The sequence below is a fragment of the Hyphomonas sp. ske169 genome (assembly GCF_056850855.1).
Genome location: NZ_CP096146.1, coordinates 56,071 through 112,800, shown reverse-complemented (window position 1 = coordinate 112,800; position 56,730 = coordinate 56,071). Strand labels below are relative to the sequence as shown.

The 56,730-nt window shown below is 54.5% G+C and carries 58 protein-coding genes, 2 tRNA genes and 1 pseudogene (2 of these 61 cut by a window edge); 20 read left to right on the top strand and 41 right to left on the bottom strand.

Annotated elements, in window-relative coordinates; all coding sequences use genetic code 11:
- Nucleotides 1-397: the 3' portion of a hypothetical protein gene (locus MY069_RS00590; protein WP_482795136.1), read on the top strand. Its footprint begins 101 nt before the window's first position; 397 of the gene's 498 nt are visible here — the last part of the coding sequence; its start codon lies beyond the left edge, outside the window; the stop codon is at nucleotides 395-397.
- Here the strand turns inward: MY069_RS00590 and tgt are convergent.
- The 14 genes from tgt to MY069_RS00520 form a co-directional block, all read right to left on the bottom strand.
- Nucleotides 394-1,539 (bottom strand): tRNA guanosine(34) transglycosylase Tgt, encoded by a 1,146-nt coding sequence (tgt, locus tag MY069_RS00585; protein WP_482795135.1) that lies wholly within the window; start codon nucleotides 1,537-1,539, stop codon nucleotides 394-396. The two genes, MY069_RS00590 and tgt, sit on opposite strands and share 4 nt — an antisense overlap.
- Nucleotides 1,540-1,542: 3 nt before the next feature.
- Nucleotides 1,543-2,871 (bottom strand): N-succinylarginine dihydrolase, encoded by a 1,329-nt coding sequence (gene astB / locus MY069_RS00580; protein WP_482795134.1) that lies wholly within the window; start codon nucleotides 2,869-2,871, stop codon nucleotides 1,543-1,545.
- 112 nt (nucleotides 2,872-2,983) lie between these two features.
- Nucleotides 2,984-4,438, bottom strand: coding sequence for a succinylglutamate-semialdehyde dehydrogenase (astD, locus tag MY069_RS00575; RefSeq protein WP_482795133.1), 1,455 nt, complete (start codon nucleotides 4,436-4,438; stop codon nucleotides 2,984-2,986).
- Between the two features lies 1 nt (nucleotide 4,439).
- Nucleotides 4,440-5,444, bottom strand: a complete 1,005-nt coding sequence (locus MY069_RS00570; protein ID WP_482796733.1) for an arginine N-succinyltransferase — start codon at nucleotides 5,442-5,444, stop codon at nucleotides 4,440-4,442.
- A gap of 14 nt (nucleotides 5,445-5,458) precedes the next feature.
- A complete protein-coding gene (locus tag MY069_RS00565; RefSeq protein ID WP_482795132.1) occupies nucleotides 5,459-6,715 on the bottom strand; it encodes a hydrolase in 1,257 nt (418 codons plus the stop codon).
- Nucleotides 6,716-6,797: 82 nt separating this feature from the next.
- Complete coding sequence (locus MY069_RS00560) at nucleotides 6,798-8,177, bottom strand: tetratricopeptide repeat protein (protein WP_482795131.1); 1,380 nt, start codon at nucleotides 8,175-8,177, stop codon at nucleotides 6,798-6,800.
- Between the two features lie 122 nt (nucleotides 8,178-8,299).
- Entirely contained in the window at nucleotides 8,300-8,947 is a 648-nt protein-coding gene (locus MY069_RS00555; RefSeq protein WP_482795130.1) for an energy transducer TonB, read from the bottom strand.
- Between the two features lie 112 nt (nucleotides 8,948-9,059).
- Nucleotides 9,060-9,686, bottom strand: coding sequence for an energy transducer TonB (locus MY069_RS00550; RefSeq protein ID WP_482795129.1), 627 nt, complete (start codon nucleotides 9,684-9,686; stop codon nucleotides 9,060-9,062).
- A gap of 13 nt (nucleotides 9,687-9,699) precedes the next feature.
- Nucleotides 9,700-10,110 (bottom strand): ExbD/TolR family protein, encoded by a 411-nt coding sequence (locus tag MY069_RS00545; RefSeq protein ID WP_482795128.1) that lies wholly within the window; start codon nucleotides 10,108-10,110, stop codon nucleotides 9,700-9,702.
- A 12-nt stretch (nucleotides 10,111-10,122) separates the two neighbouring features.
- Nucleotides 10,123-10,527 carry an ExbD/TolR family protein gene (locus MY069_RS00540; RefSeq protein WP_482795127.1) on the bottom strand — a complete coding sequence of 135 codons (405 nt, stop codon included), beginning with the start codon at nucleotides 10,525-10,527 and terminating at the stop codon, nucleotides 10,123-10,125.
- Complete coding sequence (locus MY069_RS00535) at nucleotides 10,527-11,039, bottom strand: MotA/TolQ/ExbB proton channel family protein (protein WP_482795126.1); 513 nt, start codon at nucleotides 11,037-11,039, stop codon at nucleotides 10,527-10,529. The genes MY069_RS00540 and MY069_RS00535 overlap by 1 nt, the downstream gene beginning before the upstream one ends.
- A gap of 27 nt (nucleotides 11,040-11,066) precedes the next feature.
- Complete coding sequence (locus tag MY069_RS00530; RefSeq protein WP_482795125.1) at nucleotides 11,067-12,458, bottom strand: MotA/TolQ/ExbB proton channel family protein; 1,392 nt, start codon at nucleotides 12,456-12,458, stop codon at nucleotides 11,067-11,069.
- A gap of 27 nt (nucleotides 12,459-12,485) precedes the next feature.
- A complete protein-coding gene (locus tag MY069_RS00525) occupies nucleotides 12,486-13,259 on the bottom strand; it encodes a DUF3450 domain-containing protein (RefSeq protein ID WP_482795124.1) in 774 nt (257 codons plus the stop codon).
- A gap of 394 nt (nucleotides 13,260-13,653) precedes the next feature.
- Nucleotides 13,654-13,728 (bottom strand) — tRNA-Gln (locus MY069_RS00520).
- 210 nt (nucleotides 13,729-13,938) lie between these two features.
- On the opposite strand from MY069_RS00520, the gene sppA reads away from it, so the two are divergent.
- Entirely contained in the window at nucleotides 13,939-15,732 is a 1,794-nt protein-coding gene (sppA, locus tag MY069_RS00515) for a signal peptide peptidase SppA (protein WP_482795123.1), read from the top strand.
- 138 nt (nucleotides 15,733-15,870) lie between these two features.
- Nucleotides 15,871-16,221, top strand: coding sequence for a chorismate mutase (locus tag MY069_RS00510; RefSeq protein ID WP_482795122.1), 351 nt, complete (start codon nucleotides 15,871-15,873; stop codon nucleotides 16,219-16,221).
- Here MY069_RS00510 and MY069_RS00505 read toward each other — a convergent pair.
- Nucleotides 16,170-16,547, bottom strand: coding sequence for an Hpt domain-containing protein (locus tag MY069_RS00505; RefSeq protein WP_482795121.1), 378 nt, complete (start codon nucleotides 16,545-16,547; stop codon nucleotides 16,170-16,172). The two genes, MY069_RS00510 and MY069_RS00505, sit on opposite strands and share 52 nt — an antisense overlap.
- Nucleotides 16,548-16,671: 124 nt before the next feature.
- On the opposite strand from MY069_RS00505, the gene MY069_RS00500 reads away from it, so the two are divergent.
- The 7 genes from MY069_RS00500 (at nucleotide 16,672) to MY069_RS00470 (ending at nucleotide 22,880) form a co-directional block, all read left to right on the top strand.
- Nucleotides 16,672-16,821, top strand: coding sequence for a hypothetical protein (locus MY069_RS00500; protein ID WP_482795120.1), 150 nt, complete (start codon nucleotides 16,672-16,674; stop codon nucleotides 16,819-16,821).
- A gap of 44 nt (nucleotides 16,822-16,865) precedes the next feature.
- Complete coding sequence (locus tag MY069_RS00495; RefSeq protein WP_482795119.1) at nucleotides 16,866-18,146, top strand: 3-deoxy-D-manno-octulosonic acid transferase; 1,281 nt, start codon at nucleotides 16,866-16,868, stop codon at nucleotides 18,144-18,146.
- Entirely contained in the window at nucleotides 18,143-19,144 is a 1,002-nt protein-coding gene (gene lpxK, locus MY069_RS00490; protein ID WP_482795118.1) for a tetraacyldisaccharide 4'-kinase, read from the top strand. The genes MY069_RS00495 and lpxK overlap by 4 nt, the downstream gene beginning before the upstream one ends.
- Nucleotides 19,137-20,096: a lysophospholipid acyltransferase family protein gene (locus MY069_RS00485; RefSeq protein ID WP_482795117.1), complete on the top strand. Its 960-nt coding sequence runs from the start codon at nucleotides 19,137-19,139 to the stop codon at nucleotides 20,094-20,096. Before lpxK ends, MY069_RS00485 begins: the two co-directional genes overlap by 8 nt.
- 59 nt (nucleotides 20,097-20,155) lie before the next feature.
- Entirely contained in the window at nucleotides 20,156-20,572 is a 417-nt protein-coding gene (locus MY069_RS00480; protein ID WP_482795116.1) for a DUF4345 family protein, read from the top strand.
- Between the two features lie 12 nt (nucleotides 20,573-20,584).
- Entirely contained in the window at nucleotides 20,585-21,481 is an 897-nt protein-coding gene (locus tag MY069_RS00475; protein ID WP_482795115.1) for a pseudouridine synthase, read from the top strand.
- Nucleotides 21,482-21,548: 67 nt separating this feature from the next.
- The gene (locus MY069_RS00470) at nucleotides 21,549-22,880 is read left to right on the top strand and encodes a cytochrome P450 (protein WP_482795114.1); all 1,332 of its coding nucleotides are present in this window, start codon (nucleotides 21,549-21,551) and stop codon (nucleotides 22,878-22,880) included.
- On the opposite strand, the gene MY069_RS00465 is transcribed toward MY069_RS00470, so the two are convergent.
- From MY069_RS00465 to coxB, 9 genes are all read right to left on the bottom strand, one after another.
- The gene (locus MY069_RS00465; RefSeq protein ID WP_482795113.1) at nucleotides 22,877-23,878 is read right to left on the bottom strand and encodes an EAL domain-containing protein; all 1,002 of its coding nucleotides are present in this window, start codon (nucleotides 23,876-23,878) and stop codon (nucleotides 22,877-22,879) included. The two genes, MY069_RS00470 and MY069_RS00465, sit on opposite strands and share 4 nt — an antisense overlap.
- 4 nt (nucleotides 23,879-23,882) lie before the next feature.
- The gene (gene thrC, locus MY069_RS00460; protein WP_482795112.1) at nucleotides 23,883-25,271 is read right to left on the bottom strand and encodes a threonine synthase; all 1,389 of its coding nucleotides are present in this window, start codon (nucleotides 25,269-25,271) and stop codon (nucleotides 23,883-23,885) included.
- Nucleotides 25,272-25,284: 13 nt separating this feature from the next.
- Nucleotides 25,285-25,977 carry an SURF1 family cytochrome oxidase biogenesis protein gene (locus MY069_RS00455; RefSeq protein ID WP_482795111.1) on the bottom strand — a complete coding sequence of 231 codons (693 nt, stop codon included), beginning with the start codon at nucleotides 25,975-25,977 and terminating at the stop codon, nucleotides 25,285-25,287.
- A 66-nt stretch (nucleotides 25,978-26,043) separates the two neighbouring features.
- Nucleotides 26,044-26,910: a cytochrome c oxidase subunit 3 gene (locus MY069_RS00450; RefSeq protein ID WP_482795110.1), complete on the bottom strand. Its 867-nt coding sequence runs from the start codon at nucleotides 26,908-26,910 to the stop codon at nucleotides 26,044-26,046.
- A 77-nt stretch (nucleotides 26,911-26,987) separates the two neighbouring features.
- On the bottom strand, nucleotides 26,988-27,536 hold the full coding sequence (locus MY069_RS00445; RefSeq protein WP_482795109.1) for a cytochrome c oxidase assembly protein: 549 nt from the start codon (nucleotides 27,534-27,536) through the stop codon (nucleotides 26,988-26,990).
- Nucleotides 27,529-27,822, bottom strand: a complete 294-nt coding sequence (locus MY069_RS00440; RefSeq protein WP_482795108.1) for a hypothetical protein — start codon at nucleotides 27,820-27,822, stop codon at nucleotides 27,529-27,531. Before MY069_RS00440 ends, MY069_RS00445 begins: the two co-directional genes overlap by 8 nt.
- Nucleotides 27,822-28,781, bottom strand: coding sequence for a heme o synthase (locus MY069_RS00435; RefSeq protein WP_482795107.1), 960 nt, complete (start codon nucleotides 28,779-28,781; stop codon nucleotides 27,822-27,824). Before MY069_RS00435 ends, MY069_RS00440 begins: the two co-directional genes overlap by 1 nt.
- A gap of 86 nt (nucleotides 28,782-28,867) precedes the next feature.
- The gene (gene ctaD, locus MY069_RS00430; protein WP_482796732.1) at nucleotides 28,868-30,541 is read right to left on the bottom strand and encodes a cytochrome c oxidase subunit I; all 1,674 of its coding nucleotides are present in this window, start codon (nucleotides 30,539-30,541) and stop codon (nucleotides 28,868-28,870) included.
- A gap of 22 nt (nucleotides 30,542-30,563) precedes the next feature.
- Complete coding sequence (gene coxB, locus MY069_RS00425; RefSeq protein ID WP_482795106.1) at nucleotides 30,564-31,514, bottom strand: cytochrome c oxidase subunit II; 951 nt, start codon at nucleotides 31,512-31,514, stop codon at nucleotides 30,564-30,566.
- A gap of 148 nt (nucleotides 31,515-31,662) precedes the next feature.
- On the opposite strand from coxB, the gene MY069_RS00420 reads away from it, so the two are divergent.
- Both MY069_RS00420 and tldD read left to right on the top strand, forming a co-directional pair.
- Entirely contained in the window at nucleotides 31,663-32,220 is a 558-nt protein-coding gene (locus tag MY069_RS00420) for a tetratricopeptide repeat protein (protein ID WP_482795105.1), read from the top strand.
- A gap of 58 nt (nucleotides 32,221-32,278) precedes the next feature.
- The gene (tldD, locus tag MY069_RS00415) at nucleotides 32,279-33,682 is read left to right on the top strand and encodes a metalloprotease TldD (RefSeq protein WP_482795104.1); all 1,404 of its coding nucleotides are present in this window, start codon (nucleotides 32,279-32,281) and stop codon (nucleotides 33,680-33,682) included.
- On the opposite strand, the gene MY069_RS00410 is transcribed toward tldD, so the two are convergent.
- The 3 genes from MY069_RS00410 to tuf form a co-directional block, all read right to left on the bottom strand.
- Complete coding sequence (locus MY069_RS00410) at nucleotides 33,679-34,047, bottom strand: energy transducer TonB (protein WP_482796731.1); 369 nt, start codon at nucleotides 34,045-34,047, stop codon at nucleotides 33,679-33,681. The two genes, tldD and MY069_RS00410, sit on opposite strands and share 4 nt — an antisense overlap.
- Nucleotides 34,048-34,105: 58 nt before the next feature.
- Complete coding sequence (locus MY069_RS00405; RefSeq protein WP_482795103.1) at nucleotides 34,106-35,905, bottom strand: peptide MFS transporter; 1,800 nt, start codon at nucleotides 35,903-35,905, stop codon at nucleotides 34,106-34,108.
- Between the two features lie 184 nt (nucleotides 35,906-36,089).
- Nucleotides 36,090-37,280 carry an elongation factor Tu gene (gene tuf, locus MY069_RS00400; RefSeq protein ID WP_482795102.1) on the bottom strand — a complete coding sequence of 397 codons (1,191 nt, stop codon included), beginning with the start codon at nucleotides 37,278-37,280 and terminating at the stop codon, nucleotides 36,090-36,092.
- Nucleotides 37,281-37,483: 203 nt separating this feature from the next.
- On the opposite strand from tuf, the gene pgl reads away from it, so the two are divergent.
- From pgl to MY069_RS00380, 4 genes and pseudogenes are all read left to right on the top strand, one after another.
- Complete coding sequence (pgl, locus tag MY069_RS00395) at nucleotides 37,484-38,185, top strand: 6-phosphogluconolactonase (RefSeq protein ID WP_482795101.1); 702 nt, start codon at nucleotides 37,484-37,486, stop codon at nucleotides 38,183-38,185.
- A 12-nt stretch (nucleotides 38,186-38,197) separates the two neighbouring features.
- Complete coding sequence (gene pgi / locus MY069_RS00390; protein ID WP_482795100.1) at nucleotides 38,198-39,793, top strand: glucose-6-phosphate isomerase; 1,596 nt, start codon at nucleotides 38,198-38,200, stop codon at nucleotides 39,791-39,793.
- 152 nt (nucleotides 39,794-39,945) lie between these two features.
- A pseudogene (locus tag MY069_RS00385) lies at nucleotides 39,946-40,099 on the top strand (helix-turn-helix domain-containing protein); the annotation flags it as partial.
- 363 nt (nucleotides 40,100-40,462) lie between these two features.
- Nucleotides 40,463-40,954, top strand: a complete 492-nt coding sequence (locus MY069_RS00380) for a hypothetical protein (RefSeq protein ID WP_482795099.1) — start codon at nucleotides 40,463-40,465, stop codon at nucleotides 40,952-40,954.
- 205 nt (nucleotides 40,955-41,159) lie between these two features.
- Here MY069_RS00380 and MY069_RS00375 read toward each other — a convergent pair whose 3' ends face one another.
- From MY069_RS00375 to MY069_RS00360, 4 genes are all read right to left on the bottom strand, one after another.
- Nucleotides 41,160-41,963 carry a GNAT family N-acetyltransferase gene (locus tag MY069_RS00375; RefSeq protein ID WP_482795098.1) on the bottom strand — a complete coding sequence of 268 codons (804 nt, stop codon included), beginning with the start codon at nucleotides 41,961-41,963 and terminating at the stop codon, nucleotides 41,160-41,162.
- A 111-nt stretch (nucleotides 41,964-42,074) separates the two neighbouring features.
- Nucleotides 42,075-42,620, bottom strand: a complete 546-nt coding sequence (gene nusG, locus MY069_RS00370) for a transcription termination/antitermination protein NusG (protein ID WP_482795097.1) — start codon at nucleotides 42,618-42,620, stop codon at nucleotides 42,075-42,077.
- A gap of 30 nt (nucleotides 42,621-42,650) precedes the next feature.
- Nucleotides 42,651-42,866, bottom strand: a complete 216-nt coding sequence (secE, locus tag MY069_RS00365; RefSeq protein WP_482795096.1) for a preprotein translocase subunit SecE — start codon at nucleotides 42,864-42,866, stop codon at nucleotides 42,651-42,653.
- A 96-nt stretch (nucleotides 42,867-42,962) separates the two neighbouring features.
- Nucleotides 42,963-43,844 (bottom strand): SMP-30/gluconolactonase/LRE family protein, encoded by an 882-nt coding sequence (locus tag MY069_RS00360; protein ID WP_482795095.1) that lies wholly within the window; start codon nucleotides 43,842-43,844, stop codon nucleotides 42,963-42,965.
- Nucleotides 43,845-44,087: 243 nt separating this feature from the next.
- On the opposite strand from MY069_RS00360, the gene mazG reads away from it, so the two are divergent.
- Both mazG and MY069_RS00350 read left to right on the top strand, forming a co-directional pair.
- Nucleotides 44,088-44,900, top strand: a complete 813-nt coding sequence (gene mazG, locus MY069_RS00355) for a nucleoside triphosphate pyrophosphohydrolase (RefSeq protein ID WP_482795094.1) — start codon at nucleotides 44,088-44,090, stop codon at nucleotides 44,898-44,900.
- 115 nt (nucleotides 44,901-45,015) lie between these two features.
- On the top strand, nucleotides 45,016-46,227 hold the full coding sequence (locus MY069_RS00350; RefSeq protein WP_482795093.1) for a class I SAM-dependent methyltransferase: 1,212 nt from the start codon (nucleotides 45,016-45,018) through the stop codon (nucleotides 46,225-46,227).
- Between the two features lie 117 nt (nucleotides 46,228-46,344).
- On the opposite strand, the gene glnA is transcribed toward MY069_RS00350, so the two are convergent.
- Together glnA and MY069_RS00340 are read right to left on the bottom strand one after the other, a co-directional pair.
- On the bottom strand, nucleotides 46,345-47,748 hold the full coding sequence (glnA, locus tag MY069_RS00345) for a type I glutamate--ammonia ligase (protein ID WP_482795092.1): 1,404 nt from the start codon (nucleotides 47,746-47,748) through the stop codon (nucleotides 46,345-46,347).
- Nucleotides 47,749-47,787: 39 nt separating this feature from the next.
- The gene (locus MY069_RS00340) at nucleotides 47,788-48,126 is read right to left on the bottom strand and encodes a P-II family nitrogen regulator (protein WP_482795091.1); all 339 of its coding nucleotides are present in this window, start codon (nucleotides 48,124-48,126) and stop codon (nucleotides 47,788-47,790) included.
- A gap of 228 nt (nucleotides 48,127-48,354) precedes the next feature.
- Between MY069_RS00340 and MY069_RS00335 the strand changes: the two genes are divergently transcribed.
- Nucleotides 48,355-49,125 (top strand): Coq4 family protein, encoded by a 771-nt coding sequence (locus tag MY069_RS00335; protein WP_482795090.1) that lies wholly within the window; start codon nucleotides 48,355-48,357, stop codon nucleotides 49,123-49,125.
- On the top strand, nucleotides 49,122-49,661 hold the full coding sequence (locus MY069_RS00330; RefSeq protein WP_482795089.1) for a histidine phosphatase family protein: 540 nt from the start codon (nucleotides 49,122-49,124) through the stop codon (nucleotides 49,659-49,661). The genes MY069_RS00335 and MY069_RS00330 overlap by 4 nt, the downstream gene beginning before the upstream one ends.
- A 6-nt stretch (nucleotides 49,662-49,667) precedes the next feature.
- Here the strand turns inward: MY069_RS00330 and MY069_RS00325 are convergent.
- The 8 genes from MY069_RS00325 to MY069_RS00290 all read right to left on the bottom strand — a co-directional run.
- Nucleotides 49,668-49,743 (bottom strand) — tRNA-Val (locus tag MY069_RS00325).
- Nucleotides 49,744-49,836: 93 nt separating this feature from the next.
- Entirely contained in the window at nucleotides 49,837-52,245 is a 2,409-nt protein-coding gene (gene lon / locus MY069_RS00320) for an endopeptidase La (RefSeq protein WP_482795088.1), read from the bottom strand.
- A 161-nt stretch (nucleotides 52,246-52,406) separates the two neighbouring features.
- Nucleotides 52,407-53,675, bottom strand: coding sequence for an ATP-dependent Clp protease ATP-binding subunit ClpX (clpX, locus tag MY069_RS00315; RefSeq protein ID WP_482795087.1), 1,269 nt, complete (start codon nucleotides 53,673-53,675; stop codon nucleotides 52,407-52,409).
- Nucleotides 53,676-53,812: 137 nt separating this feature from the next.
- A complete protein-coding gene (locus MY069_RS00310; RefSeq protein WP_482795086.1) occupies nucleotides 53,813-54,436 on the bottom strand; it encodes an ATP-dependent Clp protease proteolytic subunit in 624 nt (207 codons plus the stop codon).
- A gap of 108 nt (nucleotides 54,437-54,544) precedes the next feature.
- Nucleotides 54,545-54,892, bottom strand: coding sequence for a DUF3088 family protein (locus MY069_RS00305; RefSeq protein WP_482795085.1), 348 nt, complete (start codon nucleotides 54,890-54,892; stop codon nucleotides 54,545-54,547).
- A 4-nt stretch (nucleotides 54,893-54,896) separates the two neighbouring features.
- A complete protein-coding gene (gene hflX / locus MY069_RS00300; RefSeq protein ID WP_482795084.1) occupies nucleotides 54,897-56,234 on the bottom strand; it encodes a GTPase HflX in 1,338 nt (445 codons plus the stop codon).
- 5 nt (nucleotides 56,235-56,239) lie between these two features.
- Complete coding sequence (gene hfq, locus MY069_RS00295) at nucleotides 56,240-56,482, bottom strand: RNA chaperone Hfq (RefSeq protein WP_070959436.1); 243 nt, start codon at nucleotides 56,480-56,482, stop codon at nucleotides 56,240-56,242.
- A gap of 70 nt (nucleotides 56,483-56,552) precedes the next feature.
- On the bottom strand, nucleotides 56,553-56,730 hold the 3' portion of the coding sequence (locus MY069_RS00290) for a potassium transporter TrkG (RefSeq protein WP_482795083.1). 1,232 nt of this gene lie beyond the right edge of the window; the window shows 178 of its 1,410 coding nt (coding positions 1,233-1,410); its start codon lies beyond the right edge, outside the window; its stop codon occupies nucleotides 56,553-56,555.

Here is a 56,730-nt window from a genome sequence, read left to right as displayed (position 1 = left end):
TGAAGAGTTTAAGAAGATCCATAACCCATATGCCGTCGACTTAGAGATGACCTGTGATGAGATTGCGACCGAGGTCACGCGGCTCAACGAGCTCCTAGGCCGTGACTGGGACATTCCGCCGCCTGACAAGAAAGGCATGAGCGAACAGGCCGCAGACGGCGCCTCAACCGCCTTTCTTGATACAGTAGCTTCAACCGCTTCGGGTTTCATTCCATATCGCGGCATTGTCCGCACGGTTAGTGGTGCCAACAGCCACGCGAGCAAAGTCCGTAAAGCCTATGAGCGCGGTTCTCACCGGCGGACATTTTTAAAAGGCATCGGATTGATGAAAGAATGCCCATACCCTGCGGCGCCGCTGCCGATCCCTGAGGTCGAACCGAAAGTAGTGTTTCGCTAGGCTTTCGTTTCGGCTTTAGGCTTGGATTTGGTCGATGCCCAACGGGTTGAGAGCTCTGCGCGTAAGGTTTGGAACTCTCCGGCCGTTATCGCCTCGCGCATTCGTTGCATCAAAGCTTGGAAGAAGGCCGTATTGTGCCAGCTGAGCACCATAGAGCCGAGATATTCACCGGACCGTATCAGATGATGCAAATAGGCTTTGCTATAGTCCTGGCTCGCTGGACATGGCACCGCCTCATCGAGCGGCGACTGATCTTCGGCAAAGCGCGCATTTTTGAGATTGATCGGCCCATCCCAGGTCCAGGCCTGGCCATGGCGCCCCGCGCGCGTCGGCAGCACGCAGTCAAACATATCCACACCGCGTGCGACCGCCTCGACCAAATCAATCGGTTTGCCGACGCCCATCACATAGCGCGGATAGTCAGCTGGCAGGTGCGGCATGGTCATATCGATCGTGCGGCACATTTGGTCATGCCCTTCACCGACCGCCAGCCCGCCAAGCGCGATGCCGCCAAAGCCTTGCGTTGAAACGGCCTTGGCCGAGGCCTCCCTCAGGTCAGGAAAATTGGAACCCTGAACAATGCCGAACAAGGTCTGCCGGTCGCGTGTTCCGAATGCTTCTAATGACCGTTCACCCCAATCGAGTGAAAGCTTCATAGAGCGCTCTGCTTCCTCATGCGTGCACGGATAGTCGGTACACTCATCGAGCTGCATCGATATGTCCGCGCCGAGCAAATCGGCTTGGATCTCGATGCTGCGAGCCGGCGTCAACCGATGCTCAGAGCCATCAATATGGCTGCGAAACGTGACGCCGTCCGCGTCCATTTTGCGGAGCTGTGACAGCGACCAGACCTGGAAGCCGCCACTATCGGTCAACATGGGTCCCGACCATTTGCTAAACTCATGCAGCCCGCCAAGCTTTTTCACCCGCTCGGCACCAGGCCGCAGCATTAAGTGATAAGTGTTACCGAGGATAATGTCGGCACCGGCTTGTTTGACTTGATCGGTGTAGAGCGCTTTCACCGTGCCGGCCGTGCCCACCGGCATAAACGCTGGCGCTCGAATGTCACCGCGCGAGGTCGATAGTGTACCGGTTCGCGCGGCGCCATCTGTGGCGGCTATTTTGAATGGAAAGCGTGTCATCGCTTACGCCAAGCCGCCCAGGTCGAGCACTCCGAACAGTCTTTCACGTGCGGTGAGACACTCTTCGGCAAAGGCGGGATCAGTGAGATCCTTCGCCGAGAGTTGATCGCGATACGTCGCGCGGACAACTTCCTGCAGCGCATCGATTTTTCCTTCGTCCAGCAGCACGCCTTGATGGCAGGCAGCACGCTCTTCCGCCGTCATCACCACGCGGAGACGCAAACAAGCTGGGCCGCCACCATTGCGCATGGATTGGCGTACATCAGCGAATTGGACCCGCCCGATCGGGCCATTCCCGGCGACCAGCGATTCGCAATAGGCGCGGGTCTTTGCATTGTCTTCTGTTTCGGTCGGCGCGAGCAGCACCAAGCGGTCTTCGCCGGGCCATTGCAGCAGTTGCGAATTGAACAAGTAAGACTTGATCGCGTCCTCGAGCGGAACTTGATCGCGCGGCACCATGACCGGCTTAAGCTCAAACAAGCCATCGGCAGCGCGGCGAATATCTTCCAATGTGGCGTCATTGTCCTCAAACGCGTCTTCGTGGAAGAATAAAGTGTCCAGCGTTCCGACGCAGACGACATCATTATGAAACGCGCCTGCATTGATCGCCGTTGCCGATTGGCGCGCCATGACAGTGCGAGCGCCGTTTAGGCCATGAGCACGCGCAACGCTTTCGCAGGCGAGTTTGGTTTGCCGCGCTGGGAACCCGTCTACGGATTCACCCGCTTCGCGGCCATAGACGAAGAGCTCGACGCCGCGCTCGCCATGGGCGCTGCATAGCCGGACATGGTTTGCGGCGCCTTCATCAGCGAAATCGGCATGCATTGGCAAAGCCGCGTGAACCGCAAATGCGTCTTCAGCTTCAAAGATCGTTGCGAGCGTGCTGGTGGTTTCGGGATGTTCGATGGATCTGTGCAACATGGAGGACAGATTGGCACTAGTCAGGTGTAATCGTCCGTCTTCGGTATCCGCCGAGGGAGAGACAGTGGCCGCATTGGCGGTCCACATCGAGCTGGCTGAATACGCCGCTTTCAAGAGCCGCGGGGCTTGTTTCGCGGCAGCTTCTATGATCGCAGCATCAGTTCCGTGAAAGCCTGCATCGACCAGGAATCCCAAATTTGGTCGCGCCAGCGGCGGGATTACGCCTTGGATAAAGCCCGCTTTGACGAGCATGCGCATTTTCTCGAGCCCCTGCAGCGCGGCTTCGCGCGGGTTGGAGACATCGCCTGCATTGGTCTGACTGGCGAGATTGCCGTCAGACATGCCGCCATAATTGTGGTTAGGCCCGATCAGGCCGTCGAAATTGACTTCAACAGTTTCGGTAGAAGACATGGGAACCCCTGCCTTGTGCCTGTCGAAGGGCGTCCTTTTAACGCCCGAATGATATGGTCAGCGTTCGCGTCTCGACAGGCTCAGGGCGAAGCTGAAAATGGATGCGGGTTCTCTACTTCGGGAATCCGATTGCGCCAAGACGCTGGGCTTGATCCGACACCTGGCTGGCTTGCGGCCATGCACAATAGTCAGCCGCATAATATGCACCCGGACGGAAATTCCCTGAATGGCCAGGGCCGCCAAAGGGCATTGCCCCACTGGCGCCAGCCGTTGGGCGATTGCGATTTAGAATGCCTGCTTTCATCTCGGCATGCGCCCGCAGCCACAATGCATCATCATCGCTGACCAGACCGCCAGAGAGCCCGTATTTGGTGTCGTTCGATCGCCGGATCGCCTCATCAAAATCATCCACCCGGATAATCTGCATCAAAGGCCCGAACAATTCTTCATCGGGAATTCCGGTTGCGTCGGTCACATCGATTACGCCGGCGGTCACGAACCCGCCGCCGCGTTCCATGCGTTTTAGACGTCGGAGCGACTTACCGCCCTTTTTAGACAGCATCATTTGGAAATCGATCGCATTCTGGGCCGCTTGCTCAGAGACGAGTGGGCCCATAAAGGCCTCGTCATCGCTGGCGTCGCCAATCCTAAGATCTTTGGCCCGAGAAACAATCGCATCGACAACTGAGTCGCCCCATTTGCCAGTCGGCAGAATAACCCGGCGGGCGCAGGAACAGCGCTGACCTGTTGTGAGAAAGGCTGACTGTGCTGCGACATCAGCCGCGGCATCGACATCAGCCGGATCCCAGATGATCAATGGATTGTTGCCGCCCATTTCGAGCGCCAAGATAACTTCTGGACGGCCGGCAAAATGGCGATGAAAGAACAAACCGGTCTGAGCCGAGCCTGTGAACAGCAAGCCATTGATGTCATCATCGAGCAGCGCGGCGCCAGTGTCGCGGCCGCCTTGAACGACATTGAGCACACCCGCAGGCAAACCCGCCGCTTCAAACGCATCGACCATGATGTGCGCGACCGATGGAGCAAGCTCTGAGGGTTTCAGAACGCAAGTGTTCCCCGCCAGCAGCGCCGGAACGATATGCCCGTTCGGCAAATGGCCGGGGAAATTGAACGGCCCGAACACGGCCATAACGCCGTGTGGCCGGTGGGTTAAATGCATGGAGCCAAAAGCGGCCTCGGAAAATGCTGTTCCAGCGCGTTCGACTTGCGCCTTTATCGAGATCGCAACTTTACCCGCCATCGCGCCAGCTTCCGCGCGCGCATCCCAGGCTACTTTACCCATATCGGCGCTGATCGCAGCGGCGATTGAATCAGCACGCTTCTTCAGCTCTTCAGCATAGGCCTCAAGGATCGTTGTACGATCGTGTTGCGGGCGGCGGGCCCAGTCTGTTTGCGCCTTTCGGGCAGAGGCAACAGCGTCGGTGACTTGATCGCCGCTCGCCGATTGCCCATCCCAACTCGTTTCACCATTGGCTGGATTGGTCTTTTCAAACCAATCATCGGTTCCATCCGACCAGCGCCCATCAATATATACGCTTTTGGCCATGTTAACTCCTCAGCCAAATGCGGGCTTTATCGCCCCGCTTAAGTTTAAGTTTGTCGAGCGTTTCTTGCGTCGTCATAAAGCGTTGTTCGCCAATAATCGCGCCCTCAATTAGGCAGGCGCGGTAATGCTCTAGGTCCATACGCGCTGCAATCCCAGTCGAGCCTGTAGCCGCGCCGACATCGAGTTCCATCACTTTGCTTTCGCGCGCCGTCCGAATATGGGTTTGGCTAACCTGCATGATCGGCCCGCCATCGAAAATATCGACGACATTCTCGAAATTAAATCCTTCCCATTCCAGCAACTTATACGCCGGAACACCATCAACATGGCACCGGCCAATCACTTCCCGCGCCTCATTGGGCAACAGATCCACATAGATCGGATATTTCGGCATCAAGTCGAGAATGAACTGATTATCGGTGGTGGCGGAGAGATAATCCGCCTCGGTGAAAGACATTTTGAAAAAGTGCCGTCCGAGACACTCCCAAAACGGCGTTTCGCCTTCGTTAGAGACGACACCGCGTAGCTCCGCGATGATTTTCTCGCCAAACCATTCCGGCTTCGTATTGATGAGCAAATAGCGCGATTGTGCGAGCAAGCGTCCAACGCCGGCGCCGCGATGTTCTGGTCGTAGAAACAGTGTTCCGACTTCAGTGCACCCGACAAATTCATTGGTCAGGATCAAAGCATCCATATCGAACCGGCGTTCGGCCTCTTGGCTCGCTTGAGCCAGCGTGATGATGCGATAATTGAAGAAAGGTGATTTCACGCCAACGCCGGCTTTAACCGCGCTACAGCCGCCGATTTCGCCGGTTTCGGTATTTTCCAGCATCATCAGATACTTACCGTACTCGGGTGTCTCTAACCGTCCGGCAAAAGAATCGACAGACTTTAAAAGTTTGTTGCGCAAGATCTCTTCATCGACAGGCAAGGAGGTGAAACCTGCCCCTGATTCAACAGCCATTGAGCGAAGCGCGTCATAATCCGACAACTCCGCTGGACGCATTACATATGGCGAACTCATCCCATCAGTGCCTTAATTTTCTTGGCGTCGAGGCGCCCATCCGCAATCCGATTTAGCAATAACGCAGACAATTGTGCACGCTCCACAAAACTCGACATGACCACATATTCTTCGTCTGAGTGGATCCGTCCACCCATGACGCCAAGCGTATCCACATTCGGGACGCCCGCCGCGAAGATATTGTTGCCCTCGCAGACACCACCGGTGTCAACAAATTCAAGCTCAAGCCCGATCGCTTTGCCGGTGTCAGCGACCGCGTCGAACAGCATTTGCTGTGCTTGGTTTCGTGGTTTTGGCGGGCGATAGAAGCCGCCATGTATGTGGCCGCTAATGCCATCCCTTGCTTTGGCTTTAGCGAGCAGCGCGTTGACTTGTTCAGTGGCCCAAGCGGCGGCCTCTGCATCGGGTGCGCGCGCGCCAAAACGGACAATGGCGAGATCTGGAACGATGTTTACGGCGCTGCCGCCATCGATCGAACCAACATTAAAGGTCACCCCATCGCGTTGGCCATTTAATTGCTCTAAGGCGACGACCATGGCAGCGGCCGCTTCTACCGCGCTGCGCCCCTCTTCTTTCGCTCGTCCGGCATGCGCTGAACGGCCATGCAATACAACATCAAAGACCGCTGAGCCTTTTCGGCCGCCCGACATCGCGCCGGTGTCCATACATGGCTCGTAAGTCATGCCGATCATGGCGCCGGATTGTGCCGCTTCGGTGAGGAATGGCGCGCTGGCGAAATTGCCGGTTTCTTCGTCTGGCGTGATCACGATTTGATAGCCGAGCTTGTCTTTTAACGGCCCCGCTTCAAACGCTTGCAGCGCGCCGAGCATGACAGACAGTCCGCCTTTCATATCAGCGAGGCCTGGTCCGTTATACTTGTCATCGCCAATATCTTTGATGTCGGTAAAAGTACCCGGTGGGAAGACCGTATCATAGTGCCCACTCATGATGACTTGCATGTCGGCATCTGGGCGAGACGAGATGCGAATGACTGGACCGGTCTCGAAGGCTTCAATTTGGCCATTGTTGGCGATTTTCTCGAATGGCTCAGTGGCTATCAGTTCAATATCTGCTTCCAGCGCACTATAAGCATCGCCCAATTGCGGTGCGAGCACATCTAAGCCTTCGCGGTTCCAGCTGCCGGTGTTGATTTCGGCCCATTTGAACATCCGCGCTTGCATGTCTGCATTTAGCCCGAGCACGCGCTCGCAAATCGCTTCGTCCTCGGTGTTTTTTATACTGAGATCGACCATGTCGCTTTGGTTTCACGCTTTTTCAAAAACAACAAGCCCCGGACATGAAGTCCAGGGCTCGCTTAACTTAGATTAGAAAGGTTTAGACGTCGCCTTGCAGTTCCCGTAAAGCTTGTTCGGCACCCGCCAGACGCTCGTCAACGGTCAAGCAAGACTCAGGCGCGTTGCCGATGACTTCGAGGTCTTTGCAGCGCTCTTTCTCTTTCTTGTAGTCGTTCACTTCGTTCTGGGCGTCGAACAGGACCAGGTCGCGCGCTGTATTGTCTTCAGCCGCCATAAAGTCGATCCAGCCGCGGCCACCGCGATTGTTTGCGTTTCGGAACGCCTCGCGTGCGCCAGAACGATCTTCACGCTCATAACGAGATTGGCCGACTAAGACCCAAGCGAGACCAGCATCTGCCAATCCGCCTTTATTGATTGCGCGGACCAAGGCTTCCTCGGCTCGATCCCAGTTTTGCAGCTCGCTATAAGAGCGCCCAAGACGCTCATACATTTTGCCGTCTGGCGCCATTTCAGCGGCACGTTCAATCACCGGAATGGCTTTGTCGAACTCGCGCGCCACTTGGTACAGGTTCGCCAGCAGTTCGAGACGCTGATAGGTAGCGTTGATCCGGCCAGCGTTCATTTCTTTTTCAAGAATTTTAGCCGCCGCATATGGAACGTCGAACGAATTGTAGAAGTTTACGACCCGCATCAACTCGTCTTCGGTTTGCAGGATGCCGCCCAAATACATGGCTTTCTGAACTTCAAATGCTTTGCGATCTTGGCCGCCGCGGAAATAGTCACCCGCAATCGCGTCCCAGAGACGACGATCAGACGGATCCCGCGCCAAAAGCAATTCAAGCAGTTCCGCTTTCTTCGCGAAATCGCCGGTTTTATCATACAAGAAGATCAGGAAGTCATACACGGATCGCTCCGCATTCGTGCCATCCATCTGCAAGACTTTTTCGGCCCATGGCAGAGCGTCGTTAAACCGGTCCATTTGCTGATAAAGAACCGCCAGCGTCCAGCTTTGGTTGCGATCAGGCACACCACCTTGTTGCATCCACTTGTCGAAATATTCGAGAGCCTTGACCTTATTATCAGCAGAGAGATAGATCTGCGAGATATTATAATAGGTTGTTTTGAGCTCTGTCGCTGGAATGTAGCCGCGATCAATCGCCAGCAAGAGGTCTGCAACCGCGCCATCAAGATCATTGGTCTGGATCTTGATCGCTGCGCCCAAACGAAGGGCTGCGCCCTCTTCATAACAGTTGAGTTGCTGCGCCCGTAGCGCCGTCAAAGCCACAAGCGCCGCTTGTGGGTTATCATTCACCAGCAGTTCCGTTTCAGCGTTGAGATAATTCTCTGCATTGGTTGAACTAAACTGGGTTTCTTCGCACGCTTGAGCCGTAGCAGTGCTGACACCGATTGATGCCGCAATCGCAATAGTGGCTGCGCTTTGTAAGATGCGCTTCATCATTTCGTTTCACTCCTCTACGCCTATTTGGCGTCCTATTTCTTTGAACCGGAAGTTCGCTCCGATTTCAAGCGCTTCAAACGATAAGTTGAAGCATTTTCCCAGTCTTTTATGAAAAGACATTCCTACGGTTCCATCCGGAACTCAAGGGGGTAGACCACACCATTTACGGTTACTGGCAGTCCATCACGAATTTTTGGCGCAAACTTGACCCTTTTGACGGCCTTTATGGCGGCGTTACGAAACACACGATCCGTGCAGGTCGCATCGACGTTAAACGGATCTCCGCGGATTGAGACCGAGAAAAAGACTTCGCATGTCCCTTCCAAACCGCGCGACGCCGCCGCGCTGGGATAGGCTGGAATGGGCGGTGTTAAGGGCTGCAGGTTCCGAACCGAAATGGCGGTTGTGCGTTGGGGTTTGAGCTTGCGAAAATCGGCTTGGCCATAATCCGCGGGGGCCGTGCCCGAATAGTCAGAGAACGGCACTTTCGGGTTATTGACTGAATTCACCAGCTTAGGCGGCGGTGGTGGCGCCTTAATTGGCGTTTCCCGGACCACTTTTTCGCGAGGCTTATCCAGCGGCTCATCAATCTCCTGCTCCATGAGCGCTTCAACCGTGTAGAATGTCTGCGCTGGTGGCTCGAAGTCTTCCACAGCCACGAGTTGCTGCATGGTGGCGAAAAGCGCCAAGGTCATCGCCCCGGCAGGGATAACGACCGTGCACGTTCGTTTTAGAGAGTGTCTCAGAGATTTATCCAGAATATCAGCCATACGAAACCTCTTTTTGTTATAATATGACAATACGTAACTTTGTTACATTGTCAAGACAAAAAGAAAGGGGGCTCGCAAAAGCCCCCTGCCCTCATTTGGATTTACGTGACCTTTAGTCCGCCAGCGTAAACTCTAGCGGGTAAACCACGTTCCGGCGCTCAGCCGCTTGGCCGCGAATGATCTTCGGTGCGAATTCCACTCGGCTCACAGCGCGTTCTGCTTCGCGTTTAAAGACGCGATCTGAACATTCTGCCTGAACATTATATGGCTTGCCGCGCGTGTCCACGTCGAAGCGAACATCGCAAGACCCCTCAATTCCGCGCTCAGCCGCACGAGACGGATAAGTTGGAACCGGTGGACGGATTGGCTGCGCGTCACGATCAGAGATCGCAACTGGGTCAATCGCCAGCGAGTTCAACCGCGTTGGTGGCAGCTCGCTTGGAGGCGCCCCTTGGATGTTCGGGGTCGGAAGATCGATGTCATTCTTGCTCGCCGTCAGTTTTGGAGGTGGCGGGGGCTTGTCGGCATTGTTGAGCTTCCGCGGCTTGTTTCGAGCTCGCCGCGTAACTTCTTCTTCCTGCGCTTCAGGGGTGATGCTCTCAAGATTATACTCGCGTAGATTTTCGGGTTCTTCGAAATCTGCGCTGATCAAGAGTCGCATAGAGTGAAAGAGGATCAGCGTAACGACAATCGCAACTGGAATACCAATCGCAATACGGATCAGTGGATTTGCAAACATGTAAATCCCTCCTCTATTGGTTCACGACCGACAATGGGACACGTCCCAGATTGTCGACCTCGTTGACGACCTCCATAAGGTCGATGAGCACCCCAGCCTGAGCTTCCGCGTCCGCTTGTACGACGAGACGTCCTTTCGGATTGTCTTCGCGCAGTTCCCGAATTCGGAACCCAACCTCTGACAGCGGAACCACTTGTTTATTCATGTAGATTTCGCTGTTGGCGTCGACCGCAATCAAAATACCGAGCGGGTTTTGACGCTCTTTATTGTTGACCTCGATCCGATCAATTTCAACGCCTGGCTCACGAATAAACTGAGCTGTAACGATGAAGAAGATCAGCAGAATGAACACCACGTCGAGCATTGGCGTGAGGTTTACGTCATCTTCGGCGCTGCTCGCTGCTTCGCGTGCTTTACGTGCCATGATTAGCCTCCTCTAGCCTGCAGAACGGACGATATTCACCCGCTCCATTTGTGCGTCATACGCAATGTCACGCACTTCGATAATCGTGCCGGTCCGCGCAAGCGGGTGAGCTTGAATGATCAAAGCACTCTCTGGGTTCTCAGCGCGGGCCCGCTCCATACCGCCTCGTACCGCTGATATGTCGGTCAGTTTCCGGTTCACGCGGATCTGATCTGACTCATCAATGTAAACGATAATGGCAGGCGCTGGATTACTCGGCGCATTTGACGATGGTGGTGGTGGCTCAGCTCCAAGCGCTTCTTCCTGAATGAAGGTCGAAGTCACGATAAAGAAGATGAGCAGGATGAAGACCACATCAAGCATTGGCGTCAGATCGACGGCAGCTTCATCGCTTGGGCGACTTGCACGTCCTCGCATCAGCCAATCTCCATCTTATCTTCGACTTCCTGGACAACTCGGCGAACCTTTTTGTCCATGCCACTCGCAAATGGAATGCCTGAAATCGATGCTACCATGCCCGCCATGGTCGGAATGGTCGCTTGTGATACGCCGCGCGATAGCGCTTTAGCGTCTGCACCATCCGTGATCGCCATATTGTCAAACACGGTGACCATGCCAGTCACGGTACCAAGCAGTCCGAGCAGCGGCGCGAGCGCCACCATAGCTTTTGCAAATGAGACATTTGCTTGTGCTTTTTGACGGACTTCAGAGACCAATTTGTCTTTTACCCAGTGCGCGAGTTTGGACTTCCGGTCGGAGCGCGAACGCCACTCCGAAAGAGCCTCCTCTGCGACAGAAGCATGTGCGACGCGGAAGTAAAACAGACGCTCCAGGATCAGGGCCCACATGATGAATGTGGCGCCCATAATCCATAGAAGCACCGGCCCTCCGCGGGCCAAAAACTCCTGAAGTTCGGTCATTCCCAACATATATGGGCTCCCGATCTCAGAGGCGGCCTACGCCGCCCCTCCACGCTCAGCGCGCTCTGCGACAAGGCCAGCAGCCTGCTCATCCAGAATCTGCTGGTTGCCACGTGCCATCGCAGCAGCGAGGGCGTGTGTCAGCAGAAGTGGGATCGCAGCCACCAGACCAAGCACTGTGGTCATAAGCGCAACTGAAATACCGCCAGCCATCAGCTTAGGATCGCCAGCACCGAAGTTAGTGATCGCGGTAAAGGTAATGATCATACCGATAACCGTACCGAGCAGACCCATAAGCGGGGCCACAGCAGCAAGCACTTTAACGATGTCGTTAAAGCGTTCGATTTTTGGAGACTCGCGAAGGATTTGTTCGTCGAGTTTCAGTTCGAGCGTTTCAAGATCAGCGTTCTTATTGGTCTCATAAGCTTCGAAGACGCGTGCGAGCGGGTTGCCGTCGCCTGCTTGCTTCGTTTTTGCGGTCGCACGGATCGCATTGCCCATGAAGAAGAGCGTGATGATCTTATACAGCGCAACTGTCAGACCGAAGATCAGAAGACCGATAACGATGTAACCAATGGTTCCACCTTGCGCGATACGCTCGGAGAAACCAGGCTTGTCGCCTTCGATTTTGAACAGTTCGCCGCGGTTCGGATCGAACGGAACGGTCAAAGTTTCACCTGGTTGTGCATTGATCAAAGCGTTGAACGCACTCCGGAAACGGCCGCCTGGCTGACGCTCAAGCTTTTCAAGGAAGTAATCGCCAGATCCTGCACGTTCGATCGTGACGAAGCCTGCATCATTATCTGTTGCCGCAATGAATGTTCCGACGCGGGTAACTTCGACGTCTTGAACAGACTCATCAGAACCGCCCATTGAAACAGGAGCGGTGAAGGTTTTCACCTCCGACTGAGCAATCATCTCACGAAGGATCGCTTTTGGTAGACGATCAAGCTCTTCGCGGGTTGGAAGCGCAACAGCTTCAGCAACTTCAGAAAGGGCTTCAAAACGGCCAGGATAGTCGAAGCTTGCGAGGCTCTCGCGCATAAGCGGCTGAACTTCACCAACAACGGCACGGAATTCACCGACCAGTTGTCCAAAGTCACCCGCCTGCTCTTGCAGCTGGGCGTCGAGGTCATTGATTTCTGCTTGGTAGGCGTCGAACTGCGCGCTCAAGGCATTTCCGCGAGAATTCGCAACCGCGAGCTCGTTACGAGCTTGAGACATCAGTGCTTCTTGCTCATTGACGCGCGTTTGGAAGTCGCGAAGGCGCTGTTGGCTTTCAGACGACATTTCTTGGCTGTCTTGTTGAACGCGATTGAGAATGTCTGACAGGGACTGAGCAGCCGCCGGCAGAGATGCTACCATTGATGCGCCAGCAAAAGCTGCCGCGATCCCAATGGTTTTAAGTGATTTTGTGAACGGTTTCATGTGTTCTTTCCTCAACTCCATTGGGGCTTACTGAACAGCAAGCTTGGTGGCTGGTACGTACATGACATCCTGGGTACGCTTACCCTGGATGATGCGAATGGCTTTCTCGATTTCAGCTTTGTATTTGCTTTCGAGATCGACCCAAGAGGCTGTTTCGCGATCGTAGCGTTTCGCGTAACGACCAGTTGGATCCATATATACCAGAGCGACACGACCGAAGAGGACCATGTCTACGGTGACTTCTTTGTCGTCTACCGTAATGGTTTCTTTCCAAGTGTCCGTTTTACGACCAACTTCCATTTCAGCCGTGTAGGCGTCCATGATTTGGCGATAACGCTCTGTCACTGAAACGTTCGGATCGACCAGATAATCGCGCAAACGAGCGATACGATCTTTGCGCTCTTCCAAACGGAAAGGCAGATCAGCGTCGATAAAGGCGTCGAGATCATCGATCAGGGTTTCAAGCATTGGGACGGTCTGAGAGGTGATCTCGTCCACACGGCTCAGCTGATCGGTCAGAGAAGCGATTTCCCGCTCCTGGCTTTCGACGGCTGCAGCTTGCTGGCGCTCATACAGTTCGGCGGCGGTCTTGCGCTGTAGTAGCGTCCGGAACTCGCCAACCATGTCTGAACGCTCGTCATCGAGCTGGTTGATTTGTTGTTGTACTTGTTCGGCGCGTCGTGTCGCCTGCTCGCCGGTCGCGATCGCGCGGTCCAGTCCTTGAGCAATTGATGGGGCGGTAAACCCGACCATCAATCCCGCTAGAATGGCTCCGCGAGCCGGTGTCAGAACATTCTTCATGAAGTCTGCCTCTCACTCTCCAAATGGTGCGTCGCCAGATGACGGCGCATAAAACTCTTCAACGCTTCGACTCATGCCGAAACAATCTATGCACGGGACAAACACACCCCGCAAAGGTAACAAAGGAAAACGGGCTTGGCCCACATCCTCCCAAATTCTGACCTCGAGACTTTTTCGTCTTCTATGATCGCTTTGCGAACGGAATTACCCGTAGGTCATAATCGCAAGCCGTCCCACCTCTGCAAAAAGCTAAACTGCTTGTCAAACTCTCATTCATAATTGAGGCAGTTGCAAGGCAATTTTGCAATATTGTTACATAATAGTGGCGTGTGCGCAATATTCCCATCACGCGTGTAACGCGATCTGCGCAAAATCTGGCATTATCTAGAGAGAGTGGCTGGGGTGCCAGGATTCGAACCTGGGAATGCCGATACCAAAAACCGGTGCCTTACCACTTGGCGACACCCCAACTGAGCGGCGGACATAGCCAATCCGTTTTCGGCTTGCAACACCCAAATCACCGCAGCCGATCAGACAGCTGCATTTTTGCCAGCTCGAGCTCCTTTAGAGCCCCACTTTTGTTAGACTTAAAAGAAACATGTGATCTTTGTGTTTTGACAAACCGGATCTTAACGCCCATATCGTTATCCGATAAATATCAAAACGGAGCCCACCTCCCATGAAAACCTTCTTTGCCTCACTCGGCGGCGCTGTAATTGGATCCATTGTCGGCTTGTTCCTGCTTTTCTTCGTCGGCATGGCCTTGATCCAGTACGCGATTAATGACGCGGTCCAGTCTGCGTCCGGCCCTGAGACTGGCCAAGATGATGGCAATCCAATTGTCCTGACATTGGATTTACGAACAGGATATGCTGATCAAGCACCGACCACTGGGCCTGAAGTCTTATTTGGCGGCGGCACAGGTTTCGTCGACATCATCACCAAGCTGGAAGCCGCAGTGAACGATGACCAAGTCAAAGGCGTCTTCATTCGTGCCAGTGATTTTGGTGTTGGCTCTTCTCGCGCCGGCGAACTCCGCGACGTGTTCCACAAGTTCCAGGATGCCGACAAATTTATCGTCACCCATTCTCAAGGATCTTACGGCGCCACTTCTGGTTATCGTGCCATCGCCATGTCAGATGAGATTTGGGTTCAACCTGGCACGACAATGATTGCCAGCGGCTTGGCGCTCGAAACACTCTTCCTGAAAGGCCTGTTCGACAATCTTTCGATCACACCTGAGTTTGAAGCGTTCCACGAGTTTAAGAGCGCGGTGAACACATTCGAAGAAGAAGACTACACCGAGGCGCACAGAAACAATCTCACCCAACTCGCAGAATCAATCTGGTCGATCACGCTCGGCGATATCGCAACGGATCGTGGATTGCCGCTGGCAAGCGTTAAGTCTGCGCTTGAGTCCGGCCCGATTAGCGATACGCAGATGATTGAGCTTGAACTCGCGACCAATTCCGGTTGGCCAGAAGATGCGCGCGATGCGGCGCTGGAGCTCGCAGGAGATGATTCGATTGATATCGACATCACATCTTACACGGCGCCAAGTTCAGAATTTGGCTCACCAGTTATTGCGATCGTCGGCGGACAAGGCGGCATTGTCACGGGCGGTTCGGGCGGCAGCCTGTTCCAAGAAGGTAGCGGTTTTGCATCTGATTCGATCGCCGCAGCGCTGTTAGAAGCAGGCCGCGATGATGATGTCGAAGCGGTGATCTTCCGAATCGACAGCCCTGGCGGCTCACCATCAGCTTCTGATCAAATTTGGCGCGCGGTACAGCGGATCCAAGAGGAGGAAGAAAAGCCGGTCATCGTGTCGATGGCTTCTGTAGCTGCCTCTGGCGGTTATTATGCCGCGACTGGCGCTGACTGGATCGTCGCGAACCGTTCAACCATCACGGGATCAATTGGGATCTTCGGCGGCAAGTTCGCTATCGAAGAAGGACTTGCCCGGATCGGTATCAATGCGGAAACGATTGTCGTTGGCGGCGAGTTCACGGGTGCCTTCACTACGACCCGCGCTTTCACTGATGAGCAACGCGCACAATTCCGTGAATTCCTCAAGCAAGGCTATGATCGCTTCACGACATTGGTTGCAGAAGGCCGCGGCTTGTCTGCCGAGGAAATCGACCGGGTTGCACGCGGCCGCGTCTGGAGCGGTGAGGACGCCCTGCAAGTCGGGCTGGTCGACGAGCTTGGTGGTTTGAACACGGCTATTGCGAAAGCTCGCGAACTTGCAGGTATCGAAGCAGGTTCCGATATCCGCATTAAGACCTATCCAATGCAATCTGGCGGCCTGCCTTTCTTGAGTGCGTCCAGCAGTGCCTCTGCGCAGGAGCTCAAAGCCATTGGACAACTGGCTCAAATCGTAAATGACCCTGAAATTCAGGCGCTCATTACAGAAGTCGAAGCGGCTCGAACAAGCAAAATCCAGGCACGTATGCCGAACCTGATCGAGCGATAAACACAATTAGTCACTGCAAGCATGGCCTTCCGGTTCTCAATCGGAAGGCCTATTCGCATCTATAAATGCCCCGCGTCGTCGCACCACATCGCTAAATGCGCCTGACGCACAAATATACGGGACAGAAAAGGGCTTTGGATGATGTCTGACACGCTTAAAGATCGCAGCACACGATATCATAATTCGGAGACGGCCGAGACGATGGCAGATGTCCGGCACGAAGTTGATAGGATTGATCGCCTGCTGGTCGAGCTGCTCGTCGAGCGTCAGTCTTTTATGGATGCGGCGGCTCGGATCAAAGGCGCCCGCAAAGCCGTGCTCGATCGCCCACGAATCGAAGATGTTGTCTCAAAGGTGAAAGCCGAAGCTGAGCGCCAAGGCCTTTCTGCGGCCATCGCGGAACCGGTTTGGCGAACCCTCATCGATCGTTGCATCGCTTATGAGTTTGAATCATTTGATCGCCTCAAGCCAGGTTTGGACAATTCATAACTGGCTTTGGCGCAGGCTTCGACCGTTTGCACCAATCCGTCCTTGAGCGATGAGAGCAGCGTTGCCGTTTCTACGCGACCGAGCGTTTCTTCGCCCCTACCCTTCTGCTCTACGGTCGCGCATTCCTCGGCAAATTCATGTGCGCCGATACTAAGGGCTGCGCCCTTTAATGCATGTGCGGCGTCAGCCCATTCAGTCTGTTTAAGCTCCGGCGTCAGCATTCGCCCCCAGGTCTCAGCTTGGTTGCGAAAGATGTCTAACACCTCATCTGCAAGGTCGGCGTCACCACCGGTCATGCTCATCAAATGATCGATATCAATTTCCATGACCGTTCTCGTCCTAAGATTTGTGGCTAAAAAATGCGCGATTCGCGATTTTTCTAGCATGTTCCCTCTTTTCGTGCAGGAGAATTTGGTTTAATGTTATTCGATATGAAATTGGGGTTAGACCATGGTCAACTTTCTCGTTGCTGTTCGAAATTTCACAATTGCTGTCCTGCTCGCCTGGATGGGCTTCTCGGTCGCGCCTGAGTCTGCGGACAAAGAAGAAGCAAATTCTGGATCGCCTTCAAACGCGATTTCAAGCATCTTCGTACGCTGAAACAGCAGTGGGCGAACGGCCCACAATCTGTTTATAAGAGCGCAATGCCGCTCGGACTTTTTTTATATAAGTTTTTGACCACTTTGCTCGCACCCTTTTTGGGTGCGTTCTTTCGTCGGCGGGCGCGGTCTGGAAAAGAAAACGCAGACCGAATTCATGAGCGTTTCGCGAAATATGTGGATGTTAAAGCAACGACCAAACTGATCTGGTTTCACGCGGCCAGCGTCGGCGAATCGCAATTGCTTCTTGAAATGGCGCGACGCTTAGCCAAACAGAGCGTCGCTGACACAACGCTGCTCTTTACCTGTCAGACAGAAACCGCCTCCGACCTAATCGCGAAAGCCCTCAAAGACGATCCAGACCTTCAGTCGCTTGAGACGGCGCACAAAATGGCGCCGGTCGACACACGCGCCGCCACACATCGTTTTCTCGATCATTGGCAACCAAATCTGGTCATTTATGCCGAGGGTGAAATCTGGCCCAATCAGCTCTTAGAACTGGAAACCCGCCAGATACCTGCTATCCTGGTCAATGCGCGGATGACTGAGAAGAGCATCTTGGGCTGGCTGCGGTGGAAAAAGACAGCGCGCTCTGTGTTTGCGACTTATGATTTAATGATCGCCGCAGATGTTCAAACCAAAACCGGCCTGGAAGAGCTTTCAGGGAAATCCGTTCTCAATCCAGGCAACCTAAAATCCGCCCTCCCTGCCCCATCGGTCGAGCCGCAAATTCTGGAACAAGTCAAAGCCGCCATCGGTGATCGCGAGGTGCTCCTCGCGGCTTCGACCCATGCCGGGGAAGAGGCTTTGATCCTCGACGCGCTTCTGAAGCTCACACCGCAACCCTTTTTGATTATCGCGCCGCGCCATCCAGAACGGGGCGACGAAGTAGATGCGCTGCTCTCCTGCACCAAACTCAGCATTGCGCGGTGGTCCGAAGCGCGAACCATACCTGAGGGCACTGATGTCTTGCTCGCAGATACAATGGGCGAAATGGGGCTCTGGTATCGCGTCGCAGACAGCGTATATCTCGGCGGCGGGCATGCGCCGGGCGTTGGTGGCCACAATCCGTTGGAAGCCCTGCGATTAGGCAGGTCAATCCTTACCGGCCCGAGCCTATTTAACTTCTCAGACCTCACGGAGCGTCTTACTCCGCATGAAGGATTCACAATCATCGCGGACACAGACGCCTTAATTGCCGCCTATCCGCCCGTACCGGTCTCCAATGAGATGATGGCGCTCTTGGAGACAGATGCGAAAGGTCCGATGTCGGCCACGTTGGATGCGCTCGCACCGTTGTTGAAACAAGCGGGCATCACCGTATGAGAGAGCCACGCTTCTGGTCACGAGAGGTCGACCCCAAATCACGGGAAGCGGCTCCGCTTTTGCGGTTTCTGCTGACGCCTGCCGCCTGGCTCTATGCCGATATCACGCGCCGTAAGATTAAGGGCGCAAAACCTCTTAAAGTGGCGCCAACCGTCATTTGCCTCGGCAATCTCACAGCCGGCGGCGTTGGCAAAAGCCCGGTTGTGGCCGCGCTGCGAGACAAGATTTCGCAGGACTATGGTCTTCGCGTCGCAACGCTCAGCCGCGGCTACAAAGGCAGGCTCAAGGGTCCGCAGCAAGTTGACCCCACCATCCATTCAGCCGCCGATGTTGGTGATGAACCTCTGATGCTGTCTCACCAAGGCGAATCTTGGATCGGTGCGGATCGTGCCGCGGCTGGACAAAAGATGGCGGCGGATGGCGTTGAGGTCATCTTGATGGATGACGGCCACCAGAATCCGGGGCTCCATAAGGACTTCACCTTTGTCGTCATCGATGCGCAGGCCGGGTTCGGAAACGGTTATGTCATCCCTAAAGGCCCATTACGCGAGCCCGTCCATGCCGGGCTTTCACGTGCGGATGCGATCATCGTCATGGGCAAGGCAACACCGCCTCAGGCTGTTCAAAAATCTGACCTGCCGCGTCTGAATGGAACGATTGTCGCGAGCCAGCGCCCTGCCCCAGGGCCTTATGTGGCCTTTGCGGGCATTGGGCGCCCCGAGAAGTTCTTCGATACGCTCAAGGCCCTCGAAGTCGATGTTCGGGATGCTGTGCCCTTCCCCGACCACCACACCTATTCTGCTGCGGACCTGAAATACCTCCATCGTCTCGCTGAAGATCATAAGGCGCGTTTAATTACGACCGAAAAAGATCTCACGCGATTGAGTGCGGTCCAAGCGGAGCGCATACAAACGTTACCAATCCAAGTTCAGTTTGAGCCGCAACCTCTGCTCGACAAGCTATTGGCAGATGTGATCAAACGCGGATCCGATGGCTAAAACGGCGCAGCAATATATCCGTCCCAAAGACATTGATAACCGCTCCACATTTGGTCAACGCCTGATGTGGCGGATTGAGGCGCTAGCTTGGGACGTCATCTATTGGGCACCGATGAAAGCGCTTGGCCCAGACCGTGCCTCAAATTTTCTCGGTTGGCTTATGAAACGCGTCGCGCCCCTGCTCTCACAAAACAAGACGGTGAAACGCAATCTACACCTCGCCTTTCCCGATCTCCCTGAAGCTGAGCGAGATCGTATCGCGCTCGCCTCATGGGAGAGCGTCGGGCGCACAGCCGGCGAGCTGCCGCATCTGCCGAAGATTGATCCTTATGCTGGCGACCGCGTTGATGTGATTGGCGCGGAGCATCTTGATGCCATTGAGAAATCCAACAAAGGCGCAGTCTTCGTCTCGGGTCATTTCGCCAATTGGGAGGTGATGGCGGCGGTAATTTGTAATCGGCCGGTGGACTGTTTGATCACTTATCGGGCGCTCAATAATCCTCATATTGATCGCAAGCTCAACAAAGTCCGGCACGATTACGGAATTGGGGTGCTAACACCAAAAGGCATTGGTACTCGCGAAATTATGCGCGCACTGGGCAAGAATCGCAGTGTTGGTCTGATGAATGATCAGAAGTTCAATCAAGGCCTCGCCATTCCATTCTTCGGACATGACGCGATGACGGCGCCCGGTCCTTCGCGTTTGGCATTGAAATACAAAGTCCCAATCGTTCTGATGACGACGCGGCGAACCGGTCCTGCGCGATTTGCAGTGACCGCTCATGAACCCTTCATGCCTGAGCAAACCGGCGACACAGAAACGGACGTCAAAGCCTGTGTTAAGCGCATCACCACTCTAATTGAAGCCGAAGTGCGCGCCAATCCTGAGCAATGGTTTTGGCAACATCGGCGCTGGCCGAAAAACGCTTGGCGCGATGCCAGCGTGATGTAAGCGCTGTCCAAACGCTACAGGCGAGCTATGTTGTCTGGTATCGAACTGAGGACCCAAAAATGCCGCCACTCTTAGACATTATCGCAATTGTCGCGCTTGGCTTTTGCGCAGCCCTTGGTCTAGGCGCCTTATTTGCTCCGTCTTGGGCGGCAGGCGTCGTTCGGCTCGTCGCAGATCCCGATCCAGATAAGCCAGGCGGATTTTCCGAGTTTCGCGCCACTTATGGCGGCCTCTTGCTACTGATCCATCTCTCGGTTCTGATCATCTTACTCCAGGGCAGTTTGGACCTGACCTATAAAATCTTCGCTCTTTTCCCGGTCGCCATGGGCTGGATTGGTGCAGGGCTTGGGCGTTTGCTCTCGCTTTTGCTCGACAAAAAAGAAAACCGCTCAAACGGCCTCATTCCCATTTGGATTCCGATGGAACTGGCCTTAGGGTTTATGATCTTAGCGCCCGTATTCGGGCTGCAACCCTAAACGGAGACGCCCATGACGGACCGTCGAGAGACGAACCGCAAGTCAAAGCGACGCCCCCATCGCAGCAAACGCCCAGCAAAAGGCGTTGAAACTGATTGGAGCGAAGGCGAGCGGATCGCGAAATATCTCGCCCGTGCAGGCGTTGCCTCACGAAGAGAAGCCGAAGCGATGATCGAACGTGGCGAAGTCCGCGTTGATGGCCGTAAACTCACCACTCCCGCTTTCAAAGTGACTGGCCGCGAAGATATTCGCGTACACGGAAAACGCGTCCAGGCGCATGAACCGGTCCGTGTCTGGAGATACCATAAGCCATCGGGCTTGATTACAACGACATCCGATCCGGAAGGGCGCCGGACGATTTTTGATGAGCTACCAAAGTCGCTACCGCGGACGATCACGATCGGCCGCTTGGACCTGACCACAGAAGGTATTTTGCTACTCACCAATGATGGCAACCTCGCTCGCGCGATGGAACTACCAAAAACCGGCTTTGTCCGCCATTATCGCGCCCGGGCGCATGGCGAAACCTCACAGGAAAGTTTGGACACGCTCAAAGGCGGGATCACGCTCGACGACGGTACGCGCTACACGTCAATTGAAGCCGAACTTGAGCGCCAAACCGGAACCAATAATTGGATTGATGTCCGGCTGACCGAAGGCAAAAATCGCGAGGTTCGTAAAGCGCTCGAACATTTGGGCCTGCAGGTGAACCGCCTTATCCGCACACAATATGGCCCGTTTGAACTGTCCGATTTGCGCCCAGGCGCCGTCGAAGAAATCCCTGCCGATGTGTTACGCGAACAGCTCAAAGATGTGATTCCAAGCAAGCTCCTACCTGAAGAAAATGACGAGCGCCCAGCCCGCCGCCGTCCTCCCGTGGGGTCACGGGTTCACAGACGAAAACGATAAGCTAACGTGCACGTAAAGCAGCCAGAAAGCTGCTTTGACTCACAGGGCTATATCGCGGGAGAACCAAATGGGCTTTCAGAACGTCACTGAGACTTATCAAGAAGAGTCGCAACCCGCGCCGCCGTCCCATCCGCCCATCTATTCGCTTGAGCCGCCCGTGCGTCTCGACACACCCGATGTATTCTCCAGCCGCGGCAGCTACGCCTTTGAGGCCTTTGACAAAATGCGGGCTGAAGCCCCGATTATGTGGCACCCTGAAGAGCATGGGCGCGGGTTTTGGGCGCTCACCAGTCATGAATTGATCAAAACGGTTGAAATCGACCCGATAACCTATTCCTCACAGAAGGGCGGGATCCTGATGACTTATGGGATGCCGGACACACCGCGCCATCCCCTGCTCCATTCCTCGTCTCTAAATTCATTGATCAATCTCGATCGTCCGCACCATACGCCGCTGCGCATGGAGCATATGGCGTGGTTCCGCCCAGACTATGTCGCGGAGCTGCGGAAGAAAGTGGACGTGAAGGTCAATGAATTGCTCGACGATATGCAGGCCAAGGGGCCGGTCGTGGATATGGTTGAGAGTTTTTCAGCCGAACTACCTCTGTTCACACTCTGCGAGATTCTCGGCGTGCCTGAAGCGGATCGCCCGAAACTCGTGCACTGGATGCACTTCCTTGAGAACGCGCAATACCAAGCGCAGCAAGAAGGCCTCGGCAATCTCACTGAAGCGCAAATTCTCGAATTCATGTCCGAAATCCAGGCTTTGTTCGACTATGGTCGACATCAATTGCTTGAGCGCCGCGAGAACCCGAAAAATGATCTTCTGAGCGCAATCGCCAATTCGAAAATTGATGGCGAATTGCTGTCCGACGAATTCCCAGACGGATCCTGGCTGCTCATCGTTTTCGCCGGTAATGACACGACGCGTAATTCCCTGTCCGGCACGATGAAGCTGCTGACCGAACATATGGATCAGCGCTCCAAACTGATCGCCAATCCGGAACTGTCATCTAATTTCGTCAATGAAGCGATCCGCATGGTCAGCCCCGTGACCTATATGCGCCGCACGGTGACAAGGGAAACCGAACTCGGCGGTCAAAAGCTGAGCGAGGGCGATAAAGTCGTGATGTATTACGCTGCGGCGAATCGCGACCCTGCAAAGTTCGAAAACCCAAACCAGTTCGATATCGAACGCGCCAATGCCAACGAGCACCTAGCCTTCGGAAACGGTCCGCATGTCTGCCTCGGCAAGCGCGTTGCAATTATGCAGCTTGAGACAGCCTATAAGAACATTCTCGGACGGTTCCCAAATATTCGTTGGACGGGAAAATCCTCACTGGCACCGAGTAATTTCGTGCACGCGATCTCGACGCTAGAAGTTGACTTGGGCGCTTAGCCGCGCAGCAACGCTTCAGTTTGATCTGCTGGCAAAGGGCGTCCGAGAGCGAAACCTTGGGCGTGGTCGAAGCCGAGCGTCCTGAGGCGCGTCAGCATAGACAGATCTTCAACCCCTTCTGCGGTGGAGGTCATGCCGAGCCGGCGCGCCATCAAGGTTAGCGCTTCGAGAATGGTCTCGACGCGCGGATTGTCGATCTGCTGCACGAGGCTGGCATCAACTTTCAGGGCATCTGCAGGCAAATCTGCGAGCCATTGGAAAGAGGAGTGGCCGGACCCAAAATCATCCAACACGATCCCGGCCCCTGCCTCACGAAGCTCTTGCACGCGTCGCAGAGACTGTTCGGTGTCTCGCAGCGCGTCTTGCTCAGTGAGCTCAAATCGGATCACGCCTGGCGCCAGATCATGACCAGAGCGAATCGCTGACACGAGATCGACTAATTGCGCATCTGCCAGATCGTGGCTGGTAATGTTGACTTGAACGAACAGGTTCGGATTGCGCGCGATCTCGCGAAACGTGCTGAGCGCATCCGCCGCAAAGATCAGCATCGAAGTCGCCAAACCTTGCGTATCGCCAACAGGGCGCTGCTCTTGGTCTTTGCCCTGCCAGCGCGCCAGGGCCTCAAACCCTTCTATCCGTTGGCTGCGGAGGCACACAATCGGTTGAAACACCGGTAAAAGGTTTGCACCCGGTTCGGCGCCGAGTTCAGCGCTTTCGGAGACCGAGAGAATCACCCCGCGCGACCGTGTCTCATCAACCGGGCCGCCCGCGAGGAAGATTGCTTCGCCTTCTGCGGTGATCAGTTCAAACCCAACATCGCCATTTTGGCTGCTGAGCCCCGTCTGCAATCGCTGGCGGCTCAGGCCGTCCAATACGTGCCCTAGGTCTTCGAGCGCCCAATCACCAGACAATTGCCGTCCGAGCCGCGCTGGCTCTAGCGTCAGCGTTAACCGCCTGGTCGCTTTATTCCATTGCCATTCACCAATCGGAGCGCTCAACAGCCTATGCCTCTGCAACCATATTGGCGCGAACATAGTCCTTTACGGCGCCCAGGTCATTCGAAACCCGCTCAAACACTTCGCCGCGTTCAAGCAATGACTGCGATCGCGTGGGCAATGGGGCATCCGCGCCAGTGGCTTCTTTGACCGTTTCCGGGAACTTAGCGGCGTGAGCCGTCGACAGGATAACGGTCGTCGCCTCAGTCTCAGCCAGGCGCCGCACAGCTGCAGTCCCAACCGCAGTATGGGGACAGATGAGCGCGCCGGTTTGATCCAGAAAGATCTGCATTTCTTTAAGCGTTTCGGCATTATCGACCATCGTTGCAGACAATCCGGTGCAACTCAGAGGACCACGGACGGAGTCTGGAAGTGTCGCAGATCCAGACTGCCGATATTGCTCATAAGTCCGCCGGACCATGTCGCCATCGCGTCCAGCGACCTCAAAGAAGAGGCGCTCGAAATTACTTGGTACCGAGATATCCATAGCGGGACTTGGCGTTGGTACGGCCTGCTCGCGCTTCATCTCCCCATCTTGAAGTAGAGTCGCGAGCGTTTTGTTCTCGTTCACCGCGCACACCATTTCAAATCCAGCCAGCAAGCCGCAGCGTGCCGCGACATAGCCTGCAAAGGCATCGCCCATATTCCCGCTTGGTACGACGAACCGAATTGGGCGATCGGGTCCGACAGCCGCCTGCGTTGTCGCATAATAAACAGACTGCGCCGCAATCCGCGCCCAATTGATTGAGTTCACGCCTGACAGTTGCACATCGCTGGAGAACGCCGCGTCAGCGAACATGGATTTGACGATGGCCTGGCAATCATCAAAGTCGCCATCAATCGCCAGGTTATGTACATTGCCCGCCCCGGTCGTCGTCATAAATAGACGCTGGACGGGCGAGACCCGCTCATGCGGGTGTAAGATATAGAGATCGACTTGAGATGCCCCTGCGAAAGCTGCCGCTGCTGCGCCGCCTGTGTCCCCGGAGGTCGCACAGACAACGCTCATACGCTCACCGCGGCGCGAGAGGACGAGATCATAGAGCTGTCCGATAAACTGCATCGCTACGTCTTTGAACGCGAGCGTGGGGCCGTGATGCAGCTCCATGACATATTCATTCGGCCCGCTCTGGACCAAAGGCGCCACCGAATGGTGGGAGAAGCTCGCATAGGCGCGCTCACACAGCCCGGCTATGTCGGCTTCACTCAAGCTTTCGCCAGCAAAAGCTTTCAAAATGCGGGTCGCAACTTGCACATACGACTCGCCAGGTGCCGCCGGAGTTATTTGCGACCAGCTTTCGGGGACGTAGAGACCGCCATCTGGCGCCAATCCCGTCAAACAGGCTTCAACAAAGTCGACGGGCGCCGCTTGTCCACGAGTCGAAACATATTTCATTGCGAATTGGCCTTTACTTGAACTTCAAACGCCCGCGAGCGCGATGCAGCGCCACATACACACCAATCAGCCCCAAGGCCATCCCCCACCATGTCAGTGCATAGCCAAAATGGCGCTCAGGCGGCAGCGGATCGAGCGGCTTAGCAAACGCATATGGGTTTAGCGTTTGGCGAGAGCGTGAAAGGTCGACGGCATTGCGCACGGTCATCATCACGGGTTCCACAACCCTTGGTGTGTCGCCCATTTCAAACTTAGTGGCGAGCTGTTCTGGATTGAGACTGTACCAGATATTCGCGTCTGGATCGTCGGTTGATGCAAAACTCGAATTGCTAGGCTCTTTACGCGAGATGACGCCTTCAAAGGTCGCCGTCTCAGGCAGCTCCGCCAAACGGATCGGAACCGGCTCAGCACCGCCTGTGGCTTCAACCATGGCGAGCACAGGCTCGCTGGTTGCCTCGAGTGTGCCTGGCACGTAGCGGCGCCAGATTGGTTCACTGTCCGCGAACCCATAAACTTGCTGGGCATATCCGGGATGATCTGTGTCGATCAGGATGCGAACGAGTTCGCGCGCCTCGACTTGTTGCTCAAACGCTGGCGCGTCAATTTTCTCGGAATAGCGGGCATATTGCCAATTCCCGAGCAAGACCAGAATGATCAAGCTCACACCGCTTAGGACGGTTAGCAGAGGCATAGGGCGAAAGCTCATTCGCCAATCTTTCGGGTAAAGTGAAATGGGCCCGCCTGGTCTAAGCGAGCCCATATATTCTTGATGTTAATGCCCCAAAACGAGGTACGGTAACACATAGACGAAGGCAAAAAGGAACAACCAAACCACGTCAACAAAGTGCCAATACCAGGCAGCAAACTCGAACCCGAGATGTTTCTTCGCGGTCATGTTTTTCGCATACAGCCGGAACAGACAGACGGTGAGGAAGATCGTACCGATGACCACGTGAGCACCGTGGAAGCCGGTCGCCATAAAGAAGGCTGAGCCGTAAAGCGTGCCATCAAAGGTGAATTGGGCTTCTGAATATTCGTAGACCTGCAAGCAAGTGAACGCGACCCCGAGAATAATGGTCAGGATCAGCATAAATTTCGCATTGTCCATTTTGTCATGCTGCAGGGCATGGTGCGCAGCTGTGACGGTCGTTCCTGACAGCAGCAGGATCAGTGTATTGATCAGCGGCAAGTGGAATGGATCAAAGGTCGTAACGCCAGTAGGTGGCCACTGCGCGAACGCGTTCAGGCCTTCCCAAACAGGGCTCGCGGCATCGAATGTTCCGCCAACCCGTGCTGGATAGAAGATGGCGAGCTCAAAGAAGCTCCAAAACCATGCGGCAAAGAACATGATCTCTGAAACAATGAACAAGATCATCCCATATTTGAGGCCAATCTCGACAACCGGCGTGTGATCCCCAGTGCGACCTTCTTTGACGACTTCACGCCACCAACCGGCCATGGTCCAAATCACCATCAGGAACCCAGGGACAAGCGTCCAAAGTTGGCCTGCTTCGATCCCAAAAAGACCTTTCATATAGGTCACACCGCCAACCGCGAGCGTCAGAACGGCGATTGAGCCGATCAACGGCCAAGGCGATGGGTTTACCAGATGATAGTCGTGTTTGACGTCTTCGGCCATGACGGGGCGCCCCTTGTGGCAATAGTTATTACAATCTCAGGCGCTTTTAGACTGCACTTCGAGGATTCTGCAACCACTCAGTTAAGCGATGCCGTTTTCGTCGCACCTGTAAATTCGTCGGTATTGAAGAAGGTATAAGAAAGCGTAATCGTGCGAATGTCCGCAGCGTTGCGTTCTTCTTCCATGGCAGGGTCCACGAAAAAGATAACTGGCAGCTTCTTCGTTTCGCCCGCTTTGATGATTCGTTCTTCAAAGCAGAAACATTCAAGCTTAGAAAAGAACCGCCCAGCTTTGTGCGGCGTGACATTGTAGCTGGCAATAACACTGACATCGCTCGCTGATGTGTTCGTCACCTCATAAAAGGCGAGGCTGTGCGCACCGAGCTGAACTGGCAATTCTGTTTGCGAGGCTTTGAACTTAAGCGGCGCGTTTGCGACATTGGCATCAAACCGCACCGTGACTTCGCGCTCGCTGATTCGGGTCGGCGCCTGCTGGGCGATTTGAGTCGTACCGCCAAAGCCGGTGATCCGACAAAAAGTGTCGTAAAGTGGCTTAGACGCGAAGGCGAGCCCGAGCATGAACAGCGCGCCAAGCGTTGCAAGAATGGCGATCCGCGAATTATTCATCACTGGCGTCCTGCGTTTCAGCCTGTGCGGCCTCTTCGGCGCGCATCGCGTCATATCTGGCTTCCGCATCGCGATCGGCTTTCTCTTTCTCCGCCTCATCGAGATAGCCAGAGAAATAAAGGCGATCGCCGCCTGAAAAGTCTGTTTCCTGGATGCGGAGGGCGGTTGAAACGCCGACAATCACCACGAACCCGACCAAGGCCAGGGCCAGCCACGCATTCCGGCGCTTTTGGGCTTTTAGCTGCAGCGCTGCGTGCTCTTCAGTGGGCGTTTGTGTTTCAGTCATCAGAGACCTCCGATGGGGAAGTATAACCCGAAACCATGCTCAATGATGAGTGCGGCAAAGAGGCCGAACAAATACAAGATCGAAAAAGCGAACATGCCCATGGCGAGTTTGCGCTCAGCGTCGCCAGCACTCGTATTGCCCGCCTCACTGCGCCAAACTTTCACAGCGAAATAGATGAAGGCCAGGGTCAGCGCACCGCCAATGATGCCATAGATAAGACCACCCAGTCCGGTCAGCAAAGGCGCAAGCCCCACCGGGGCCATGATCACCGTGTAGAGTAAGATCTGATTGCGGGTGGCTTTGGCCCCGCTGGTCACCGGCAGCATTGGCACGCCGGCTTTCTCATACTCTTTATGCGCAACCAGGCTGAGCGCCCAAAAGTGCGGCGGCGTCCAGAAGAAGATGATGGCAAACAAGATCCACGCATCAAGGGGTGTGTTGCCAGTGACAGCGGCCCAACCAATGACGGGCGGAAAAGCGCCTGCGGCCCCACCTATGACGATGTTTTGCGCGGTCCGACGCTTGAGCACCATTGTGTAGAACCAGCCATAATAAGCGATTGAGAGCGCAAGGAGTCCCGCCGCCAACACATTCGATGCAATCCACATCAGCAGCACGGAAACCGCAGACATGATCAGGCCCATGGTCAAAGCTTCGTCCTTAGGAACGGCTCCAGATGGGATCGGGCGGGTTGATGTCCGCGTCATCACCGCGTCAATGTCGGCGTCATACCACATATTGATCGCGCCAGCGGCACCAGAGCCGAGCGCAACTGCGAAGATCGCCACGGCGGCTAGAACTGGATTAACCTCCTGCCCTGTCACACCTACCGCCGCGACCAGTCCCGCCAGCGCGGTGAACACGACTAGCATCATGATGCGCGGCTTCATCAGCTCAACATAATCACGGGCAGTGGCGAATTTGGGGGTGGCAGGCTGTGCAGTCATGTCGACGGACATAGTACGTTTTCTTTCGCTGTCCTATGGAAACGGCCCTCTGCGCTGTTTTGCGCAAAGGGCCGCCCGTTTTTCAGTTCCGGGCTGGCTTAGTGGCCGCCCTCAGTTTTCACCACTGGAAGTTCGTTGAACTGGTGGAATGGCGGTGGGCTTGGCAGCGTCCACTCGAGCGTCGTGGCGCCCTCGCCCCAAGGATTTGCGTCTGCTTTGCGACGGCGGATCATAGATTCGACCATGCCAAAGAAGAAGAGCAAGGTTGCAACCATCGACAGAGCATAACCCCAAGACGAAACATTGTTCCACAGAGCGAACGCTTCAGGATAATCTACATAGCGCCGCGGCATACCGTTCAGGCCAAGGAAGTGCTGCGGGAAGAAGATCAGGTTCGAAGCGATGAACATGGTCCAGAAGTGCATATAGGCGATGAACTTATTGTATTTCAGACCGAACATCTTCTCGTACCAATAGTACCAACCGGCAAACAGACCGAAGACCGCACCGAGCGACAACACATAGTGGAAGTGCGCAACCACATAGTAAGTGTCGTGCAGCGCATGGTCGATGCCCGCATTCGCAAGCACAACGCCGGTTACGCCACCAAGCGTAAACAAGAAGATGAAGCCAATCGCCCAAACCATTGGTACTGAGAAATCGATAGATCCGCCCCACATGGTGGCAATCCAAGAGAAGATCTTAATCCCCGTCGGAACCGCGATCACCATGGTCGCCGCAACGAAATAGGCCTTCATGTCAGACGGCATGCCAACGGTGTACATGTGGTGCGCCCACACGATGAAGCCGATCGCGCCGATAGAAACCATCGCATAGGCCATGCCGAGATAGCCAAAGATCGGCTTCTTGGAGAAGGTCGAGACGATGTGTGAGATGATGCCAAAGGCCGGCAAAATCATGATGTACACTTCTGGGTGACCGAAGAACCAGAACAAGTGCTGGAACATGATCGGGTCACCGCCGCCGGACGGGTCGAAGAATTGAGATCCAAAGTTCCGATCGGTCAGGAGCATGGTCAGCGCGCCCGCTAGGACTGGAAGCGCGAGCAGAAGAAGAACTGCTGTCACCAGAACAGACCAGGCAAAAAGCGGCATTTTGTGCAGCGTCATACCCGGCGCGCGCATGTTCAGAATGGTCACGATAAAGTTGATCGCGCCCAGGATGGAAGCAATACCAGCGGTGTGCAGAGATAGGATCAGAAGATCCATAGACGGGCCTGCATGGCCTGCTGTGCTTGAGAGTGGCGGGTAAAGCACCCAGCCGCCGCCAAAGCCGTTGACGCCATTACCGCCTGGGACGAGGAATGAGATCATCGCAAGAACGAAGGCGATCACAGTCAACCAGAAGGAAATATTGTTCATCCGCGGGAACGCCATGTCCGGCGCGCCAATCATCAGCGGCACGAACCAGTTCCCAAAACCGCCAATCAAGGCGGGCATGACCATGAAGAAAATCATGATCAGGCCGTGATACGTAATCACGACATTGTAGAAGCTTTTCGCCTGCTCAATCGCCTGCTGACCGGTTGTTCCATAGAGAACTTCCATAAGACCTGTAAGCGGGCCAATTCCAGGTTCTGCGAGTTCCAACCGGATAAGACCAGAAAGAGAATACCCTACAACACCTGCAACCAGGGCAAATACGAGGTAAAGCGTACCGATGTCTTTATGGTTGGTCGAGAAGAACCAACGCGTGAAGAAACCTGGCTTGTGATCGTGGTCGTCGTGGCCGTGAGCAGCAACTTGATCCATAGGCATGATCTAAATCCCTCTCTTACTCGACCGACGCGAGACGGGTAGTCTCATCCATCGGATCAATAACTTGCACCAGCTCTGTCGCGGCATCGACATCGCCAGTTTTCATAACTTCAATCCAGCGATCATACTGATCTTGCGGCACCACGCGGACTTCAATTGGCATGAAGGCATGGTTCTTACCGCACAGTTCCGAACACTGACCGTAAAAGACGCCGGTTTCTTCCACCAAGAACCAGCCTTCGTTCAGGCGCCCAGGCACCGCGTCGGTTTTGACGCCAAAGGCGGGCACGGTCCAAGAGTGAATCACCCGGTCAGACGTGGTCTGGTAGCGAATGTAGCGATTGACTGGAATCACCATTGGATAATCGGTCGCGAGATAAAGCGGCTTTTCCGGTGTTGGTGCTGGATCGCTTGGCAGGCCAAAATGGATGCCGTTTGAAACATATTGGATCGGATACCCGTCCGCATCGACTTCATCCATATAGTAATAAGTCCAGGCCCAGTTTCCCATGCCTTCGGCTTTGATCGTGATCCAGCCTTCTTTGGCCGCATCAACAAAAATGTTTGGGTCATCCAAGTCGCCGCTCTGAGCAATGGCCGCAAGATCCGGCTCATTCTCCTGATAGAATAGGTTCGAGAATGATGGCCCAGCAATCAATACGAGAATGATGACTGGAACAGCCGTCCAGATTATCTCAATCGTCGTGTTGTGGCTAAATTTGCGCGGCTCAGGATTGGCCCGCTTATTATAGCGTATGCCAACCCATATCAGTAGCGCGAGTACGAAAATTGTAATCGGAACAATGAACCAGAGCAGGTAATTATGGAAATCGTTCACACGCTCCATAATCCGCGTTGCTGCGGGTTGAAATCCAATCGCACCAGGGGTCGGCTGTCCGACTAATTCTTGTGCTAATGCCGATCCTGACATCAGCGCCGCAGAAATCCATGCAAGAACGTAACGCAAGAGTCACTCCATCCAATCTTGGCTGCAGCCATATATACGGGAAAGCCGGAGGTCCAGCCAATACAACCAGCTCTTATAAAATGTCGCAGTCTGTCGCTAATCCTACGATATTAGTGTATGGTTAAGCCAACAAAGCAGGAGATATGTTATGAGACTGAAGCTCATCGTCGCTGCAGCAGCTATGGCGCTTGCCGCAGAAACCGCGTCCGCACAGGTATTTGTCATTGGAAAGGGACTTGGCGGCGAATGTTATCAGAAAACCAAAGATCGCTATTCAAGCTTCCGGGCCTCTGACGAGATTTGCACGCGCGCCCTCCGCGAACAGGCCATGACGCGCAAGAATCGCGCTGCCACTTACGTGAATCGTGGTGTGCTCCGGATGCGCGAAGGCAAATATGAGCAAGCCCTCGCAGATTATGCCGATGCCGTCGAGCTAATGCCGAATCTCGGCGCCGCCTATCTCAATGAAGGCGCTGCGCATATTTATCGTAAAGACTTCCAACTGGCGATTGCGCCGCTGGACCACGCGATCGCGCTCGAATCACCTGATCTCTTCGCGGCGTACTACAATCGCGCGATTGCCCGCGAAAACAGCGGTGATGTCGCTGGCGCCTATTATGATTTTCAGAAATCACTCGAACTAAAGCCGGGCTGGGAGCTCGCAGAACGCCAGCTGACCCGATTCTCTGTGGATTCCGCCGGATAATCTAATTGTTGTCACCGGAGCGCTTGATCCAGCGCTCCGGCAACGTCAAATACAGGTCATGACCTATACAGACCTGCCTTTTGACACCCAAGACGCCGCCAAAATCCTCAGTGAGGCTGCCTCTGGCGCCGATGATGGCGACATTTACGTTCAACGCTCGCGCTCAGAAGGCTTCGTATTTGACGATGGCCGCTTAAAATCTGCGACCTATGATACAAGCCAAGGTTTCGGAATGCGCGTCGTGGCGGGCGAAGCGAGCGGAAACGCTCATTCAGGTGAGCTTTCCATCGAAGCGATTCGCCGCGCTGCTGAGACGGCACGGCAAGCCAAACGCGGCCATTCAGGAACGCTTGATACCGGCCCTATTCCGTCCAACCGTCAGCTCTATAAACCAATCGACCCGACAGAATCCCCTGACTTCACCGTTAAGACCGGCCTCCTTGCAGAAATTGATGCCTGGGTCCGCGCGAAAGATCCGCGCGTTGTGCAAGTCTCTGTTTCTCTCGCTGGCAGCCATGAGCAAATCGACATCCTGCGACCCGCGGGAGAAACCTTTCATGATGTCCGTCCGCTGGTGCGATTGAATGTGTCTGTGACCCTCGAGCAAAACGGACGTCGCGAATCAGCCTCAGCTGGCGCGGGAGGCCGCGCGGCCTATGATGAGTGGATCACACCTGAACGGTGGCAAGGACTTGCGACACGCGCGCTCCGCAAAGCCGAGGTCAATCTAGACTCAATCCCTGCCCCCGCAGGCGAAATGGAAGTTGTGCTTGGGCCCGGCTGGCCAGCCGTCTTGCTGCATGAAGCTGTGGGTCATGGCCTTGAAGGCGATTTCAACCGCAAAGGGACCAGCGTCTATTCTGGCCGCGTCGGCGAGCAAGTCGCCTCAAAAGGCGTCACCATCATTGATGATGGCACCATTGACGCGCGCCGCGGCTCGCTTTCGGTAGATGATGAAGGCACGCCCACAAACCGCACCGTGCTAATCGAAGATGGCATCCTGAAAGGCTATATGCAGGACCGCCAGAATGCTCGCCTGATGGGGGTCGCCCCCACCGGCAACGGCCGGCGCGAATCCTATGACGCGACCATCATGCCCCGGATGACCAATACGGTGATGCTGGGCGGCCAAGACGACCCGCAAGAGATCGTCTCATCGATCAAAAAGGGTATTTGGGCCGTCGATTTTGGTGGCGGCCAAGTTGACATCACATCGGGCAATTTCGTGTTCCAGTGCACCGAAGCCTATTTGGTCGAGAATGGTAAAGTTGTTGCGCCGGTGAAAAACGCGACCTTGATCGGCCACGGCCCTACTGCGCTTAGCCAAGTTGAGATGATCGGCAACGATTTCGCCATGGATGACGGCGTCGGCACCTGCGGAAAAGCTGGCCAGTCTGTGCCAGTTGGCGTTGGGCAACCGACATTGAAAGTCGGCGGTCTTACGGTGGGCGGCGCGGGTTAAGAATCTGCTTTTTGCTCGCAGAGCTCCAGCGGCCGCGGGTCTTGGTCTTCGTCATATGGAGATCTCTCAAACGCGAATGTGAGTGGAAAAACAAGATTTGTACGTATCCTAGGAATTCCATTCACTCTGGCAGGATCGAAACGGGACTCCGAAACCGCCCTTTTGGCTTCAAAGCAGAATATGCGTCTGGTGCAGGACGGAGTTACGGCGAACGGATAGCCCTCTTCATCGACGCTAAATCGCACATCACAATAGCCTTCTAAGCCGAGCCAACCCGCAATCATCGGAAACTTCGCATTCGGCCATTCGAGAATTTGAGCGTCATTGGTTTGCGCGCTCAAAGCAAGCCAATTGCCACTAAGCATGAGCGCAGCGGCGATTGAGCTTCTGATCCCAAGTTTTTCCCCGAACCAGCGGCGAGTGTCACGCAGGCTTTTCACCAGAGGCCCGGAGTTCATCATCGAGCGAATCAACCAAGGCGGTATCGTGTTTCATCCAGCTCTTAATGATCGGAGAGATCAGGAGCATGAAAATACCAATACCCATCGCAACATAGGCGACGTTGGTGTAAACACTGACATAGGTCGCTTTAGCGGCAGCGACGTCCGTGATCTGCCCGCCAATCGTTTCAGCACCTGTTGTGCGGGCGATCACACCCGCCAGGTAATTGGAAAGGCCTGAATATAAGAACCAAGCGCCCATCGTCATGCCGACGACGCGCGCGGGAGCCATTTTGGTCACAGCAGATAGCCCAACCGGCGAAACCATGAGCTCACCCATGGTGTGCACCCAATAGATCAAGAAGATGAAAACGACCGCTGTCATTCCGGCACCCGACATCCCGATCCCAGCCACCAAAGACAGAAAGCCAAGTCCAGCCAAGAACACACCAATGGCAAACTTCACCGGTGTCGAGGGCTCCATGTTTCGCTTCGAAAGAGCCAACCACATCCACGCAAAAATCGGAGCAAAAACTACGATATATCCCGCATTCAAAGACTGAAAGACGGGGGTTGGAACGTTCCAACCGAACAATTCTTTGTCGACCAAGCGATCTGTGAAGAGCGTCAAAGAAGAGCCTGCCTGTTCGAACAGCGCCCAGAACGGGATTTGCGCAAGCACGAAATAGATCGCTGCGAACATGCGCTTTCGTTCACTACCTTTCAAAGTCATGAAGGCGTAAGCGACGAGACCGATAAACATCAGAATGCCAAGGCCTCCGACGAACCCGTCTGGGATGATTTCTGCATTCATCACGATCAGCATCGAAACGCCGATGACGAGCAGCGCTGCGAGATAACACGCGATCTCAACCGTAATTGGTCCCAAGAAAGACTTTTTCAAAAGCTCAGGGTTTGGCGCATCCGCTTTGCCATCAAGATATTTTTGTCCCCAGGTGAAAACGAGAAGACCAAACAGCATCCCAATGCCAGCAAGGCCAAAACCCCACTTCCAGCCATAAGCGATCCCAATCCAGCCAATGGTCAGTGTCGCGAGCAGCGAGCCAAGATTGATTCCCGTATAGAACAGGCTGAACCCAGAATCTCGGCGCGGATCGTCGTACTCATAAAGCGCCCCAACAATAGTTGAGATGTTCGCCTTAAGGTAGCCAACACCAGCAATAATAAGGGCCAGCGAGAGATAGAGAATGTTCGTATACAGGCTCTGTTGTTCGACCCGGGTCGTATAGTCGGGTTTGGCGATGGTTTGATAGACAGGCGCCGTCGTTTCGCGCTGACGGTCGGCAGTCTCGAGAATTTGCAGATCACCAGTGCCTTGCTCAAACACAACGCGGCGCAGGGCGCCGTCGACTTCAACGAATAGCTGGCGATTGTCGCCCCTGCCCTCATGTTGAATTTCAATCTCGGCGCCATTGGAGACGATGTACTCTTTTGAGCCACTGCCTTCGAAAGCCATACCCAAGTGTCCAAGACACAGCAGTATAGCGCCAAAGGTCACCGCTTTGCGCTGTCCCAAATACCGATCTGCGAGTGTCCCGCCGATAATCGTCATTACATAGACCAGCGCCGTATAGGCGCCGTACATGATCGAGGATTTCTCGTCAGAGAACAGAAAGTGCTGGGTTAGATACAGAATCAAAAGCCCGCGCATGCCGTAATAGGAAAAGCGTTCCCACATCTCGGTGAAGAACAGAATGGCGAGTCCTTTGGGATGGCCAAAGAAGCTCGTATCGCGCGGTTTTGCAGCGGTTGTGTCGGTCAAATAAGCCTCCCCGGCCTTATGATTAGATCTGCTTTACAGAATTTGTTTCAGACACAACCATGACGCCCCCGCGCACTCAAGTCACAAACTGCGCCCGATTTGATCGATTGTTGGTATCCCCCAACAAAAAACCCCGCAGCTTTTGCTACGGGGTTTCTTTGATTTTGAAGTGTGGTTGTGTCTCTTATTTAGAGACAGAGGCCACAACACCCGCGCCGACTGTGCGGCCACCTTCGCGGATCGCGAAGCGCAGGCCTTGGTCCATGGCGATTGGCTGGATCAGCTCAACGCTCATTTTCACATTGTCGCCTGGCAGAACCATTTCTTTGTCCGCTGGCAGCGTCACAACACCGGTAACGTCTGTTGTACGGAAGTAGAATTGTGGACGATAATTGGTGAAGAATGGCGTGTGACGGCCACCTTCTTCTTTCGTCAGAATATAGGCTTCTGCTTCGAACGTTGTGTGCGGGGTGATTGAACCCGGCTTACAAAGAACCTGACCACGCTCAACACCTTCACGGTCGATCCCGCGGATCAGAGCACCAATATTGTCGCCGGCTTGACCTTGGTCGAGCAGCTTACGGAACATTTCAACACCGGTCACAGTGGTTTTCTGTGTGTCACGGATACCAACAATCTCGACTTCTTCGCCAACTTTGACGATGCCTGTCTCAACCCGGCCGGTGACAACCGTACCACGACCAGAGATTGAGAACACGTCTTCCACTGGCATCAGGAAGTCCTGATCAATCGGGCGATCTGGCGTTGGGATATAGTCATCCACAGCCGCCATCAGTTCGATGATCTTGTCTTTACCGATATTGTCGTCACGACCTTCAACCGCCGCAAGCGCAGAACCAGCAATGATCGGAATATCGTCGCCTGGGAATTCGTAAGAGCTCAGAAGCTCACGGATTTCCATTTCGACGAGCTCGAGCAGCTCTTCATCGTCAACCTGGTCAACTTTGTTCATGAACACTGTCAGCGCTGGAACACCAACCTGACGGGCAAGCAGGATGTGCTCACGAGTCTGTGGCATTGGGCCGTCAGCAGCGTTCACAACCAGGATCGCGCCGTCCATTTGCGCCGCACCAGTGATCATGTTTTTCACATAGTCAGCGTGTCCAGGGCAATCAACGTGAGCGTAGTGACGGTTTTCCGTCTCATACTCAACGTGAGCGGTATTGATGGTAATCCCGCGCGCTTTTTCTTCTGGCGCAGAATCGATGTCCTCATAAGAGCGCTTCTCAGCACCCGTAACATCCGCCAGCACCATTGTGATCGCTGCGGTTAGCGTTGTCTTACCGTGGTCCACGTGTCCAATCGTGCCGATGTTCACGTGCGGTTTTGTACGCTCAAACTTCTCTTTGGCCATGCCAGGCCTCCTTTTCTCAGTGTCCGGCCCACCGGACGTTGGTCCTTTCTCAAAGCGGGCCAGAAGAGTCCCGTTGAAGCGCGCCACATACACATGCCCGCCGCAGGTTTCAAGCACCATTACTGCTGACATATGCGAACAAATTTACCACACACGGGAAAGCGCTTGACAAAGGCCGCCAATCTGAGGCCTAGCGTGCTGCCATGACGCAAGGATATGTCTTCGAGACCTTTGAGAACAAAGGCGCCTTACAAGCGGCCGCCGCCGAGTGGTTGGCAACCGCTTTAAAGGACGCAATCACCCGCCGCGGCAGTGCCGTATTTATGGGCTCAGGCGGCACCACACCCGGCCCCATATACGAAACCTTGTCAGAAGCTGATTTGGACTGGAACAGTGTCCATGTCGGTCTGTGTGACGAACGATGGGTGGATGAGACCCATCCCGCCTCGAACGGCGCCATGCTCGAACGCACGCTGCTTCAGAATAAAGCCGCACTTGCCAGCTACACACCGATGAAAGTTTCAGGCGATGATCCGTTTGCTTCCGTCGAGGTGGTGAATGAACTCTATCTGGAAGCAGGTTTGACTGATGTGATGTTGCTCGGCATGGGGCCGGATGCGCATACATTGTCTTGGTTTGCAGGCGGCAAGGGGTATGATCAGGCGGTCGATCCAGACACGACCTCTTTGGTGGCGGCTGTACGCGCCATTGAGAGCGACGTGACCGGTCCCAACTTATTACGGATGACCTTAACCCAGCCTTGCGTCGCCTATGCCCGCAATGTCTTGCTCCTCATCACCGGGGAAACCAAACGAAAAGTCTTTGAGACCGCGCCCGATGACGCGCCTGTTTCTATTGTGAAACGTGCGGCCGGTCAGGCGCTTACGGTTTTCTATTGCGATTAAGGGTGATTGTTCATGACTATTGAAAGGCTGAAATCTCTCGCCCAAAGTGCTCGAACGCAATCTCTGCGAGATCTAGCATCACGTTCAGATCAGTTGGTTGTCTCCGCGGCCGGATGGACTGCCGACACGTCTCGGCAATATGTAACGCCCGACGTGGATGCGGCACTGCTCGCCCACGCAAAGCAGGTTGGATTGGGCGCGGCGATCGATCGCCTCTTCAATGCCGAGATCGTCAATCCGTCAGAAGACCGCCCTGCCCTCCATTGGGCCTTACGCATGGCGCCAGAGAGTGACCTGACGCGAGCCGAGCATGACACGACGGTGCGCGCGCTCGCCAAAGCCGAGTCTCTGATTCGCGATCGGGCGTTCTCAGCCATCGTGCATATCGGGATTGGCGGATCAGACTTTGGCCCACGCCTGTACGCAGACGCCTTCGCGGACCGACAGCTGGAAGGGATCAATTTAAGATTTTGCGCGAATGTTGATCCACTCGACTTAGAACTCGCGCTGACAGGTCTCGCCCCCGAAAACACGCTGATCATTGGCATCTCGAAATCCTTCGGAACTGAAGAAACGCTCTACAATCTCGGCCGCGCGCGTACCTGGCTGGAATCGGCATTAGGCGCTGGCAAAGCGGCGGAGCATTTATTGCTGGTCACGGCAAATCCCGAGCGCGCAAGCTCATGGCTCGATGGCCGGGCGGCGACCACACTCGATATGCCGCTCAGCGTCGGCGGACGCTACTCTATCTGGTCGGCGGCTTCTGTCGCGGTGATGACCAGTTTTGGCGCGGATACATTTAGAGCCTTCCTTACTGGCGCGGCGAAGATGGACGCTCATGTGAAGTCCGCGCCGGTTGAAACCAATCTCGCGGCCCGGCTTGCGCTTCTAGACTATTGGAACACGAGCTTTCTTGGCTTCTCCTCGCGTGCGGTGCTCGCCTATTCCCGCCGCTTGCGTATGCTGCCAACTTATCTCCAGCAATTGGAAATGGAATCGAACGGCAAATCCGTTGGGCCTGAAGGCGAAGCAGCGCCGCTACCGACAGCCCCTCTGCTTTGGGGCGGCGAAGGCTCTGTTGGGCAACATTCGTATCACCAATGGCTGCACCAAGGCACTCACATCGTTCCCGCTGAGTTTATCTTATCGCCGGGCAGTCGCCGCGATACTGACGGTGTCGAAGCGCTCACCGCCCACGCCTTGGCGCAAGCCGAAGTCATGGCCAATGGACGGAGTCTTGCAGAAGTGCGCGCTGAAGAACCCGATCTTCCAGACCATATCGCCCGTCAAAAAGTGCACCCAGGTGGCCGCCCATCGATTTTCCTCAGCACACGCGAGCTGACGCCCGAACGCCTCGGCGCGCTGATCGCTTTGTATGAGCACCGCACCTATCTCGCCGGCGTTCTATGGGAGATTAACAGCTTCGACCAATGGGGCGTGGAACGCGGAAAGACCATGGCAACGCAGCTGAAGCCTGCTTTGCGCGGTGAGGCGAAAGCTGAAGACCCAGCGACACAACGGATTTTGGATCAGCTGTCTTCGGACCTACGATCTCAAATCGGTGCTAGGTCCATTACTGATGCAGGCGAGAGGGTTAAAACGCCCTAAGTAAGCCGTTGGCGGAAGTGCTTATTATGCGCAAATCTTGTGGAAACAGTTCAATGCGATGGCGACAGTGTCACGTCATTGTCGCGACACTGTCGTGTTCCGTCAGTTAGCTTTTTGTCATAAACTGACTGCAGTTAACGAGGCGGGACTAAATGAGTGTTCAAAAAAGAAGGTTAGAAAACGGCTGGTCCCAAGAGGAGTTGGCCCGGCATTCTGGCTTAAGCACTCGCACAATCCAGCGCATCGAAAGTGGTCAAAAACCCGGATTGGAATCGCTGAAATGCCTTGCTGCTGTATTTGAAACATCCATCAGCACTCTGGCACAGGAGCAAGCAGTGACCGAACACAATGGACCTGACCCCACCGAGAATATAATGCTCATGCAGATTGAACGTGAGGCAATCGAGTTCGCCCAATCCATCCTCATTGGACCTAAAAAAGGCTCAAATGACCCGCTCTCAAAAATCGAGAGACAAGCAATGGACTATGCTAAAAAGCTTGTTGCGAAGTTCGCACCTTAGCAGGGTTGAGCGCCCAAAACTCACCCAAGAACGGACGTTCCTTGAACGAGGCTTTGCTCAAAGGCCGAGATAACACTTTGCCAAGCATCATGCTTTGTTTCATGCTGCACAACGATGCAATGACGCGTGAGTCTCAAGGGGGGTATGAATGGCTGATCAGGTCAGCATATTGCAAGGCGTAGTTGAGGCCTCTCTCGTACTACTCGGCTTTTCAGGAGCAGTTGTTGCATTGGGCAAGACACCGCCGCGAGAATGGACAGGTGTAAATCGTATGCGAATTTGGACGTTGATCGGAGCGTCCATAACTCCATTAATCATCAGTGCAGGTTTGCTTGTCGCTATCTATGCAGAAGTTACCAATAAGCTCACCATGCAAATAGGTTCACTTATCACTGCGGCAGCGGTCCTATTCTTTGCGATTCAAATCTTGAGGTTGAACCTTAGGATACCGAAAGATGATCCAGATCGGATCCCGCGATTACTGTTGTTCTTTTTTCAAGCCACCGGGTACGCAGCTGCAGGATTGCTCATTTGGAATGCTTTTTTCGGGGCAGAGTTTTGGCCGATACTTTTGACACTTTTCCTCTCCCTCATACATGCCGCTCGTATGTTTGCCCGCTTATTGTTTAGACCGCTTTGACACGGAAAGCTGAGTCGTAAATTACTCGGCCAAAACTCGCCCCGAAATGGTCGCTCTTAGTGTCTGCATTGGGTCGATAGCGGGTGGTTCCAAAGTAGGCCCTCATCCTCAGCGAAGTCGAAGGATCAAGGGCCGTGCTTCCGGGGCGTTGCAGAGAGCACGCCTCGTCCTTCGACTTCGCTCAGGATGAGGCTTAGATAGAACGCTAGCTTCCGCCTTGAAGACCCATTTCCAAAATTCTGTGCCTAGAGTGAAAGCCTGCTCTGGCGATGGCTTTTTGCGCGGGAACATTCTCCATTTCAGTCGAGCACACAAGGCGATATCCGCGTTTCTGACCATCATGTCTCAATTGCTGGAGAATTTGTGTGGCTAGCCCCGCTTTACGGGCGACCGGCGCGACGATCATGCCGACATCTGCAACACCTGGCTGACTGGGACTCACGCGCAATTCGCCGGCGCCTATCATTTCATCCCCGCGCCAAACGCCAAACAATTCCTTCTTCGCGATGCGCTCCGCATAATAGCCTTCCAACCAGGCGCGGTTGGCGCCGATAGCGTCGAGAGCGAAGGCGATCGCGGTCTCTATTTCTGTCTGTTCGACGACCCGAAATTCCATACCGTCTGAAAACTGACCCGGCATCGCGTCGGTGCCATCATCCTCATACATCAGTGCGTTGACTTTGAGTGACGTCTGACGATCGAGACAATGGCTGAAATAGGCGGGCTCCACGGTGCTCACAAAGGCCTGCTTGAACGCGAACCGGTCCATGCAGGCTTGAAAACAGGGCTCAGAGGCGTGTGGGTCGAAGACTTGAAAGCCTAATAGCGCGTTTTGCTCATTCGTTCCGCAATAACCAACCGCATCGCCCCCGATTTTGATGTGCCAATGTTGGCCGCCTGCGAAGAACGCGTCCTCCCACATACCATCCAAAGGAGAGGCTAGCGTCTTGAGATATGCCAACCGGGCTTTGGCCACGTCTGAATAATTCGCTGAGGCAAATTCGATCATGACTCACTCAATCCCAATTTAAAAAGATGGATACCGCAAGAACGCCAAGGGCCGAGGCAACAATCGTCACCTCGGCCCCAAGTACAGCAATTACTGAAAATAGAAACGCGCCTATGCGATCTTATCAACCTGGGTGAAGTCCAAATCGACCGGCGTGGCTCGGCCAAAGATTGAGACGTTCACTTTCATCCGGCCCGTTTCTGGGTCGAACTCTTCCACAGTGCCTTCGAAGCCTTGGAAGGCGCCTTCGTTGACTCGCACTTCTTGGCCGATCTCGTAGACCACGGTTGGCTTTGGACGATCCTCGATTGGCTCGTCTGCCGTACCTAAAATGCGGTCGACTTCGCGCTGCGGGACCGGAAGAGGCTTCTTACCGCCATCGGCGCCCAAAAAGCCTGTGACTTTCGGCGTGTCTTTGACCAGGTGATAAATATCGTCGGTCAGTTTCGCTTTCATCAGCACATAGCCGGGGAAAAAGCGCTTCTCGATCGTCTTCTTCTTGCCGCGGACGACTTCAACGACTTCTTCAGTCGGCACTTCCAGGTCCTCGATCATATCTTCGAGACCTTTCATAGCCGCTTGGTCGCGGATCGCTTGCGCAACTTTCTTCTCGAAGTTCGAGTAAGCGTGGACGATGTACCATTTTGCCTCAGCCATGGGCCAAGCACTCCTTATTGTTCTTATGCTTTAAGCGCCGAGACCGGTGATCCAGCGGATAACCATGGCGATAAACTGATCTGACAGGAACAAGAATAAGGCGACGATAATCGACATCACGACCACCATAATGGTCGCTTGAATTGTTTCCGGCGTAGAGGTCCAAGTCACCTTGCGGCCCTCGGCTTCCACTTGGCGAGCGAAGGTAATCGGACCAACGCTTTTCTTTTTGTCCTTGTCGGCCATTCTCGTGCGTTCCTGACTTTTAGGGGTAATCCGGCTCCATACTGCGCATTTCTACGCTTGTGAAGTCACTTGGGTGCAAAGGGTGTTAAACGCAAGTTATTGCTGCCGCGGCTTTCCGAATTCAGGGATCGCGAGACCAGGGGTTTCAACCTCGATGGCGAACAGGCTACCGGCCATGGGCTGTCGATCGAGCGCGGCATCGCTCAGTCCTTCCCGGGCAGATGTAATATATAGCGTCTGCAAGCTCGGGCCGCCAAAGGCACAACTTGTCGGGCGCGACACGGGCAGCTTTATCACCCGGTCTATGTTGCCATCCGGGGCATATCGCACAAGCCGAGACCCGGCCCACTGCGCGCTCCACAAATAACCATCAACATCTACCGCCGAGCCATCGGGATAACACCCAGCCTCCAGCGTCGATGCGAACACCCGACGATTCGAAAGCGCACCGGTTTCAGGGTCATGATCAAAAGCGAGGATCATTTGTTCGGCGCTATCGCAGGTATAGAAGGTTTTGCCGTCGGGCGAGAATTCCATCGTATTGGTGATCGAGACTTCCGGAAGCCCAATGCGCTCGATGTTCAGATCAGGGGTCAGTTTGTAATACTGGCCTTCCGGAATGGGTTCGCTTTCATTCAATGTGCCGAACCACAGGCTGCCATCTGGAGCGATCCCAGCATCATTGGTTCGAAACCCTTCCGGCTCGTGAATATCTGCGACCTTTTCATAGCTTTCGGTCGCCGTGTCATAACGTCCGACTTCGCGATCACCGATCATGATTAAGCCGCCATCCGCCAAAGCAAGCGCACTGGCATGGACCGGGAGATCATAGCGACGTGTATTGCCAGTCTTGGGGTTGTGGCGATGAAGCTTTGCGCGCTTGATATCGACCCACCAAAGAAAGCCTTCTGAGGCACTCCACAAGGGTCCCTCCCCCAAAACACACCCGGTCGGGGCGACACATACTGCTTCAGTCACTTCGATTCTCCGGCGCCGGATCCGAACGCGATCTCATCGCACTTGCTGCGCTTGTCAATTGGGGCGTACAGACGCCTCCAATCCATTTAAGAACAATTCGACATCCGCGTCGAAACAGGCACCCAAATCTAGCGTTTGAAAGGAATAGACGCTCAATCGGATGAACTTTTTGTCGCAAAAGAGTGGCGACTCTGTTCTCAATGCTTATGCGCAAACCAGAACACCGAATTGGATAAAATGATCATGCCCGCCTCACCCCTCAAGCCTCCATACGATTTTGATGATCTATTGGAGATTATGAAACGCTTGCGCACGCCTGTGACGGGATGTGCTTGGGACCTTGAGCAGAGTTTTGAAACCATAGCGCCCTATACAATTGAAGAGGCTTATGAAGTCGCGGACGCAATTGAGCGCAACGATATGACCGATTTGAGCGATGAGCTCGGCGATCTGCTGCTACAAGTGGTATTTCACGCACAAATCGCTTCGGACGAAGGCCACTTCACTATTTCCGACGTTACCCAAGCGATCAGCGAGAAAATGGTCCGGCGGCATCCCCACGTCTTTGGCGAAGCAGCGCAACGGACCGCCGACGCCCAGACCGGCGCCTGGGAAGAAATCAAAGCCGCTGAGCGCGCGCAAAAGTCTGAACAAGACCCGAGCGCCCTATCAGGCGTCGCGCTCGCCCTGCCCGCTCTGATGCGGTCAGATAAGTTGCAGAAACGCGCCGCCCGCACCGGATTTGACTGGACCGACCCCAAAGACATTTTCAACAAGCTCGAAGAAGAAATGGATGAGGTCAAAGAAGCCATCGAAGAGGCAGACGAAGGCCATATCGAAGAAGAGGTCGGTGACTTGTTGTTTGTTGCCGTCAATCTCGCTCGCCGCCTAAGCGTCGATCCCGAAATCGCCTTGCGCAAATCTAATGCGAAATTCGAACGCCGCTTCCGAGCCATGGAAGCCAAGGCCGACGGGAAAGAAGCCGGATTTGCAACTCTGTCCTTGGACGATCAGGAGAAGCTCTGGCAGGCGGTGAAAGCGGATGAAAAGGCCTGATCCACTTAGGTTTTGTCTTCGATGCTCGTAAAAATGTGATCCAGCGTGTTCGACTTTTCGGTTGGGATCAGCCATCTTTTTTGCCACAAAATCCTTCAAAATCGGAGGGTGGCTGATGAAATTGTTGAATTCTATGATGGCGCGGTTCGTCAAAACGGGCACCTTGATCATCATTGATGCTGATGGACTCTCACACCAGCATGGAACTGGCGAAGACCCAAAATCTACGGTTCGCCTCAAAGATAAAACGCTATATCGCAAACTATTTCTCAATCCCGAGCTCTATGCCGGTGAAGCCTATATGGATGGGACGCTGGTCATCGAAGACGGCACGATCCGGGATCTTTTAAAGATCTTTGCGCTCAACCGAACGGGGCTCCGCGGGCATCCAATTCAAAAGGTTTTGAAGGCGTGGCTCAAGCGGATTCGTAAATGGCACCAACGTAATCCCGCGACCGCCTCACGAAAAAATGTGCAGCACCATTACGACCTCTCAAACGAGTTCTACAAACTCTTCCTCGATGAAAACATGCAATATTCTTGCGGCTATTGGCCGTCTGAAGACATTACATTGGAAGAGGCCCAAGAGCTGAAAATGGCGCATATCGCGGCCAAGCTGAACCTCAAGCCGGGGATGCGCGTGCTCGATATTGGTTGCGGTTGGGGTGGGCTTTCAATTTACATCGCTCAGAACTTTGATTGTCAGGTCGTTGGGGTGACCTTGTCCAACGAGCAATTGGCTCTTGGACAAGCGCGGGTCAAAGCTGCGGGTCTTGAGAACAAAGTGTCTCTGCGCCTGCAGGATTATCGCCATGTACAGGAGACCTTCGATGCGGTCGTCTCCGTCGGCATGTTCGAACATGTTGGCGTCGCTCATTATCAGGAATATTTCTCGGCCATTCGGGATCGATTGACCGATGATGGCTGCGCGCTTGTGCATTCTATTGGCCGAAAAGGCGGCCCGGGAACAACCGGCGCCTGGATCCGCAAATACATCTTTCCGGGCGGATACTCTCCTGCCCTCTCCGAAACCTTTGCCGAAATTGAGAAATCAGGCCTATGGGTCACCGATTGCGAGATCCTGCGGCTTCATTACGCCCACACGCTTTATGAATGGGACAAACGATTTCAAGCCAATCGCGACAAGGTCGCGGAAATGTTTGATGAAGCGTTCTGCCGGATGTGGGAGTTCTATCTAATTGTCTCTGAATTCACGTTTCGGCATGGCAAGCACATGAATTTCCAGATCCAACTTAGCAAAACGGTCGACGCCTTGCCCCTCGCACGCGATTATATGCTGGAAACCGAGCGCCTATTGGCCGGCTGAGATTAGCGCCGCCGCGCCGTGCATTTAACGCGACAAAACCCTACAAAAAACACCGGAGCTCTGATGAGCTCCGGTGCCTTGGCGTACGCCACGTCCCCCATGACGTGAAGTTGGGTCTTAGACCTTGTAGTACATGTCGAATTCGACAGGGTGCGGGTGGAGCTGAAGGCGCTCAACTTCTTCCTGCTTCAGTTCGATATAGGCGTCGATTTGATCGTCATCGAAAACGCCGCCCTTTTTGAGGAAGTCACGGTCGCCATCGAGGGCATCCAGTGCTTCAGCGAGTGAGCCACAAACTTGTGGGATCGCCGCGGCTTCTTCTGGCGGAAGATCATAGAGATCTTTGTCCATTGCGTCGCCTGGGTGGATCTTGTTCTCAATTCCATCAAGGCCAGCCATCAGTAGCGCTGCAAATGCCAAGTATGGGTTCGCGGTTGGATCTGGGAAGCGTGTTTCAATCCGCTTCGCCTTTTCACCGGTGCCGAATGGGATCCGGATCGAGGCAGACCGGTTACGCGCAGAATAAGCGAGCATAACGGGTGCTTCGAAGCCTGGAACCAAACGCTTATAAGAGTTGGTCGAAGCATTGGTCAGCGCGTTCAGAGCGCGAGCATGCTTAATGATGCCGCCGATATAGTGAAGGCAAGTTTCAGATAGACCGGCGTATTGATCACCAGCAAATGTCGGCTTGCCGCCAGACCAGATCGACTGGTGCACGTGCATGCCTGAACCGTTATCATCGAAGTAAGGCTTCGGCATAAAGGTCGCCGTTTTGCCATAGCTCGCCGCAACATTGTGGATCACATACTTATACAGCTGGAGATGATCCGCCATGGTGACGAGCGTGTTGAACTTCATGCCAAGCTCGTGCTGGGCAGGTGCCACTTCGTGGTGGTGCTTTTCTGGTTCGAGGCCAAGCTCGCCCATGACAGACAGCATTTCTGACCGCATGTCCTGTTCTGAATCGACTGGTGGGACTGGGAAATATCCGCCTTTAGGACCAGGGCGGTGGCCCATATTGCCCATCTCATACGACTTACCGGTATTCGCAGGCAACTCAGTTGAGTCGAAAGAATAGCCGGTCATGTGTGGCTCAGTATTCCAACGCACATCATCAAAGACGAAGAACTCCGCCTCTGGGCCGAAATATGCAGTGTCACCTACGCCAGTCGATTGCAGATAGGCTTCCGCTTTCTTCGCCGTCATCCGCGGGTCACGATTATAGGCCTGACCCGTGATCGGATCGAGAATATCGCACATGATCGCCAGCGTGGTTTGCTGGAAGAATGGATCAATCTTCGCTGTCGCCAGGTCTGGCGCAAGCGTCATGTCCGACTCGTTGATGGCTTTCCAACCGGCAACAGAAGATCCGTCAAACATTTGCCCGTCTGCGAAAAAGTCTTCGTCCACCATGCTCTTATCGAATGTGACGTGCTGCAGCTTTCCGCGGGGGTCTGTGAATCGAAGGTCAACGAACTCAACGTCGTTCTCCTTCATCATTTTCAATACACTATCGGCCATTTAGCCCTCCAAATTTTCCTGTCTAAAACCTTTTCAGCGCTATAGGGCGCCGTCTCCTGTTTCGCCTGTACGGATACGGACCGCTTCGCCAATATCCGAAACAAAAATCTTACCGTCGCCGATTTTTCCGGTTTGCGCGGCTTTTGTTATGGCTTCGATCGCGCCTTGCACGCTGGCATCCGCAACCACTGCCTCAACTTTCAGTTTTGGTAGAAAATCGACGACATATTCTGCGCCACGATACAGTTCCGTGTGGCCGCGCTGACGTCCGAAGCCTTTTGCTTCAACAACCGTCATCCCTTGAACGCCAACCTCGTGAAGCGCCTCTTTAACATCATCCAATTTGAACGGCTTAATGATGGCTTCGATCTTTTTCATACCCGCAACCCTTCCGATAGCTAACAACCGCTTCGGCATAGGCGGCCCCTCCTTGAAGGGCGATAGAGGAAAGACGTGTGAGCGCAGGGTTCGCAACACCTGCTCACTAATTGATCACGCCTGCTTCATTATTGTGCAGAACGCACTCTCAAAAGATGACGCATGCGTCATTGTTTCCTTTAACAAGGTCTGGTAAGAAGGACTGGAAAGCCAGCAGGAAAGACTGACATGCCGACCGCCGCCACCTATATTCATCCGGATCGCCCAATTCCACGTCGCCGGCCGCTTAAGGCGTGGAGGCATATGCAAAAGCTGATCGCGGACAAAGAAGATACTGCGCAGGTGTTTCACATCATAGAGGCCTTAAACGGCAAATCTACTCGTAAAGATTTTGCGCGCTTCATGCGGTCTGAAATCGGGCCAGATCTGCTTAATAAGCGGACATTCCTACCAGATATTCTTGATGATCACGCGCCCCTTAAAGCGCTGCCAAAAGGCTCAGTCGGTCGCGCTTATGTCGAGTTCATGGAACGCGAAGGCTTAACCGCGCATGGTTTGGTTGAAGAAAGCTTGCAGCAGCGCGCTCACCACGCCCAGTATGACGATGACCTCTTATGGTATTCAAACCGCCTTCGCGACACGCATGACATGTATCATGTACTGACTGGATATGGCCGTGACGCGCTCGGTGAAGATGCCCTGCTCGGCTATACACATAGCCAACATGGCGGACTGGGCGTCAGTTTTATCGCCTTTATGGGCAATCGTCAGATCGCCAAAGAAGCACCGAGAGAAGCGCGTGTGAAAGAAGTTCTGGCGGAAGGCCGGCGCAATGGCAAAGCCGCAAAACGGATCATCGATCAAGATATTATCGCCCTGCTCGATCAGCCGCTTGCCGAGGTGCGGGAACGTCTCAACATCAAGAAACCTGTCCTGTACCGGCAGGCGCTCGACGTCTTCAAAGCCTATGATCAAGATCCGCAGCTCGTCGCCGCATGATCTATCTAATACGCCATGGTGAGGCCGCCGCGAGTTGGGGCAGCCATCCCGATCCTGGCCTCTCAGAGACCGGTCGCGCGCAAGCCGATGCCGTCGCTCAGAAACTCCTAGCGGAACCGATTTCCCTAACCATCACCAGCCCGATGGCACGATGCCAAGAAACTGCTTCCTTTTTTGCGAATACCTCAGGCCTTGACTTGGCGATTGAGCCTGCCGTTACCGAAATCCCAACACCTTCGGATGTCACCGACCGGGTGCCATGGTTACGCGGGCTAATGTCAGGTGAGTGGAAAGACGCGCCAGATCTCGTTCGCGCCTGGCGGCAAGGATTAATCGATAAGCTCTCTGGCTTGCCGGACGGGACTGTCGTCTTCACCCATTTCGTCGCCATCAATGCAATTGTCGGTCATTTAGAAGGTACAAACACCGTGACCGTATTCCGCCCCAACTATTGCAGTGTCACGAAGATTCAGAAGCGTGATGGCGCGCTAAAGCTCGTCGAACGCGGCGATAGCCTCGAGACTAAAGTACTATGAGGAAAATGGTGGGCGGTAACGGGCTCGAACCGCTGACCCTCTCGGTGTAAACGAGATGCTCTACCAACTGAGCTAACCGCCCTTCCGGGACGCTTCCTTTGCCCCGTCTGAAGCAGAAAAGCAAGACGGCCACTGTCAGAAAAAACAGGGGCCGCTGAAGTTTTATGAATTGTGTTTAGTGACGAACAGACGCGCTGCCATCATTTGAAGATGGTCGCCCGGCAAGTGTCGCCGCCAGAGCTTCCTCGTCAGCTTCTGACCATTCAATCGGCGCCAGTGGACGCACCAATGCGCGCTCCAGCACTTCATTGATGTCAGACACTGGAATGATGTTCAGACTATTCTTCACATTTTCCGGAATGTCCGCGAGATCTTTCTCATTTTCTTCTGGGATCAGCACCGTTTTGATGCCGCCGCGAAGCGCTGCGAGAAGTTTCTCTTTCAGCCCGCCAATCGGTAGAACACGGCCGCGCAGCGAGATTTCGCCCGTCATTGCAACATCGCGGTGAACCGGGTTCGCGGTCAAAAGCGACACCATAGCTGTGGTCATAGCGATCCCAGCACTTGGCCCGTCTTTCGGCGTTGCACCATCCGGCACGTGGACGTGAATGTCCGTCGTGTTGAACGCGCTTGGCTTAATCCCGAGCATAACCGCCCGTGAGCGCACCAGAGATTGCGCCGCAGAAATCGATTCTTTCATCACATCGCGCAAGTTTCCGGTGACCTTCGTGTTGCCACGACCGGGCATCGAGACCGCTTCGATGGTGAGCAAATCGCCCCCGACTTCAGTCCATGCGAGGCCGGTCACGCCGCCGATTTGGTCTTCCTCATCGGCGAGGCCAAAGCGGAACTTCCGAACGCCGGAATAATCAGCCAGATTCTCAGGTGACATAACAACTTGGGTGACGCCATCATTGCCAAGTTCTCGGACCGCTTTGCGCGCAAGTTTGGCGAGCTCTCGCTCCAGAGACCGTACGCCCGCTTCCCGCGTATAATAGCGCAGCAAGTCGCGGATAGAGTCCGATTGGACCACCCATTCCGTCTCTTCCAACCCGTGATCAGCACGGATCTTCGGCAAGAGGTGACGCTCGGCGATCTCCAGCTTCTCATCCTCGGTATAGCCAGCGATACGGATGATCTCCATCCGGTCCAGCAAAGGCTGAGGCATGTTGAGGCTGTTCGCTGTCGTCACGAACATCACGTCTGAAAGGTCATAATCGACTTCCAGATAATGATCATTGAAGGTCGAGTTCTGTGCAGGATCGAGTACCTCAAGCAGCGCCGCAGACGGATCGCCGCGATGGTCCATGCCCATCTTGTCGATCTCATCCAGCAAGAAGAGCGGATTGCCCGTCTTAGCTTTTTTGAGGCTTTGAATGATCCGGCCTGGCATCGAACCGATATAGGTCCGGCGGTGGCCGCGGATCTCGCTTTCATCCCGTACGCCGCCAAGAGACACGCGCACGAAATCGCGTCCGGTCGCTTCCGCGATCGACTTACCGAGAGAGGTCTTACCAACCCCAGGAGGACCAACAAGACATAGGATTGGGCCGCGCAGTTTGTTCGTCCGCTTTTGGACGGCAAGATACTCGAGGATCCGTTCTTTGACTTTTTCCAACCCATAGTGGTCGTCATTCAGCTGCTTTTCAGCGGCCACCAGATCGGTTGAGATGTCTTTGCGCTCGTCCCACGGCAGCGCCAAAAGCCAGTCCAAATAGTTCCGTACAACCGTCGATTCGGCTGACATCGGGCTCATCTGGCGAAGCTTTTTGACTTCTTGTTCGGCTTTGGTGCGGGCTTCTTCAGAAAGACCGGTCTCTTTGATCTTATCTTCGAGTTCAGCGACCTCGTCGCGTTCCCCTTCGCCCTGATCACCCAGCTCACGTTGAATGGCTTTCATTTGCTCATTCAAATAATATTCGCGCTGAGACTTCTCCATCTGACGCTTGACGCGGTTTTTAATCTTCCGCTCCATCTGCATCATGCCCATCTCGCCTTCCATCAGCGAGAGGACCTTTTCGAGGCGGTCTTTAACGTCGGAAAGTTCCAGCAGACCCTGTTTTTCAGACAGTTTCACCTGCAGCTGAGACGACACCGCGTCCGCCAGCTTTCCGGGCTCAACAATGTCCGAGATCGTGGAAACAGATTCAGGCGGGATTTTGCGGTTCAGTTTGGCATAGCTTTCGAACTGCTCCGTCACTGCGCGCATCAAAGCTTCCAGCTCGCTCGTGCTGGCATCGACCGGTTCGATCACGCCGATCTCAGCGACATAATAGTCGCCTTTATCCTCGAGCTCATTCAGCCGAGCGCGCTGACCGCCTTCGACCAGGACTTTCACCGTCCCGTCGGGCAATTTTAGCAATTGCAGGATCGTGGCTGTCGTTCCGACCGCGTGCAAATCGTCTGCGCTAGGGTCATCCGTTGAAGGATCCTTTTGCGCGACGAGCATAATTTCATTCTGGCCTTCATCGACCATTTCAAGGGCTCGCACAGACTTGTCACGGCCCACAAAAAGTGGCGCCACCATGTCTGGGAACACAACAATATCCCTCAGTGGAAGAACTGGGAGGGTTTTCGTCGTCATATCTGACTCCTTCAATTCAGGCCCCGCTCAGCGGCGACCATCACCTTCACCCTGTTGTCGGGTGATTCTGGCGTCTACTTCATGTGATAACCAAGCAGCCGCACTTCAACCACTAAATAGCGGTGGAATTCTGCGAATTTAATATTATGAGCGCGTCGAAACTATGACGCTTCGTTCGGCTGAACCTGTTTGGCGTGCACATAAAGCGGCTTAGCATTGCCATCGACCACTTCAGCGTTGATCACAACTTCATCAACACCGCGGAGACCTGGCAGTTCAAACATGGTGTCGAGCAGAATTGATTCCATGATCGATCTGAGGCCACGAGCGCCCGTTTTGCGAATGATCGCCTTCTTTGCCACCGCGGTCATCGCATCCGGCGTGAAGGTCAGGTTTACATCCTCCATTTCAAACAGTTTTTGGTACTGTTTGACGAGCGCATTCTTCGGCTCGGTCAGGATGGTCACGAGGGCATCTTCATCCAGATCTTCCAGCGTCGCCAAAACCGGCAGACGTCCGATGAATTCTGGGATCAGGCCGTAGCGTTGCAGATCTTCTGGCTCCACGGTGCGCAGGATTTCACCAACACGCCGGGCTTCCGGATCTTGGACGTCAGCACCAAACCCGATTGAGGTCGACTCACCGCGAGATGAGATGATCTTATCGAGCCCGGCAAAGGCCCCGCCGCAGATAAACAGAATGTTTGTCGTATCCACTTGCAAGAATTCTTGCTGAGGGTGCTTCCGGCCGCCTTGCGGAGGCACCGCCGCAACCGTGCCTTCCATCAGCTTCAGGAGTGCTTGCTGCACGCCCTCACCGGAAACATCACGGGTGATGGAAGGATTGTCTGATTTGCGCGATATCTTGTCAATCTCATCGATATACACGATGCCACGCTGCGCCCGCTCGACATCATAGTCAGAGGCTTGCAGCAGCTTTAGAACGATATTCTCGACATCTTCACCGACATAGCCGGCTTCGGTCAGCGTCGTTGCATCCGCCATTGTGAACGGCACATCCAGGACGCGCGCCAAAGTCTGCGCCAGCAACGTTTTACCGCACCCGGTTGGGCCAATCAGCATAATGTTAGATTTGGCGAGCTCGACACCATCGGCGCCGCCTGGGTTGGCCAGACGCTTATAATGGTTGTGAACCGCGACAGACAGAATGCGCTTCGCATAGGCCTGCCCGATGACATAATCATCAAGCACGTCGCAAATCTCTTGCGGGGTCGGAACGCCTTCTTTGGCTTTAAATCCGGAGGCTTTATTCTCCTCGCGGATAATATCCATACAGAGCTCAACGCATTCATCACAGATGAAGACGGTTGGACCCGCAATCAGCTTCTTAACTTCATGCTGGCTCTTTCCGCAGAAAGAACAATAGAGCGTATTCTTTGAATCGCCACTGGAACCGTTTTTACTTGCCATGGGCAACCTCTATGACACGCATGCCTTAACATGCGATTTACTGGGACCGAATCCCAGCCACAACACTTAACTTAGACCCCTCACGGGCACGCGCAAGTCTTAGCTCACATCCCCCGCAAATGCAGGAAAGATGCCGCTTATTCCTCACCCGCCTCCGTGCGGCGCTCATAAACCGTATCGACGATGCCGAAATCGCGCGCTTCTTCCGCGGTCATGAACGTGTCCCGATCAAGCTTCTTCTCAATCGTGTCATAGTCTTGACCGGTATGTTTTACGTAAATGTTATTAAGACGCTTTTTTAAGTCGAGAATTTCTTCGGCATGGCGCTCAATGTCAGTTGCAACGCCTCGATAGCCGCCAGACGGCTGGTGGACCATGATCCGCGCATTCGGGAGCGCGATCCGGCTTCCCTTATCGCCCGCCGCCAATAGCAGTGAGCCCATGCTCGCGGCCTGGCCAATACACAGCGTTGAGATTGGGCAGCGGATATATTGCATCGTGTCATAAATCGCGAGCCCAGCCGTTACATAGCCGCCGGGGCTATTGATATACATGCCGATATCTTTTTTCGGGTTTTCCGATTCAAGAAACAGAAGCTGCGCACAGACCAGAGACGCTGTCGTGTCGTCGATCGGGCCGGTAATAAAGATCAGGCGCTCTTTCAAAAGTCGGGAAAAGATATCGAACGCACGCTCGCCGCGGCTGGTTTGCTCAATAACAGTTGGGACCAGGTTCACATCAGTCGGGCGCGGATCGAACATAAAATTACCTTCAAGCGGAAAAGAATGAGCCAAGAACTGGCAGACGGGGACATATTTGTCCATTCGCTAAGAGTTGCAAGGTGTGGATGTCGCTTAACCTTGTTAAGATTAGCTTCCTCGCGGCATCGCGGTGCCGAATTTTGCGGCGAAATATTTCGCAATCTGCCGGGCTGAATCCAAATAAGTCACGCCATTGGCTGTCTTGGCGCGAAACTCACCGGTAACAGCTTCCGGACTAGCCAGAAACAAGGTTGGCGCGTTCCAATTCCCCTCGCCCAACACTTGGACAATTGGGCGACGCGGATGTGAAATTCCGACATAGCAAATCTCGAGCGACTCTTTGATCGCCGGGTAATAGCTCAACACGCCCCACATTTCAGCGCATTCGGGGCAAAACTCCCGGCGGTCATTGTCTTCAAATCCCGGCGGCAAGAGAAACAGCGTGTCTTTTGTCATGGCTCTATTCCATATGCTCAAATTGGGTGGATGCAGCGTCCGGGAAGCGCGCGGCGAGACGACCGAACTCATCCTTGGTTAGGCTAACACACAATTGAACGTCTCCGGCTTCGTCAAACGCTTCGTCTTCGACTTGGCTATGCTCGTGCAACCAAGCCCGCAGTGCGCCATCGCGATGCGAGAGTGTTGCCCGAAACCGTTTGCGTCCAGCGTCCAAGAGTGTCTCGATCGCCTGTAGGAGATCTTCCATCCCCTCCCCTGTGATCGAGGACACTTGCAACGCCAGGATCTCATCCGCAATCCGTTCTTGCTCCGCATCTAAACCCGCGCGGATATCTGGATCGACGAGGTCGATTTTGTTCCACACCTCAATCATCGGCGGCAAAGGTGTCTCCATCAGCTCGGACAATTGCTGCAGGACTTTCAAGACATCTTGCTTCTGTTCAGCATCTGACTCGCTCGACCGATCGCGTACATGCATGAGCAAATCGGCCGACAAGGCTTCTTCCAAGGTCGCACGAAAACTATCGACCAAATGAGTCGGCAAGTCTGAGATAAAACCAACCGTATCGATCAGATTGGCTTCGCCAAGATTGGGCAGCTCGATCTTGCGGATCGTCGTATCCAGTGTCGCGAAGGGCATGTCTTTCGCCATCACATTGGCGCCCGTCAGGCGATTGAACAGCGTTGATTTGCCCGCATTCGTGTAACCGACTAAAGCAATGATCGGGCTTTCGCGCCGCTTGCGACCTTGGCGCTGCACTCGGCGGGTGCGCTGCACATCGGCTAAGTCGCGCCGGAGGCGGCCCACTGCGCGGTCAATCATCCGCTTATCGGCCTCAAGCTGCGTCTCCCCGGGACCGCCAAGAAAGCCATTGCCCCCACGCTGGCGCTCCAAGTGCGTCCAGGTGCGAACCAGACGCGAGCGTTCATATAAGAGCCGCGCCAATTCGACCTGCAAGGTGCCCTCTTTCGTCCGCGCGCGAAGGCCAAAGATCTCGAGGATCAACCCGGTTCTATCGATGACTTTCACACCAAGCCGTTTTTCAAGGTTCCGTTGTTGGATGGGAGACAAAGCCGAATCAATAATGATCATCGAGCAGCCAAAGGATTTCACATCCTCTTCTAGCCGCTCAAGCAGACCGCCCGACAGCAAATAACCAGGGGTCGGCTTGCGCACTTGTTCAGGGCGCAGAAAGACTAAGTCACAGCCGAGCGCATCCACCAGGCCGGCTGATTCTTCAATACGGTCTTGGCTTGGGCGATCGACGACTTGCGTCCATGGGATAATGATGCCGGCCTTTTCAGGCGGCTGATCAAGATCAATCGGTGTTTGTTTCAAGTGTTCTAGCTATCTTCTTCATCGAAGAGCTGAACGTGTGCACCTGGTGCGATCGTGGAGATTGCGTGCTTGTAAACCAGCTGCGGTGGGCGACCATCGCCGCGCAGCAACACACAAAAGTTGTCGAACCATGTGACCACGCCCTGCAACTTCACGCCATTGACGAGAAATATCGTCAGGGGAGTCTTGGATTTGCGGACTGCGTTTAGGAATGTGTCCTGGAGGTTCTGCTTTTTATCTGAAGACATGGTTTGCCTGTCCTTCTCTTATACAGAAGCGGCTATAACGATTGGAAGAATTTGGCAACCATAACTGAAACTAGTTTTGCCAAAATCCCGGATTTAACGCCGGAAGCAGCGCCACAACCTCCAAACGCCCAAGAATCATGCCGAGGATGACGTATATTTGGGCCACGCCTTCTAGTTCTGCATTCATGCCCGCTAAAACGTGTCCCGCGTTTGATAGGCTGCCAATCCCCGCCCGCACAGCGTCATCG

Coding starts and splice junctions, on each gene's coding strand:
- MY069_RS00435 (WP_482795107.1), bottom strand. CDS start 28,781: ATGTCCGTCGACATGACTGCACAGCCTGCCACCCCCAAATTCGCCACT.
- MY069_RS00500 (WP_482795120.1), top strand. CDS start 16,672: ATGGTCAACTTTCTCGTTGCTGTTCGAAATTTCACAATTGCTGTCCTG.
- pgi (WP_482795100.1), top strand. CDS start 38,198: ATGACTATTGAAAGGCTGAAATCTCTCGCCCAAAGTGCTCGAACGCAA.
- MY069_RS00455 (WP_482795111.1), bottom strand. CDS start 25,977: ATGAGCTTTCGCCCTATGCCTCTGCTAACCGTCCTAAGCGGTGTGAGC.
- tldD (WP_482795104.1), top strand. CDS start 32,279: ATGACCTATACAGACCTGCCTTTTGACACCCAAGACGCCGCCAAAATC.
- MY069_RS00555 (WP_482795130.1), bottom strand. CDS start 8,947: ATGGCTGATATTCTGGATAAATCTCTGAGACACTCTCTAAAACGAACG.
- MY069_RS00480 (WP_482795116.1), top strand. CDS start 20,156: ATGCCGCCACTCTTAGACATTATCGCAATTGTCGCGCTTGGCTTTTGC.
- MY069_RS00565 (WP_482795132.1), bottom strand. CDS start 6,715: ATGGTCGATCTCAGTATAAAAAACACCGAGGACGAAGCGATTTGCGAG.
- MY069_RS00440 (WP_482795108.1), bottom strand. CDS start 27,822: ATGACTGAAACACAAACGCCCACTGAAGAGCACGCAGCGCTGCAGCTA.
- tuf (WP_482795102.1), bottom strand. CDS start 37,280: ATGGCCAAAGAGAAGTTTGAGCGTACAAAACCGCACGTGAACATCGGC.
- nusG (WP_482795097.1), bottom strand. CDS start 42,620: ATGGCTGAGGCAAAATGGTACATCGTCCACGCTTACTCGAACTTCGAG.
- ctaD (WP_482796732.1), bottom strand. CDS start 30,541: ATGGATCAAGTTGCTGCTCACGGCCACGACGACCACGATCACAAGCCA.
- MY069_RS00510 (WP_482795122.1), top strand. CDS start 15,871: ATGATGTCTGACACGCTTAAAGATCGCAGCACACGATATCATAATTCG.
- MY069_RS00310 (WP_482795086.1), bottom strand. CDS start 54,436: ATGTTCGATCCGCGCCCGACTGATGTGAACCTGGTCCCAACTGTTATT.
- MY069_RS00540 (WP_482795127.1), bottom strand. CDS start 10,527: ATGCGAGGACGTGCAAGTCGCCCAAGCGATGAAGCTGCCGTCGATCTG.
- mazG (WP_482795094.1), top strand. CDS start 44,088: ATGCCCGCCTCACCCCTCAAGCCTCCATACGATTTTGATGATCTATTG.
- MY069_RS00535 (WP_482795126.1), bottom strand. CDS start 11,039: ATGTTGGGAATGACCGAACTTCAGGAGTTTTTGGCCCGCGGAGGGCCG.
- MY069_RS00330 (WP_482795089.1), top strand. CDS start 49,122: ATGATCTATCTAATACGCCATGGTGAGGCCGCCGCGAGTTGGGGCAGC.
- MY069_RS00420 (WP_482795105.1), top strand. CDS start 31,663: ATGAGACTGAAGCTCATCGTCGCTGCAGCAGCTATGGCGCTTGCCGCA.
- MY069_RS00530 (WP_482795125.1), bottom strand. CDS start 12,458: ATGAAACCGTTCACAAAATCACTTAAAACCATTGGGATCGCGGCAGCT.
- MY069_RS00475 (WP_482795115.1), top strand. CDS start 20,585: ATGACGGACCGTCGAGAGACGAACCGCAAGTCAAAGCGACGCCCCCAT.
- thrC (WP_482795112.1), bottom strand. CDS start 25,271: ATGAAATATGTTTCGACTCGTGGACAAGCGGCGCCCGTCGACTTTGTT.
- pgl (WP_482795101.1), top strand. CDS start 37,484: ATGACGCAAGGATATGTCTTCGAGACCTTTGAGAACAAAGGCGCCTTA.
- MY069_RS00335 (WP_482795090.1), top strand. CDS start 48,355: ATGCCGACCGCCGCCACCTATATTCATCCGGATCGCCCAATTCCACGT.
- MY069_RS00410 (WP_482796731.1), bottom strand. CDS start 34,047: ATGCTTAGTGGCAATTGGCTTGCTTTGAGCGCGCAAACCAATGACGCT.
- MY069_RS00505 (WP_482795121.1), bottom strand. CDS start 16,547: ATGGAAATTGATATCGATCATTTGATGAGCATGACCGGTGGTGACGCC.
- MY069_RS00560 (WP_482795131.1), bottom strand. CDS start 8,177: ATGATGAAGCGCATCTTACAAAGCGCAGCCACTATTGCGATTGCGGCA.
- MY069_RS00470 (WP_482795114.1), top strand. CDS start 21,549: ATGGGCTTTCAGAACGTCACTGAGACTTATCAAGAAGAGTCGCAACCC.
- astB (WP_482795134.1), bottom strand. CDS start 2,871: ATGTCTTCTACCGAAACTGTTGAAGTCAATTTCGACGGCCTGATCGGG.
- MY069_RS00340 (WP_482795091.1), bottom strand. CDS start 48,126: ATGAAAAAGATCGAAGCCATCATTAAGCCGTTCAAATTGGATGATGTT.
- MY069_RS00375 (WP_482795098.1), bottom strand. CDS start 41,963: ATGATCGAATTTGCCTCAGCGAATTATTCAGACGTGGCCAAAGCCCGG.
- astD (WP_482795133.1), bottom strand. CDS start 4,438: ATGGCCAAAAGCGTATATATTGATGGGCGCTGGTCGGATGGAACCGAT.
- lpxK (WP_482795118.1), top strand. CDS start 18,143: ATGAGAGAGCCACGCTTCTGGTCACGAGAGGTCGACCCCAAATCACGG.
- MY069_RS00525 (WP_482795124.1), bottom strand. CDS start 13,259: ATGAAGAATGTTCTGACACCGGCTCGCGGAGCCATTCTAGCGGGATTG.
- glnA (WP_482795092.1), bottom strand. CDS start 47,748: ATGGCCGATAGTGTATTGAAAATGATGAAGGAGAACGACGTTGAGTTC.
- secE (WP_482795096.1), bottom strand. CDS start 42,866: ATGGCCGACAAGGACAAAAAGAAAAGCGTTGGTCCGATTACCTTCGCT.
- hfq (WP_070959436.1), bottom strand. CDS start 56,482: ATGTCTTCAGATAAAAAGCAGAACCTCCAGGACACATTCCTAAACGCA.
- lon (WP_482795088.1), bottom strand. CDS start 52,245: ATGACGACGAAAACCCTCCCAGTTCTTCCACTGAGGGATATTGTTGTG.
- tgt (WP_482795135.1), bottom strand. CDS start 1,539: ATGACACGCTTTCCATTCAAAATAGCCGCCACAGATGGCGCCGCGCGA.
- clpX (WP_482795087.1), bottom strand. CDS start 53,675: ATGGCAAGTAAAAACGGTTCCAGTGGCGATTCAAAGAATACGCTCTAT.
- MY069_RS00445 (WP_482795109.1), bottom strand. CDS start 27,536: ATGAATAATTCGCGGATCGCCATTCTTGCAACGCTTGGCGCGCTGTTC.
- MY069_RS00570 (WP_482796733.1), bottom strand. CDS start 5,444: ATGCGTCCAGCGGAGTTGTCGGATTATGACGCGCTTCGCTCAATGGCT.
- MY069_RS00450 (WP_482795110.1), bottom strand. CDS start 26,910: ATGGCCGAAGACGTCAAACACGACTATCATCTGGTAAACCCATCGCCT.
- MY069_RS00350 (WP_482795093.1), top strand. CDS start 45,016: ATGAAATTGTTGAATTCTATGATGGCGCGGTTCGTCAAAACGGGCACC.
- MY069_RS00380 (WP_482795099.1), top strand. CDS start 40,463: ATGGCTGATCAGGTCAGCATATTGCAAGGCGTAGTTGAGGCCTCTCTC.
- sppA (WP_482795123.1), top strand. CDS start 13,939: ATGAAAACCTTCTTTGCCTCACTCGGCGGCGCTGTAATTGGATCCATT.
- MY069_RS00305 (WP_482795085.1), bottom strand. CDS start 54,892: ATGACAAAAGACACGCTGTTTCTCTTGCCGCCGGGATTTGAAGACAAT.
- MY069_RS00485 (WP_482795117.1), top strand. CDS start 19,137: ATGGCTAAAACGGCGCAGCAATATATCCGTCCCAAAGACATTGATAAC.
- MY069_RS00545 (WP_482795128.1), bottom strand. CDS start 10,110: ATGGCACGTAAAGCACGCGAAGCAGCGAGCAGCGCCGAAGATGACGTA.
- MY069_RS00550 (WP_482795129.1), bottom strand. CDS start 9,686: ATGTTTGCAAATCCACTGATCCGTATTGCGATTGGTATTCCAGTTGCG.
- MY069_RS00495 (WP_482795119.1), top strand. CDS start 16,866: ATGCCGCTCGGACTTTTTTTATATAAGTTTTTGACCACTTTGCTCGCA.